The organism is Dendronalium phyllosphericum CENA369, from assembly GCF_016056275.1.
GTDB classification, from domain to species: Bacteria; Cyanobacteriota; Cyanobacteriia; order Cyanobacteriales; family Nostocaceae; genus Dendronalium; species Dendronalium phyllosphericum.
On the sequence record NZ_JAECZA010000032.1, the window covers coordinates 1 to 41,494 of the forward strand.

Here is a 41,494-nt window from a genome sequence, read left to right on the forward strand (position 1 = left end):
GGTGTAGGGTATGGGGTGTGGGGGAAGAAATAGCCCCAACAACCTCCTGGGTACAAGCCCCGTATGAGTCAAGACGATGGCATTAGTGGGGGTTCCAAGCCCCCTCCAATGCCGTCTTTCCTACACCCTACACCCTAACCCCAATACCCTATTCTTGACTGAGTTTACGCCAGTTAGGTGAGGTACTAAAAAATCATAGACTGTATGCGATAAGTTATAACGAGTATAATCGCATCAAAGCTTAATGAATATGTAGCATTGTCAGAAACCTAAGTATAAACTCGCATAATCAACTGCCCATATCCTGACAGATATAGAAGCAGCTACCAAATTACCCAAAAGCATATGAACATCAATAGCCCCTTTGAAGCAATACAGACTAGTTTTCATACAGCTCTAGGTGCTGCTAGTGCATTTACTACCGTACTGCAAAACCCGCAAAAAAATTTAACAAACTACCTTACCCAAATTCAGGAAAAACCAGATCGACTGCTCCAAGATTTTGCGGTGACAGGTAAAAACATGGAGCAAGATATTGCTAGCTTTGTAAAGACTTACTTTTGCGGGGGCAGTACTCCCCAATCATCGTACCCTCAATATGTTGAACGGGCAGATGGACAAGCTTTTAATCAACCCTATTTAATCAAAGGGACAAAAATGTATGGCTTTGTCATCGAAGGTTCAATGACTAAGCTACAGGATATTTGCGATAAATATCTTAACAATCCTACCAATGGAGAGATTGAATATCGCCCAGCTACAAACTATGTCGTCTTAACTTTCAACACTATAGACTCGCTAAGTTCTATCGAACCGCCCGATCGCGACAAAGGGAAAGTGGATGAGGAAGAAGCTGTTTTTTGGATGTTGACAGTAGTCGGGAGAAAAATCGGCCCTTTCTTTGTGGCAGAACGTCTCGCTTGGTTCTTGCCCTACCTGTATGTGAATAATTCTCCTGTGTTAGTTTCAGGACGCGAAGTGTTTGGTTTCATGAAAGAACTTGGCACGCTGCGGATTCCCAAAATAAATGAAGAACCAGATTTATTTACCGCAGACACGTTGGTATTTAAAGAATTCAATCCTGAAGTCAAAGCTAAAGACGATCGCCTGCTAGAAGTCCGTCGCATCGAACAAGGGAAGCAACATCCAGCACTTAAAACTTGGGACAGTTTTGATGAAGCGCTCGAAGCGATCGCTGGTTTACTTTTTGATAACCCTGGTGAAATTCTGATTCCTGGTTTGGAATTACCCTTAAATTTGCTGGATTACCTGATTCACAAAGACTTGCCTTTCGTTAGCCTCAAGCAATTACGCGATGTGAAAGATAGCAAACGAGCATGTTACCAAGCACTAATCGAATCGACAATGCGGCTACAAACCTTTTACAGCGGAAAGCTTTTAGGCTTCAATGATTTTGGCGATCGCTACGAGTTAACAATCAATAATTACGCTAGCCAACCCCTTGTTCAAGATATGGGCTTGCATAAAGGATATTTACCAGGAAGCGAATCAACACGCATTCCTGTAAAGCTAGCTTTCTTGCTGCATTTCGACTTCGTTCTCAACAATGGCACTACCGTTTGGCAAGCACCGTACAAATGAAAGATGAGGGAGCAGGGGAAGCAGGGGGAGATGAGGGAGAAATAATAACTGACTACTGACTCTTGTACAGACGCGATTAATCGCGTCTCTACGACAACTGTATAATCGCGTCTCAACTGACAACTGACAAAGGATAAATAACCGTGTCTGAACCATTTAAGCCACAAAAGATTGCGATTTTGGGTGGAGGAATAGCATCCTTGACCACAGCCTATGAATTAACCAGCCAGCCAGGGTGGGAAAATCTCTACGAGATTACTATCTATCAAACAGGTTGGCGTTTGGGGGGCAAGTGTGCAACTGGACGTAACGTCAAGCCTTACGATCGCGATCGCGAACCTGATTACCGCATTGAAGAACATGGGCTGCACATTTTTTTTGGATTCTACGAGAATGCCTTTCGTCTGCTCAAGCAATGCTATGAGGAATCGGGAGGTAATGGCCCTTTCAGCACCATAGAAGATGCATTTAAACCCCACAGTCTGATTGTCCTAGAAGAATACATCAATCAGCAGTGGGTCAATTTGGCTTTCGACTTTCCAATAAATTCTCTAGTTCCTTGGCAAGGCGGTGGAATTTCTTCTCTGTGGGATCATATTTACACAACTATTAAATTCGTTCTTCGCATTTATACACAAGTCTGTTACGACCAGTACAGTAAAACTTCTAGTTGGCAAGAAACAGCCTCTCAACAGATAGCACTCGGCAAAGAGATGCTCGAATTTCTCTTAGATGGATGCATCGTGCAGTTTCCCGAACAATTGTTTCAGTTGTTACTTAAAGAGCCTAGCCGTTGGGCAACATGGTTAAAAAACACCAACCAGCAGATTGCCAAAGCTTTAGAAGGTCTTGACATTACCGATGAAGGAGTATTGTTGAATTTTGCTTGTAACTTAATTAAGTTACTTCCTGAGAATACTAAGCTTCATCGGCGCGAACATCATCAAATCATTCTCAAACTGATAGATAGATTTTCAGAACGCTTGAACTACCAGCGAGAAACGAACATTGAGCAAAACAATTACACTCTTTGGCGCTTAACACTGATTGACCTAGCACTAGCAAACATTCGGGGTCTATTTGTAGATGGGGTAATTGACTATAACTCCCTGGATATTTTAGATGAGCATGACTATAAAGACTGGCTACGAAAACATGGTGCGAGAGAATCAAGCGTCAATTCAGCGTTTATTCGAGTTTTGTACGATCTCGTTTATGGGTTTGCGGAAGGCAATACTAATAAACCGCAATTAGCAGCTGGAACCGCCATCCGGATTCTCACAACCATCCTTTTCCACTACAACGGTGCGATTATGTGGAAAATGCAAGCAGGAATGGGCGAAACCGTTATCACTCCCATCTATGAAGTCTTGAAGCGTCGAGGTGTGAAATTTAAATTCTTCCATGTTGTCAAGCAATTGCATTTAGATGAACAGCAGAAGTCTATAGACAGTATCACAGTAGCTCGCCAAGTTACTTTAAAAAATCCCCAGCAGGAATACGAACCGCTCATCAACGTCAAAAACCTGCTTTGCTGGCCTAATCAGCCTCTCTACGATCAAATTGTGGACGAAGAAGCTCAAAAGCTCCAAGATAAGGAAATTGATTTAGAGTCACATTGGACACCTTGGCAGAATGTTGAAGAAATCACTCTTAGTGCCAAAAATGGCGATTTTGATATCGTAGTTCTCGGCATTTCTATAGCTGCTTTACCTTCTATTTGCGATGAACTGATTCATGCTCAGAAAAATCCGGTTCATCAAAAATGGCAGAACATGGTGACTAAAGTTAAAACAGTCACTACTCAAGGCGGACAGATATGGCTAAAACCAACTTTGCCACAATTAGGATGGAAACTGTCCGCTCCGGTGCTAGGCGCTTATGTTGAGCCGCTTGATGTCTATGCAGACATGAGTGAGTTACTTCAACGAGAAAATTGGCCTTCTGAGCAATATCCCTATAATGTTGCCTATTTTACGGGAGTAATTGCAGATCCAGGGATTCCTCCTAGCAATGAGTATAATTTTCCAGCACAACAACAGAAAAAAATCCAAGAACAAGCAATTACTTTCTTCAAAAATCACATAGGACATCTTTGGCCTGATGCTACTCTCCCAAACAATCGTCAAGGCTTGAACTGGGATTTACTTGTAGATTTCCAAAATCGTCAAGGGGTTGAAAGATTTGATGCCCAATACTGGCGAGTGAACATCGATCCTTCAGAACGCTATGTGCTTTCTGTGCCTGGAAGTACTAAGTATCGTCTCAAAACAGATGAATCTGGGTTTGATAATCTTTATCTAATAGGTGATTGGATTAACAATGGTTACAATTCTGGATGCGTCGAAGCAACGGTGATGTCAGCAATGCAAGCAACACGAGCAATTTTACAGCAAAGGTTTGACATTAAATATACAAAGGAAATTATTGGTGAATGGGATTGTTGGCTTTAATTATACTTAAAACATAAGGGTATAATTTTGACATTCCGAACAGAATTAAGCAGTAATCGGGTTGCCAAAATCTAGACTAGTTGTAAACAATAGCTATAAAATCAGTACATTTTCAAAGTTAGTCTTACAACTGACTTTAAAAATATATTTATGATGCTAAAACTTACGCTGTAAGTCTTTTAATAACTGCAAAACCTGTTCGGAATCTTATATAAACCATGCTTGACTTACCTAACTATCAAATACTAGAGTTAATTTATGATGATACTAAAACCGCTGTTTATCGAGCAAGCAGAAATCATGACGGTAAGTTAGTAGTCATTAAGTTTTTAACAATAGAATATCCCGAACTCAAAGATATTGCAGCACTGAAGCACGAATATGAATTAATTAAGAATTTAGATATTTCCGGAGTTATTAAGACTTACTCTATAGAAAAATATAACAATAGATTTGCCTTAATTTTAGAAAATTTTAACGGGATACCTCTTTGCAATATTATCAAAAATCAAAAATTTGAATTAAATGATTTTCTCAAAATAAGTATTCAAATTACTCAAGCCTTAAGCGAACTGCATCAACATCATATTATTCATAAAGATATTAAACCACAAAATATTCTAGTTAACTGGGTCACACATCAAGTTAAAATTATTGATTTTTCTATTTCATCTCTGCTTTCTAAAGAAAAACCCAAACTTATTAATCCCGATCTACTTGAGGGAACTTTAGCTTACATGTCCCCAGAGCAAACAGGCAGAATGAATCGGTCAATTGATTATCGTACAGATTTCTATTCTTTGGGTATTACCTTTTATGAAATGCTCACAGGTAGGCTACCCTTTAATGTTACAGACCCAATGGAATTAGTGCATTGTCATATTGCCAAGCAGCCAGTGGCAGTAGAGCAATTAATGCCAGAAATTCCTCAAATTATTTCTACAATTGTTATGAGGTTACTCAGCAAGACTGCGGAAGCAAGATATCAAAGTGCTTTTGGACTCAAAGCCGATTTAGAAAATTGTCTTCATCAGCTAGAAACAACCGCTCAAATATCTAACTTTGAAATTGGTCAGCACGATGAATCAAGTCAACTGCAAATTCCAGAGAAACTCTATGGACGAGAAATAGAAATAAACATATTAATTACTGCCTTTGAACAAGTCAATCAAGGTAAAAAAGAGTTAATCCTAGTTGCTGGATATTCAGGTATTGGGAAGTCAGCACTGGTTAATGAAATTCATAAGCCTATCATCCAAAATAGGGGCTATTTTATTACAGGTAAATTTGAGCAGTTCAAACGCAATATTCCTTATGCTTCTTTAATTCAAGCTTTTCAAGAATTGATACAACAGTTGCTTACAGAAAGTGAGGTACAGTTAGCTACTTGGAGAGAAAAGATATTATCAGCTTTGGTTCCTAACGCTCAAATTATTATTGATGTAATTCCGGAAGTAGAACTAATTATTGGTAAACAAGCAGAAGTACCACAATTAGGAGCGACAGAATCTCAAAATCGTTTCAATTTAGTTTTTCAAAAATTTATAGGTGTGTTTGCCCAACAAGAACATCCCTTAGTCATTTTCTTAGATGATTTACAATGGGCAGACTTGGCTTCTCTCAAATTGATTCAGCTCTTAACTACAGATACCGATAGCCAATATCTATTAATAATAGGAGCATATCGAGACAATGAGGTAGATACTACTCATCCATTAATGTTGATTTTACATGAAATTGAAAAGACTGATGTAATTGTCACAAAAATTATTTGCCAACCTTTAAAAATAACTAATGTATATCAATTAATTACTGACACTCTTAAATGCGATTTAGAAACAGCTAGACCGTTAGCGGAATTAATATTTAATAAAACTGGTGGTAATCCCTTCTTTTTAACTCAGTTACTCAAGTTTATTTATCAAGAAAATCTACTTGCCTTTGACTTTAATATTGGTCGCTGGCAGTGGGATATTGAGCAAATTCAAGAGGTAGGAATCACCGATAACGTTGTCGAGCTAATGATTGGGAAGATTCAAAAATTAGAGGATAACACTCAGAATAGTTTAAAATTAGCTGCCTGTATTGGTAATCGCTTTAATTTAGATATACTTTCTGTTATTAACGAAAAATCTCGAAAAAATACAGCAGATGAACTCTGGGAAGCACTACTAGCTGGTTTAATTCTACCTCTAGATAATACTTACAAACTGCCACAGCTTTTAGAAAAAATTGATGATTTTATTATTGATTATAAATTTTTACACGATCGCGTGCAACAAGCAGCCTATGCTTTGATTCCTGACGAGCAAAAAAAAGAGATTCACCTAAAAATTGGTCGATTGCTTTTAAAAAATATCGCACAAAATTCTCTGGAAGAAAATATATTTGATATTGTTAACCAACTCAATATCGGTGCGGAATTAATTGTTTCTCAAGAAGAAAGATATAACCTAGCTCAATTAAACTTAATGGCAGGATGCAAAGCTAAGGATTCAGCTGCTTATGAATCTGCTGTCAAGTTTTTTAAGCTGGGTTTAGAAATGCTGACAGATGTTAGCTGGGAAGAAGATTATCAATTGACTCTTGCTCTCCATGTAGAAATGGTAGAAGCTGAATATTTAAACACAAATTTTGAGCAAGCAGAAGCACTTTTTGAGAGTGTTATCCAAAATAGTCAAACGATTCTTGACACAGTAAAAGTATATGAGAAGAAGATTCAATTCTATGTTTCTCAGAATCGAATGCGAGAAGCATTGGATATGGATTTGCAGGTTCTAGAGATGCTAGGAGTATCTTTATCTCAAACTCCACCAACAGAGTTAAGGATTGAAGAATTAGCAAATCTGCCAGAAATGACTGATGCTAATAAACTTGCTGCTATGAGAATACTGATGACAGCAATGCCTCCTGCTTACATAACGGAGCCTGCTATCTTACCATTGATTGCTTTTACTATGGTCAATCTTTGTGTCCAGTATGGTAATTCATCTTTTGCAGCTTATGCTTATAGTTTTTATGGGTTAATTTTATGCGGGCCTCTTCAGGATATTGAATCGGGATATCGATTTGGCAAATTATCTTTAAAGCTTTTAGAGAAATTCGATGCTAGAGAGCTAAAGGCTAAGGTTTATGGGCTATTTAATATTTTTGTGAGACATTGGAAAGAACATATTCAAGAAACTATAGAACCGCTGCAAGAGGGAGTTCAAAGCGGTTTGGAAACAGGGGATATTGAGTATGTTGGTTATAATGGTACTGTAGTTTGTACGCATCTTTTTTTTGCTGGAGAGAATTTGGCAAATATTGAGCAAAAACAGGCTCAATATTTAAGCTTGGCACATAAAATAAAACAAGATTATTTTACTTTTTCGCTGCAAATATGGAGAGAATTAACATTGCAGCTGATTGCAGGAGTAAATAATCTATCTTACCTTCAAGGTGAAAGTTTTGATGAATTAGTAATGATGCCAAAATTGGCGGGTAACATTACAGTTATTTTTTATGTCTATTGGGCTAAAACTATTCTTTATTACTTTCTGAAAAATTACGACCGCTCTGTTGAGAATGCTAGGTTAGCTAAACCTTACGAACCAGCAGTCACTGGATCTGCACATATAGCCCAATACAATTTTTATTATTCGCTGGCGCTTCTTGCTCTTTATTTATCTCGAACTTCTGAACCACAATTAGAGCGAGAGCAGGAATTAAGAGAAGCTTTAGAACAAGTAGAAATAAATCAGCAGCAATTGCATAAATGGATATTCTATGCTCCAGTCAATAATCAGCATAAGTATGACCTTGTAGAAGCAGAAAAAGCGCGATCGCTTGGACAATACTTAGTAGCAATGGATTATTACGATCGAGCTATTCGGGGCGCAGGTAGTGCTGGATATATTCAAGAAGAGGCGCTAGCTTACGAACGAGCAGCAGAATTTTATCTGACTTTGGGACGTAACGAGTTCGCCTCATTATACATGACAAAGGCGCACTATGGCTATACTTGCTGGGGTGCGATCGCTAAAGTAAAAGATTTAGAATCTACATATCCAGAGTTAATTGCGAAAGTATCAACAAAAGAGCAAATCACAAATCCTAATATAACTTCTTCTACTGCTAGCACCAAAGCTAGCGGACTAGATTTAATTACAGGTATTAAAGCATCACAAGCTTTATCTGAAGAAATTTTACTCAGCAATTTGCTCGAAAAACTCATGATAATTGTGATTGAGAATGCTGGTGCTGAAACTGGTTTTCTTATTTTGAAAAAAGCAGGCAAGTTGCTCATAGAAGCTCAAGCCTTTGTAGACAAAGATGAGTTAATAGTAGGTCAATCAATACCAGTTGACACTAGTCAACAATTGCCTATATCTGTAATCAATTATGTCGAAAGAACTAAAAAAGATGTCGTTTTAGCAGATGCGACTTCTGAGGATATGTTTGCAACCGATCCTTATATTGTCAACAATAAAATTAAGTCTATATTGTGTACGCCAATCGTTCGCCAAGGCAAGCTAATAGGTCTACTCTACCTAGAAAATAATTTAACAGTAGGAGTGTTTACTTCTGATAGATTACAAATACTAAAACTCCTCTCTTCGCAAGCAGCTATTTCCTTAGAAAATGCCCGATTGTATACGAATTTAGAAGAAAAAATCTTAGAAAGAACTAAAGAATTGAATGAAAAAAATCTGCGCTTAGAACAAACACTACAAGAACTCAAACTTACACAAACACAACTCATTCAAACAGAAAAAATGTCCAGTCTAGGACAAATGGTTGCTGGTGTTGCTCACGAAATCAACAATCCTGTGAGTTTCATTCATGGCAACCTAGGTCATCTTGATGATTATACTCATGACTTACTTACTTTAATCAACCTTTACCAGGATACTTATCCTAACCCTGTATTAGAAATAGAAGACTTCCTAGCAGATATGAATCTCGATTTTATTATAGAAGATATCCCAAAAGTTTTATCTTCTATGAAAATTGGTACGCAGCGGATTCGGGAAATTGTTCTGACTTTACGTAACTTTTCTCGGCTCGACGAAGCTGATATGAAACCAGTGAATATTCACGAAGGCATAGATAGCAGTCTGTTAATTTTGCAGAATCGCCTAAAGTCAAAGCCAGAAAATGTTGCTATTCAAATTATCAAAGAGTATGGAAATTTGCCCAACGTAGAATGTTACGCTGGACAGTTAAACCAAGTATTTATGAACATTCTAAATAATGCGATTGATGCTTTGGATAAATACAACGAAGAAAGAACAGTAGCAGAAATCAAAAATAATCCCAGTCAGATTAGGATTTGCACTAAAGTCATTAATCCCGATTGGATCGCTATTTCTATTCAAGATAATGGTTCGGGAATGTCTACAAGCGTTAAACAAAAGATATTTGACCCCTTCTTTACCACAAAACCTGTGGGACAAGGCACAGGTTTAGGATTATCAATTAGCTATCAGATAATCGTGAATAAACACGGCGGCAAGATAGAGTGTATTTCTGAACCTGGAAAAGGTGCTGAATTTGTGATTGAGATTCCCATTAGGCAGGAGATAAGAGGTAGAAGTTAGGAGTCAGTTGTCAGTTGTCAGTGGTAATGGGTAATAGTTCGCAAGGATTTGTTCTCCTTATCCCCGCGTCCCCGCGTCTCCCTCTCATCCCTCTGATCCCCCTCCCCACTATCAGCGGACACCAGCAGTTTCTAAAGTCAAATCTTGAAACATAGGCGTGCTGAGGTAACGTTCCCCAAAGGAAGGCTGAATCATTACAATTAAACGTCCGGCATTTTCTGGGCGTTTACCTACTTGAATGGCGGCACACAAAGCCGCACCGGATGAGATTCCAGACAATAATCCTTCTTCTTTTGCCAAACGCCGTCCATAGGACATCGCTTGTTCGTCGCTGACTCTAATCACTTCATCAACCAATTCTAGGCGCAGCACATCGGGGACAAACCCAGCGCCAATACCTTGAATCTTGTGCGGCCCGGCTTCACCGCCGGAGAGTACGGGACTATTGCTGGGTTCAACTGCGATCGCCTGCAAACTACGCTTGCGACTTTTCAAGACTTCTGCAATACCAGTAATTGTACCACCAGTACCTACTCCAGCAATTACAATATCTACTTCTCCATCCGTGTCTGCCCAAATTTCTTCAGCAGTAGTTTCCCGGTGAATTTTGGGATTAGCTGGGTTACGGAACTGTTGCAGCATATATGCATTGGGCGTATTCGCCAAAATTTCCTCGGCTTTGCGAATTGCCCCCCGCATACCTTCAGTGCCCGGTGTCAATTCTAAAGTAGCACCATAGGCTTTGAGCATAGCTCGTCTTTCTTGGCTCATTGTCTCCGGCATTGTCAAAATCAAACGGTAGCCACGCGCTGCTGCTACCATCGCTAGAGCAATACCTGTATTGCCTGAAGTTGGCTCGACTAAAATCGTTTTTCCGGGCTGAATCAAACCCTCTGCCTCTGCCGAGAGTACCATACTAATTCCAATACGGTCTTTCACTGAAGCGGCTGGGTTCATACCTTCTAACTTGACAACTATCCTCGCTCCGACTCCTTCAGCTTGGGGAATCTTATTTAGCTGAACTAAAGGAGTTCGTCCAATAAGTTCTGTTACATCTTGAGCAATCCGCATTCAGTAACTCCTAAAATCCTAAATCTAGAACAGCTTATTTACCTATAACAATCAACTTGTAAGTATTCAATTTCCTGTTGAGTGTAAGTAACTGCGTAGACTGTATACTCTCACTAAAACACAAAACTACCCTACATAAAAGGCAACTGAGTCAAATATTCTCATTAATTTTCCTTCCAGGCTGTATTTGATTTACCATAATAGAGTTTGAGAATTTAGCATTACTTAACTTGGCTTTTTTTGCTGTAACACAGTTTCTGAAGTTCTCAGCTACTTACTAAGAATGTTATAAAGAAAACTCCTGTTTTTGCAAAGTTTTTAACCTTATTTTTAAGATTATTTAGTAAGTCTAGAATACTAGAACTCTTGAAAAATTCTTAATGTTTTTTTTTGAATTCTCGATGTATACTCTTCGCCATATAGTATGCTTGCTTGAGTACAAGTTTTAACTGTAAACAATCTCAAGCAAAAACAGTCCTTGACTAGCAGCCCAAATAGCTTTGATGCTGAGTGCAGGAATACTAGAACCCCTCTTCATAAATACTAGTACCCTAGCTCAAAAACACTAGTTCCCATACCCCAAATTATTTTTACAATTATTGTCAGACAAGGCTTTTAGCTATTGAGTACAACTTTAATAAATTTAATAATTTCGATCCAGCTCAACTAAACTCAGACCAAGAGGGGCAGCTGATATAAAACTTATAGGATTTACGCAGAGATTCCCCTCTACCCCCCGAAATTCCTAGGCTTTTGCCCAGCGAACAAGGGGGGACTTCTTAACCCTCCTCGCTTCTTTCTATTGCTAACAGAATGAAAAAAGTTTTTAGGGTTTGAGCGCGTGAGTTCTGAGTTGATAATTATAGCATTTGTAGAAAATTTGGTCAGTGGCCGGTAGTCAGTGGTGAGCCAGTGTGGTCTTGAGTTTCCCCCATTGAACAACTGGCGATCTCAAGAGCTATCTTCGACGCAGGAGCGTCAGACGAAAGGTTAGTAGTCAGCGGTCATCAGAATAAAGAAAAAATAACAATTGACGACTAACAACTTACAACTGACAACTAACAACTCTTTTCTAGGCGCATACTACCTAGCAAGGGAGAGCAAAAATGAAAGTCAAACTTCTACATGTTCTCACAGTTTGTCTAGTTACTTTAACGGTGCTTTCTCCAGGGCTGGTAGTATTTAGTGTGGTTTGGGGACGACATATAGAGCTAGTTAAAACACAGAATTTAGGCTGTGAATCTAACAAGAGTAGTGCAAAAGCTGCTACCTTATCTCCCCAGACAATCAGTACAAATTCATCTCAACATCAGACTAGTATCCCAGATTTTGACCGCAATTGCCTGCATCCAGTGCTGACGACTGCCGAACAATATAAACTTGCTGTCATCCTGCAATGGTTTATTTTATTAACTCCAATTTTCGTTGGGTTAGGAATCATTGTTTACGATAGGTATCTTGTTTATCGTGCTGCTGTTTTACAAGAACAAATTGAAATGTTGGAAAGATTGTGGCAGCAAAGCATCGAACAATAAGCAACTAAAACTTCGCTCATTCAAAATCAAAAAATTAACCATGACAGAAGAACGCCAAGTCTTGTATTTCGATTTAATTGACCAATTACTTAAATGTCCCAACGGTCAAGAACCAGAAGTTTTAGAAGCTCAACCAGAATTGATTGATGCTGGTTTTGTAGAAACAATGCTACAAGTAGCAACAGCATTTGCACATCAAGGTAATCAAGACGGTGCACAGTTTTTATTTTTTGTTGCTCGTGAATTAGCCAAACAGTTGGGATTATATCCTGAAGTTCCAAATTCTGAAGATGTAAATCCTGAAGTTGCAAATAAGGAGTAAACATGCTACTGACTGCAACCGACGCTGGACAAATAGCGTTAGAATTTCTCATGGCAGACTGGAATATCTCCGACAATTATAGAGAGTGGTTCGCAATCTTTAACTCTCGTCTTATAGGCGAGAGTTGGTACATTGTAGAACTAGGTGTAGAAGGTTTTCCAGATAGGTGGTTTATTCAAGTCTACGACACAGCGATGTGCGATCCAAACTATACATTTTTCTCCCCTGTTAGAAGTTCGGAAGGATATGTAGACTTTGTAGACTTGCCAGAGATGATAGCTGAAGTCTTGGTTGCAGAGCGCAAGTCCCGATAATAATTAAAATTCAAAATTCCAAATCTCAGATTTAAATGTGCAAATTAATTGCATATTAGTTACGATTTAAAATTTTGAATTTACTCAGAAGAATATATGAGTCAGAGTAACTGGAGGTTGAAAGCTTTGGTTTTTGTCAACAAAAAGTATAACATTCCTCATTATTAAAATGAGATTTACACCAAATTAGCTTCATTTCCTAAAGGTCATACTTGAAATTCTGACTCTTTATACTCTTTAATATCTTCAGCTTAGATGAGGTGATGCTTAACAAAAGCGCACCTCATTTTTTTTGTAATTTTTAATATTTTATTTATTAACAATTCCGTTATTTGTCATCTTTAAATAACAAATATATGCTATATTACATATAGTGATGAACGCTACAGAAATATCATTTGAAATGATTGCTGAAGATATCCTAGCTAAAGAATTCACAAGAGTCGTCAGTCACTACTACCCAAAACTTGGGGAATTACTGGACGGGTGTTATGTGAAAGTCATCACCTGTTTTTGGGGACGGCCTGCCAGGCGCTTGCAATATATAGGCATTTATTGCTCTGAGGAAATGCTTCCCTGCGTGCAAGCCCAGAAAGAAATACTCCGAGAGCTAGCAGACAATATGGGGCTAGTTCAAGTAGTCTGCATGAATGCCAAGCGATTGCTACGCGATCCTATGTCAAAGCTTAAACAAAATGACCCGCGTTTATGGTTGGAGTTGCAGTGGGTAGCCACTTAGTAGAAGACGCGGGGACGCGGAGATGAGGGGGATGAGGGAGACAAGGAAGACAAGGGAGATAATTCTTTACTTCTGCCTTCTGCCTCCTGACAACTGACAACTGACAACTGACTCAGTTCTTTCAATGAAAACCGGACTTTTCTGCAATTACGACAATCACAACCAAGATGCCCGTCGCGCTATTTTTGAACAAGTCGCGCTGGTACAACAAGCTGAAAGCCTGGGTTTTGAAGAAGCTTGGCTTAGTGAGCATCATTTTAGTGAATTCAATCTCAGCCCGTCGATGTTGGTGTTGATGGCGCACCTAGCGGGTCTTACCTCAACTATCCAATTAGGCACAGCGGCGGTATTACTGCCGTTCCATAACCCGATTAGAGTAGCGGAGGACATTGCTACGCTAGATAACTTGTGCAATGGAAGATTGTTATTTGGGGTTGCTAAAGGCGGGCCTTTTCCTCAACAGAATAAGCATTTTGCCACACCAATGGGTCAATCTCGCGCTCGGATGTTGGAAGCAATGGCATTGATTCAAAAGCTTTTATATGAAACTGATGTGTCATTTAACGGGCAATATTATCAATGCGATCGCCTCACAGTTTACCCGAAACCGTTACAAAGACAGATACCAGTATATGTAGCTACTGGTGGAGATGACGGTATAGAGTTTGCTGCCCAACATTCCTTTGCTTTAATGGGAGGGCCGCCGTTTTCCTTGGAGAGATTGAAGAATACAGTGGCAAAATATCGAGCCTTAAATTCCAGTGGTTCAGAAAAATTGGTGCTTGCACGCTTTTTTTATGTTGGCAAAACAGACCATGAAGCAGTAAGTGAAGCGTTGCCTTTCATCCGTCAATTTAGCCAAAAAATGAAAGCTAACTCGGCGCAAGTCATGCAGAATAGTACGAATCCCGATCAAAAACCATTCGATCGCACCAACATTTGTTTCGATGAAGACTATTTGATTGAAAACTCAATCATTGGTGATGTAGCCACTTGTCGGGACAAAATCAAGAAATTTCAAGATGAATTAAATCTAGGTACATTGGCGCTCAAACCTTCATCTTTCAACCTGCAAAAAAACCTAGAGAGTTTGCAGCGCTATAACCAAGAGGTACGAAGTTATGTCCAAATTCTCCCTGCTTCCACCCGATGATTTACCTCCTGTTGAGGTGACAAAACAGGATAGTATGTTGCATCTGGAACTCGAACAATCTACTGGCAGATGCTTTTATCAGGCTTGCGATCGCATTACGCAAGTACTATTGTCTAATTGTCAGTGGTATCTCACTACAAATGGTACTACCCTCATATTAGTAATTGACTGCCCCGATATAGTTTCTTATTGGCATATAGTCAGCAACATTCCTCAACTAGGAAATAGACTAGAGCGGTTTACTAGTAATGCCAAAATCCGCGTTTATCCTCCATTTGGCAAAGGGGGGCCGTTTGAAATCAGTGTGAATGAAATCTCAGCATATCGAGATTGGCTTTAATTTTAGTTGCGCTTTACCCTCTAATTAAAGTACAAAAGATTTTGCAGGACTTTTTGACCTATACCTGCAAAATCTTGATATTTTTTCAGTTAAAATCATTGGCCAGAATTTTATTAAATCATTCGTAGTTGAATTCTCAATTTTACAAAATAGGATTTAATCCTAAATGCGCGCGAATTTCACTCAGTTGTACATCCCAAAATCGATCCCATTTTTGCGCGATTAACTTGCCTGGAGTATGAGAACCCAAACTGTAGCCACGAGATATTTCTGTCATTAAAGCTTTGAAATTAGCAGGTTGATAGAGACTATACCTGACTAGAGCAAAACTCAAAAGCATGACGCTAATCGGAATTGGGGTTTGGGCTAAAAAGAAAGCTTGTAGACCAATTTCACCAATCACATCAGTATTAAAACCAGCAACTACATGGTAAATGTCATGAGTGGATCTCCAAAGCATCTTCAAGTAAGAAATGTCATCAACAACAGGAACTTTTTTATAAAAATAGGGATCGAAACCTTTAGCTTTCATTTCGCTGGCATATACATTACCTAAAGTTCCCTCTGGAAGCTTGCTTAACTCATCTAAATTAATAGGAGCTGGAAGCCAGCGTTCAGTAAACAAAGTATTAACTTCAGGAATTTTTTTCAACTCGTCAACAGCTAATTGTGCCGCTTCCGTTTGGTCAAGCGCGTCCTCGAAATCAAATACTCGGTCAGTATTACCTTCACCTAGTTTCAGGGCGCTAGATGCTAAAAAGTCAATGTATGCGAGAAGTCCTTTGTCATTGTTGTAAGTAATTACATTGGTCATAGTAATTCTCTATGTTGAGATATAGCTTTGCCAATTCCAATTGCAAATGTATCAGTTAAGACTGATGCCTTGAAAGAAAAACAAAAATATGAATCTTTAATTTTGGAGATACTAATAAAATTTTTCATGAATCCTTAGATGGATTTAATTTGGCTAAATATTGACTCGCATAAAAAACTGCCTCATCGAGTAATATGGTTACTCGACGACTATATTTTTCGGAAAAACAAGCAAAATTGAGAATTTATTAGAACCTTGCTTTATAATTGCAAAAATTCAGATTAAGATATTTAGCTGAATACCCTATTTCTTATCTTAAGTTGGTATTTTATTCAGACAAGCTATAGTGATTTTTCAGTACTTTTGCTTAAAAATGGGAGATACAATAACTGTAAGATTAATGTTTATATGAGTCAGTGCAAAATCCAAATTGCTTAAAAGTATACCTTTAGCGTCAAAATAATCAAGGTATCTATCCCACTTTTGAAATCGGCTGAAAACTTCTATGACTTCTCAGGAAACTGATGTAAAACAAGCGACTGCACCATCAAAAACATGGCGTAGTTGGCGGGAAAATCTGATTCTCGTGGCGATCGCCTTATTTTTAGCGCTGTTTATTCGGACTTTTATTGCCGAACCTCGCTATATTCCTTCTGACTCAATGCTACCAACTCTACACACAGGCGATCGCTTGGTAGTGGAAAAAGTTTCTTACCATTTTCACCCTCCCATCACAGGAGACATTATTGTTTTTCAGCCTCCCGCAGAACTGCAACGTCGGGGATATCCCAAAGATCAAGCTTTTATCAAACGGGTTATTGGTATACCTGGAGAAATAATTAGTGTTGTTCGAGGCAAAGTTTATATCAACGGTCAAGCTTTATCAGAAAATTACATTGCCGAACCAGCTAATCAACCATTCTCACCAGTGCAAGTCCCAGCAGACAAATTTTTTGTGATGGGCGACAACCGTAACGATAGCAATGACTCGCGTTACTGGGGTTTTTTACCCCAACAAAATATTATCGGTCGAGCAACATTTCGCTTTTGGCCTCTCGATCGCATTGGGTTTATTTAATTAGTCAGTGGTCAGTTGTCAGTTGTCAGTTGTTTGTTTTGACAACTGAACACTCATAAAGATTTAGTTATGTGGTACGGAGTCTACAACTTTGTCATATCGTATCGCTTTTTCGAGAAATAGCCTGTCTCATTTGCAAGTTTTTACAGTCAGGGAACAAAGGATAATCATAACTACCATCACTGAGCAGTTGAGCTATGAACCTACTGTACCGACTAGAAATCGTAAAGAGATGCGCCCAAATTTAGTTGCAGTTTGGGAATTACGAATAGACAGCTTTCGAGTGTATTACGATGTAGATGAGGAAGAATCTATTGTAGATATTCGTGCTGTTGGCATTAAAGAAGGAAATCAGATTCGTATAGGTGGAGAGATAGTCGAGCTATGAAAACAGTTGAAATCAGCGATATCGCCTCACTGTTGGAAAAATACGACAAAAACGAGCAGCCTCTGATTTTGACTCGCAATGGTCAGCCGATCGCTGCTTTGTTCTCTGTTGAAGATATTGATTTAGAAACCCTTAGCTTAAGCATGAATCCAAAGTTCATCAGCATCATTGAGAAATCACGCAAAAGCCAAAAACAAGAAGGTAGAATCTTCTTGGAAGATATTCACCTTCCCTCTGGAGCTTAAAAGCGAAGATAATACATCAGCTGGGCGATCGCTTCACCAGATAACTCCAAGCGGCGTTGGAAATCAGCTAAGTTTCGGTAATGTCCGGCTGACAGCCGATTTTGCACTACAGCTTGCGCTAAAGACAAGTCCATAAAGGGAATTTTTGCTAGTTGCTCAATTGTTGCTGTATTTGGGTTGAGTAATTGCGTAGGTTTATCTAAAGACTCGTTGTCATAATAACTAAAAATTAGCAGCGGATTTAATGGCTCAAGTCGCTGTACGGGCATACTCAAAGCCGCAGCAATATCTTCAATACAGTAAAATTTAACACCCGAACGTGAAAGTTCTACAAGCGATCGCGCTTGGTGAATTGACAAACCAGGTAAACGCAACCAGTCATCTACAGTTGCTTGATTAGCATCGATACGAATACCTAATTTTGCAGCTATCTGAATTTCTTCCCCAGACTGTAGTCGATAGTAGGGGTCATTGAGAAGCTTGGCCCGGAGTTTTTGCAACTTGAGATTCAAAGGTAGCCAGTTGTTCATCATTTTTGCTTGTTTCAAGAAATTTGGTCGAGCAACTGGCGGCGCTTTTGCTCAAATTCGTACTCAGAAATCAGTCCATCCTGACGTAGAGCATCCAATTCTCGCAAAGCATCAGCGATCGCTCCGACTCGATCGCTTGCTTGCTGTGAGATTTTGATCGCTGACTTGCCAAAATTGAAATTGCGATCGAAAGCTTCTTCATCTTGAGCTAAATACCACACTCCCTCAATCGCACTAGCCACCTTGGGAATCGGTGTCCAAGAAAGCAGAACATACAACACGCCCCACAACGGCTGTCCTAAATAAAATTTATGTAATCCGGAAATTGTCAGCGTGCCAGAAAAAGCTAAAATCGCTGCAATACTTCGGCTTTTGCGCTTTGTCAACATATTCAAGGGTAAATTTATTACAATCAAAGTTTCTACAATAAGATAGCCATAGTAACAGCGCTTCTCATCGATTCAGCATTATAGAATTCCTGTTTGCAAGCAACATCTGAATCTATTTTATTAATATAGTTAAAGTTCTTATCTGCAAATATTAATCAGATGTCACAGACTGTCCTGCCAGCAAAATGGTTAAAATTACTGTCCGATCCCTATGCTGTGTTGGGAATCTCTGTGGCTGCTGATGAGCGTCGCATTCTCAAACGCTATCATGCTTTAGCAAAATTGCTGCATCCCGATCGCTATGCTAGAAGCAGCAATATAGAACAAGGCTTGGCAAAGGCAATTTTTACTTGTTTAATCAATCCAGCTTACGAGCAGTTGAAGCAGACACAAAAACGCACTGAGATAACGGCAATGCTGCGGTTAGAAGCACGCGGCTTGCGGCCAACAGCACTAACACTTCAAAGTACTGTAGCTGAGGAACTCATAGCAATGTCTGCACTAGAAGGTGAAGTATTTTATGAAAAAGCGATCGCCTCCTACGCAGAAGTTCAATATCAATTACTCAACGAAGCGTATCAGATAACTCAGCAGTTGAATAAATTGAACTTAACGTATTTATACTTGCGATCGCCCGAACCATTAATTGCAAAAGTACCAACTGCCATCATTTCTGAGGTGAAATTCCAGCCAGTAGAATTAACATTAGAACAAATAACAAATATTCAACCACTACCGATAAATTACGCTCAACGTCACTATCAACGAGCTATTCAGTACGCTAAACAAGCTAAATGGACACTAGCCGTAGGAGAACTGCGCGATGCTATCAAGCTAGAGTCAAATAACAGCGATTACTATGCCTTAATCGGATTCGTTCATCTGCGACAAAATTTTCCAGGGATGGCAAAAGTGTATATACGTCAAGCATTAAAACTGAATCCCCAACAGCCACTCGCTTTGAAATATGCCACCCAGTTAAAAATTAATCCGCATGAAACTATCAATCCGAAATCGATGGCAAAAGCTGTAGGCATTGCTGCCTTATTAAGTAAATTTATTTTTAAAACAGGAATAAACTCAAGTCAAGTGGTGAAATCTCGGTAAAAAACCGTACTGAAACCGTAGCTTGTTCTCTAGATGAGTCCCCTAGACTAAAATAAAAATAGGGCAAAAATATAAGCTGCTGAGTGTCATTACTCAGTTGAATATAAATAATATGGGATTCTTTGATTCTGATATAGTCCAACAAGAAGCAAAACAACTGTTTGAAGATTATCAAGCATTAATCAAGCTTGGTAGTGGTTACGGCAAATTTGACCGCGAGGGCAAAAAGCTATTTATTGAGCAGATGGAAGCCATGATGGATCGCTATCGCGTCTTTATGAAGCGCTTTGAGCTATCAGAAGATTTCATGGCCCAAATGACTATGGAACAACTAAAAACTCAGCTCGGTCAGTTTGGTGTGACTCCGCAACAGATGTTTGAACAAATGCATCTCACCCTACAAAGGATGAAAACCGAGCTAGAAAACCAGCCCTAAATGTGACTGGGGACTGGTAATTGGTGACTGGGTAATAGGACAAATCCCAATTCCTAACCCCTAATCCCCAATACCTCTAATTTGATTTAGGGCGGGTAAATTGGGAAGGTGATTTAAATTTTTCTGCGGGGACACCCTTAAGCGCTTTTTGCATAAAATCGCGCCACACGGGAGCTACCATTACACCACCCGTAGCACCGCTAGCTAATTGCCTGTTGTCGTCCCTACCCACCCAGACGGCTGTTGTTAACTGCGGCACAGTACCGACAAACCAAATATCTTTTTCAGATGAGGTTGTACCCGTCTTACCTGCGGCTGGGCGATCGCTAAGAGCAGCACCTTTACCAGTACCACTATTAACTACTGTTTGCATCACATCAAGAATTGCTGCCGATGCCCAAGGATCGAGAACTAGCTGGGGTTTGGGCGTGTTATCTAGCAACACATTGCCACTACTATCAGTGATCCGAGCGATAATCGTCGGTGGTGACTGCCAGCCATAATTAGCAAAGGTAGCATAAGCACTAGCCATTTCTAGAGGTGTAACACCAATTGCACCCAAAGGCAAAGAAGTCACAGGTTCCATCGGACTCATAATTCCCAAGGTACGGCAAGTTTCTATAACTCTATTCATTCCCACAGCTTTACCAACCTTGATCACGGGAATGTTGCGTGATTGTGCTAGGGCAGTACGAATGGGCATTGGGCCGCTAAAGCCACCATCATAATTTTTCGGATAATACCAACCATTACCATCTCGATAGCTGACTGGAGCATCTACCACGGTTGTGTCTGGGGTAAACTTGCCACTGGCAAAGGCAGTGTAGTAGACAAATGGCTTAAAAGAAGATCCAGGCTGTCGTTGGGCTTGGGTTGCGCGGTTGAATTCGCTAGTTTTAGGATCTACGCCACCCACCAGTGCTTTGACAAAATGTGTGCGGGGATCGACTGATACTAGAGCCATTTGATTTTTAGATAAACCTTCACCAAGCAGTGTTTTATGCCACTTAACGACAGTTTCCTCCGCCATTTTTTGGAAATTGGCATCAACTGTAGTTTGTACCCGCATCCCGCCTTTGAGAAGGGTATCACGTCCAAACTTCTTAGCTAATTCCTGCGCTACAGTATTGGTGACATAAGGTAAAGCACTACCTTGAAATGACCTGATTCTACCAAGTTTGATTTCTTGCTTGAGGGCATTATCGTAGTCTTGCTGGTCGATCCAGTTCAATTCCAGCATTCGCCCTAGTACTTCCTTTTGTTTCTGTTTTGCCAGCTTCATACTCACAAAAGGACTGAATTCCTCTGGCGCTTGGATCAAACCTGCCATCATTGCTGATTCGCCCAGAGTTAAAGTTTCTGCTGACTTATCAAAATAGCTGCGTGCTGCCGTTTGTACGCCATAGTTGTTATGACCCCAATAAACTTGATTGAGGTACATTTCTAAAATTTGGTCTTTGCTAAGAATTTGTTCTAAACGAATTGCCAGTACTCCCTCAGCTAACTTCCGGGTAAAGGCGCGTTTTTGAGACAAAAACAAATTTTTCACCAACTGCATGGTGATGGTAGAACCGCCCTCTCGCACACCACCTGCTACCGCGTTAACTACCACAGCCCGTCCCACGCCACTGGGGTTAATACCATGGTGATCGTAGAAATGACTATCTTCGCTAGCTAATACTGCCCGTTTGAGATTTGGAGAAATTCTATCTAGAGGTACTACTTCTCGGTTGGCTTCTCCGTGGACACTTGTTAATAATTTGCCTTTGATGTCATAAATATAAGTCGTTTCCGACGGCAAAAAGTTACGTAACTGTCTGACATCCGGCAAATTGCGGAAACTAATAGCCAAGCCAACTAGCGCTCCAGCTACAATAGAGCTTGTCAACATCGTGATTGATAATAGAGTACCGCCAGTTACCTGACCTACTCCTTTCAAAAAATCAAAGCCCGATGAAGCCTGACGTTGTGGCTGCTTATTTTCAAAAGTCCTAGAAGACGACACGGCGATCTCACTTCCTCACTAGTAAATATAAATGTAATTCATTGAATGAAGTATGTTGGTTAATTTTTTGCAATTATATTAGTTTGGCAGATGAGAGAACGGACAAGTTGCCAGTGAATATAACCAACCTAACTTCTAACCTCAAAAACGTAGTTAATAACGAATCTACTAGTATGACGCAATTTTCTTGGCTGCATCGAGGGATAGTAGAAATTTTCCCGCAACCAACTGATGCTGACAGTGAAAGTCTAGAGAAACGCTTACAAACTACAAACCGACCTTTAAGGATCAAATTGGGAATTGACCCTACCGGTTCTGATATTCATCTTGGTCATAGCATACCAGTACGAAAACTGCGAGGATTTCAAGATGCTGGTCATACAGCAGTACTCATTATTGGGGATTTTACGGCTCGCATTGGCGATCCAACGGGTAAATCTGAGGTGCGTCGCCAGCTTACAGAAGCAGAGGTAGCGCAGAATGCTCAAACTTACCTCGATCAAGTGCGTCCTATCTTGGATTTTGACACACCAGGAAGGTTAGAAGTGCGTTATAACTCTGAATGGCTTTCCGGGCTGGATTTAGGGAAAGTTGTGGAGTTACTCTCTACCATGACGGTGGGACAGATGCTAGCCAAAGAGGGATTTGCTGAACGTTATAAAAAAGAGAATCCAATTTTTCTCCATGAGTTCCTATATCCATTGATGCAAGGTTATGATTCTGTTGCAGTTGAGGCAGATGTAGAATTAGGGGGAACCGACCAAAAATTTAACCTTGCTGTCGGACGAGATTTACAACGTCATTTTGGGCAAAAGCCGCAATTTGGATTGCTACTGCCAATTTTGATTGGTACAGATGGCGTACAAAAAATGTCCAAGTCTTTAGGTAATTATATCGGGCTGTCAGAACACCCCGCCCAAAAATATCAGAAGTTACAAGGAGTTCCAGATAATCAACTAGAACAGTATTTTGAACTCTTGACTGATTTACCTTTGGACAAACTGCCAGAAAATCCCCGCGATCGCCAAACTCTTTTAGCATGGGAAGTAGTCAGGCAATACCACGGCGAACAAGCAGCTAATGAAGCCAAAGAAGCTGCGAAAACTGGCGGTAAAGAAGGGGCATTACCAGAATTTTCCTTAGCTGGCGTGTCACAATTTCCCGCCAAGTTAGCTTATATTCTCGGTGCTAGTGGTTTGTGTAAAAGTACTGGGGAAGGCAGACGAAAAATTCAAGAGGGTGGGGTGCGCTTAGATGGCGATCGCATCACCGATGTCGATACCACTTTTCAGCAGCCTAGTGAATTACAAGGGCGAGTTCTGCAAGTTGGTAAAAATAAGTTTGTCCGACTTGTACCTTGAGTAGAAGGAGATGAGGGGGATGAGGGAGATGAGGGAGTGAGGGAGAATAACTTGCGACTTGCGACTTCTGCCTCTTGTACAGACGCGATTAATGAGCCAGCGCGTTGCGGGGGTTCCCCCCGTTGTAGCGACTGGCGTCGCGTCTCTATGACAACTAACAACTGACAACTGACTAATGACAACTGACAAAATTATTGTGGCCTTAGATGTGCCAGATGTGGAAAGTGCGATCGCTCTTGTAGATAAACTGCCGCAAGTCAATTTCTGGAAAGTCGGTTTAGAATTGTTTACCAGTTCTGGCCCCACAATTATAGAATTACTCAAGTCGCGGCAAAAACGCATTTTTCTAGATTTAAAGTTTCATGACATCCCTAACACTGTTGCTGGTGCTTGTCGGGCTGCGGCTAGGTATGGGGTGGATTTACTGACAATTCATGCTACTGCTGGTAGAGATGCGTTAAAAGCTGCCACGGAGGCGGTGCAGGTAGGCGCAGCACAAACAGGTGTAGAACCGCCCAAGTTAATTGCAGTTACCTTGCTGACAAGTATTTCTTCTAGACAACTCGCTTTTGATTTAAAAATCCCCTTAGAGTTGCCAGAATATATCCTAGAAATGGCACTGATGGCTCAAGAAATCGGCTTGGATGGGGCAGTTTGTTCGCCCCAAGAGGTAGTACAGTTGCGGCAAACTTGTGGAGATGATTTTCTGCTAGTTTGTCCGGGAGTGCGACCAACTTGGGCCGATAAAGTAGATCAAAAGCGATCGCTCACTCCAGCGCAAGCTATCCAAGCTGGTGCAGATTACTTAGTGATTGGTCGTCCGATTACTGCTGCTGCCGAACCTGACTTAGCCTGGAAGAGGATTTCTGAAGAATTAACCACAGTGGTATGAAAAAGGTTTGTTCTCCACTCTCTACTCTTTACTCCCTACTCTCCATTTTCAAGCTAGTCAGAAATAAAAATTACCGTTTATGGATTCTAGCTTGCAGTTTCTGGTTTGTCATAGCCAGCGTTGATAACTCCGCATTCTCGCAAAACTTCATCCCCTCTTTACAGGCAAAGAGGATGAATTCTTGTTCCGAGCAAACTTTAGAAGCATTAACTACTCAAATGTTGCGCGATTTACCTAGTTACGCTAACCGTGCTAGTCAACGTGCCCGTCGTCTCAGCAGAAGCAGTGATGTTTATAGCTATGTGCTGCTGGCAGGAAGACCTGAGTTTCAGCCTTTGCCCCTTAACCCAGAAGGATACACCACAGACAGGCAAAAAAGTGCAACCACAGGAGTAGAACAAGTTTTTTTTACTACTTTAGAACGGCAGTATATCAATCAAAAAGCTGTAGAATTACAAGAATTTCACTGGCTGTTGCTGACAAAAACTAAGAATGGTTGGCGTTTGGTGATGATGTTTACGCAAACTGATTCTTATCCAGTACAACAACCAGCATCGCCCCCACGAGATAGCAGCAACGGCAATATTGCCCAAGGAATTAAAACTTGGTTGCGAGATTGTCAGGCAGGAAGTGTGCGTACTGGCGCGATCGGACTCAAATAATACATTAATAAACCAAAGAAAATTGCTGTTATTTTTTATGCACTAAATTTTAGTCCGGTCGCGCCACTACAAAAGTTGTAGATGATTAAATTCAGGTTTTTAAGCTTTAGTTTGTCGCTTAAAAATAACTATCTCAGTGCCGACAACTGGGTTACGAGCAATTAGTCTATCTTGAGAGTCGATAATTTCTAAATGGGTAAAATCGAGTTCTTGAGAACGTCGTAATATTTCGCTTGCTAGTTTGTCCTGTTGAGATTGTTCGAGATTATACCAATCATTGTTAATTTTGACAGTCAGATTGCTGGTGCGGAAGTTGGCTTGAATTGACTGTATCAAACCAGAGGCAAAGCGATCGCTAATTTCTGCCACTTGATTTTCGATCGCCGCAATCAAGGTTTGTTCTGGTGTCAATTCTATAGTTGGTGTTGGTGTTGGCGTTGGTGTTATTTCTGGTGTTGGTTCTGGTGTTGGTTCTGGTAGGGGTGGCGGAGTTACTTCTGCTATTGGCGGCGTAATTTCCTCTGGTGGCTGTGGTTCTGGTGTTGCTGATGGTGTAATAGTTACCGTTGGTGTTGGTGTGGGAACCTCCTCAACTGGGGGAACTGTTGCTATTTCAGCAGGCTTACTACTAAACACAGTCGTAGTTGTCCAAACTAGAATTACAGCAATTCCAGCGATAATTCCTGTCAAAGCTGTATCCGAAAACTTGGCGGACAAATTTGCTGGTAATAAAGAGCGAATTTTGGCTAACAGTCCACTCCACCCCGACTGAAGCTGCTGCAACAAACCAGCGCTTTCCTCAGTACCGGGTGCGGGTTCTGTTTCCAGTTTCTCTACGGTTGTTTCTAAAACCCCGATTGTTCCTCTGAGAAGTTGGATAATTTGAGACTTCCAAAAAGGTTGGACTTTCACAGGAGGTTTTCGGCGAGGTTGATTCGCTTCGGGTTCAGGGGACGAAGGCGGTTGTGAATTCTGATTGTCTTGTGACATGGAACTTTCACCAAAAGCAGCGAATCAAAGACGAATAACACTAAATGATGATGGTTACTGTCTTTACAGCCTTAATGTATCATCTCATTGCTATTTGCTTCGGCTAAACTGACTAGATTGGTACTGGCAAAAGCAATGAACAGGGTGTAGGGGATAGGGTGTGGGGTGTAGGGAGTATGGAAATTAAGCCACCCACAAGGGGGAACCACTGCGATGGACGGGTTTACTGGCATATAGCAAGTGGCATCGAGGCTTTAAACCTTACTTCGGGGCTAATTCTTCCCCTACACCCTTCACCCTACCCCCGCCCCGAAGGGGCTTGGTGAAAAGGGGAAAGTACTTTGTTTAATGCCTTTTCACCCGACTCAATTCTCAGTTACCAGTGCCTAGTCTGCAAAACTTGAATTTAGTGAGTTATGAACTTAAAACGCCGTCAATTTTTGTTTTTGGGTAGCCTCAGCGCCATTGGTGCAGGATTTTTCGGTTGGGCATTGACTCGCCAACACAGTCAAATTGCTAGTATGACTGATTCCGCGATCGCCGCCAACCCAGCTAAAAAAGACTTGCTGTTACGTTTTGTGTCTGTTGCTGATACAGGAACTGGAGCTAAGGGACAGTATGCTGTAGCTGAGGCGATGAATTTTTATCACAAGCAAAATCCCTATGATTTAGTGGTTTTAGCTGGAGATAATATTTACAATAACGGCGAAATTGAGAAAATTAATGCAGTGTTTGAGCGTCCTTATCAAGCTTTGCTCAAGCAAGGTGTGAAATTTCAAGCTTGTTTGGGCAATCACGATATTCGGACTGACAACGGCAATCCCCAAGTCCGCTATACTGGCTTTAATATGAAGGGACGTTACTATACATTTAAACGCGATCGCGTGCAATTTTTCGCTTTAGATACTAATGGTAATGCTGATTGGAAAAACCAGCTAGTTTGGTTAGAGCAAGAATTAAGTCGCAGTCAAGCTCGTTGGAAAGTAGTGTTTGGCCATCATCCAGTTTATGCTTCTGGTATCTATGGAAGTAATCCAGAGTTTATTAAAACTTTTACTCCTTTGTTTCAAAAATATGGCGTTCAACTATATATCAACGGTCACGAACACCATTACGAACGCACTCGCTCGATTAACGGTACGACTTATTTAATTACTGGTAGTGGTGCGGGTACTCGTCCTGTAAAACATTCAGATTGGACGGAGTACTCTGCTGAGAAGTTAGGTTTTGCAGTGTATGAAGTGTATCCAGATAGAATAGAAGTTAACGCGATCGGTACTGATAAACGCGTGTTTGATAAAGGTGTTATTCAATTGAAATCAGCTTAATTTCTGGCTGTATTTTTATTAACATAGGAGTGAAAATCAACTCTGTATTGCCCGAAACCCTTAGTAGGGGCGAACGGTCGTTCGCCCTTACTTACATCATTTCACCAGATGTCTATTGATAAAGTTGTCGGGTTAACGCCGCAAAAATAACTGCGTAATGTAATATTTGTTGCCAACTCGCCACACGCCTATACCTGTTTCTTTAAACACAGGACGCAGAATATTTTCCCGGTGTCCAGGACTTTGCATCCAACCTTCAATCGCAACTGGCACGGGTTGAGAAATGTTCTGACTTTTGAACAAGTTTTCTCCTACCATCCAATAGGAGATACCACCAGCACTGACTCGATCTCGCAAGGTGCTACCATCAGCACCAGTGTGGCTAAAGAAGTTTTTTTGCGCCATCAGTCGGCTGTATTTACGGGCTACCTGCGCTAGTTTTTGATTATTTTGTAAGGGCTGTAGTTTGTTTTTTTGGCGCACTTGGTTGATGCCTTGGCGCACTGCTGTCTCCATTTGAGTAATTTGAGCCGATTGAGGAAGAACAGGGGGCTGTGAGGGGTTATTTGATGGTAGTTGAATGTCTGGTAAGGGAGGTAAATACTCAATTACTCGTTCGCACCCAGTTAAATTAAATGCGATCGCTACCCATCCTACCCAAATCATCCGAGATAATTGCTGCTTGTGTTTTCCAGTCACCCAATGGCATACTACTTGCCATTCCATGAAGTCACCTCTGTATCAATTTTCTTTCAAACAGTTATTTGCTGCTCAAACAGCAAAATGGTAAAGATAAATTGAGTCTAACGAATGGAGGATAATGAAATAAATCTAATGAAATCAAGAAAATCTGAGAAAAGTATTGCAATTTTTAAGATAAATTAGATTCCGAAATTGCAATCGGCATCACAAGAATCAGTTTTTTATTGATTATTTTCCCCAAACAAAGTCGAGAGTTAGATGACCGGAGTTAAGGCAGCAATTTCTCACAACTTCTTTACTAGAGGTGGTGAAATGGGAAAGCTCATCCAGAGCATCAATTGGGCTGCCACACCGCTCGGCTCTGTCAAAACTTGGTCGCCTAGTTTACGAAACTCTCTCAGTATTTGCCTCACATCTCCCTTACCGATCGCCCTTTTCTGGGGTACAGATTTAGTTCAGTTATATAACGATGCCTATCGTTTGATATTGGGAAGAAAGCATCCCCAAGCAATGGGACAGCCAGCCCAGGAATGTTGGTCGGAAATCTGGGACGCGATGCAACTAATATTAGAAGGTGTCTTGCATACAGGTCAAGCAACACAGTTAGATAATCAGCTACTTTTGCTCGATCGCTATGGCGATGTTGAGGAATGCTACTTCAGTTTTTCTTATAGCCCCATTTATGATGAGATGGGAGCGATCGCTGGAGTATTTACAACAGTCACGCAAACCACAGAGCAAGTTTTAGGAGAGCGCCGCCTGCTAACTTTGGGAGAATTAGCTAGCAATACTGCCGAGGTAAAGACCATTGAAGAAGCCTGCCGCGTCAGCATCGATACGCTATCCAGAAATCCCCACGATCTCCCGTTTGCCTTGCTGTACTTGATAGAAGCTGATGGCAAAGCACGACTAATCAAAACCGCAGGAATAGATAGAGAAACTGCTGCTAGTCCTACATCAGTGGACTTGACTCAGGATATGGAAACATGGTGTATGGCACGAGTTAGCCAGACCAAGCAAGTAGAAATTGTAAATGATTTAGCAACTCGTTTCGGGACATTGCCGGGTGGTGTATGGAATATATCGCCAGCTGCGGCTTTAGTGATGCCGCTTTTTCAAGCTGGTAAATCTGGGTTAAGAGGATTTCTGATTGTGGGGATTAGCCCTTGTCGTCAGTTTGATTCCAAGTACCAAGACTTTTTAATTTTGGTTGCCAATCATCTCGCAAATGCGATCGCTAACGTCCGCGCCAACGCAGAAATAGAACTGAGTTCGATTGCCAACGCATTGCCAGTTTTAATCTCTTTTGTGGATTCAGAACAACGTTATCGCTTTTGCAACCGAGCGTATGAAGTATGGTTTGGACGTTCGGCAACAGAAATTTATGGCAAGTATCTGTGGGAGGCTTTGGGTGAATCTGTTTATGAAGCGATTCGTCCCTACGTACAACAGGTATTAACAGGAAAGCAAGTTACTTTTGAAACTCAGGCAGCTTATAAAGATGGTGGAACGCGCTACATTAGGGCTACATACGTTCCTCAACTCGATAGCCTGGGAACTGTTGAAGGATTTGTAGTCTTAGTCAACGATATTAGCGAACCCAAACTCGTTGAGGAAGCTTTGCAGCAAAGTGAAGAGCGGTTTCGCGTCTTAGCTGAAACCGTTCCCGATATTTTGTTTATTGCCACCTCTGAGGGAGGCTATGAGTATTTAAATCCAAAGTGGTATGCTTACACAGGACTTATACCAGAGACATCTCTAGATTGGGAATGGGTAGAGGCAGTTCACCCAGGCGATCGCCAGCAGGTTGCTGCTAGTTGGTTAGAAACAGTACAGCAAGGACACTTCTGGGAGAGCCGATATCGTCTGCGGTCAAAAGATGGGACTTACCGTTATTTTTGGGCGCGTGCCTTACCTGTCAAAAAAGATAGCAGAACGATTCAATGGATTGGCGCGATCGCAGATATCGACAACCTCGTGCGAGCAGAGTCAGCGCTCCGCAGTAGCGAGGAACGTTTAAAACTCGCTTCTCAAGCTGCCAAACTAGGTACATTTGAATGGAATATTCAAACAAATCAAGTCTTTTGGTCTGAAGAAGAGACTTTGTATGGCTTACCAGCTGCAAGCTTCGCTGACGAGTACCGCAATTGGCTACAGATAGTGCATCCTGACGATATCGAACAAGCCCAGCAAGATTTATTACAAGCAGTCGCTAGTTGCACCAATTTGGATACTGAATTTCGGATTATTTTGCCTGATGGTAGTGGGCGCTGGCTGGCTGCCAAAGCCCAAGTTTTTTGCGACAGTAACAATCAACCTTTTCGGATGATTGGGATGAATGAAGACATCACTGAGCGCAAGCAAGCAGAAGCCGAAATTCGCCAACTCAATGAAAGCTTGGAGCAACGAATTAAAGAACGCACTGCCCAACTAGAAGCCGCTAACAAGGAACTAGAATCCTTTTCTTATTCGGTGTCTCATGACTTGCGCGCCCCATTTCGCCATATAGCCGGATTTGTAGAATTACTGCAAAAGCGGTTGAATTCAACGAGTTTAGATGAAACGAGTCAGCGTTATTTAAAAACGATCGCAACAACTGCAAAACAAGCAGGCATACTAATCGATGAGTTACTGACATTTTCTCGTATGGGGCGCACTGAGATGCGTTATATCAATTTAGATATGCAGCAATTGGTGCAAGAAGTGCAACGCGATTTAATAACACAAACCAAAGGACGCACAATTTATTTGCACATTGAGCCACTGCCCCAAGTGCAAGGCGACCCTTCCATGCTCAGGCTAGTCCTTCGCAACTTGATAGATAATGCTGTTAAATATACCCAGACTCGCACCTTTGCAGAAGTCACCATTGGTAGTACTAATAATGAAGACGAAGTTGTATTTTTTGTGCGAGATAACGGTGTTGGCTTTAGTATGCAGTATGTGCATAAATTGTTTGGTGTATTTCAACGCTTACATAACGAATCACAATTTGAAGGTACGGGTGTAGGGTTAGCCAACGTACAACGCATTATTTCTCGACATAACGGCCGAGTTTGGGCAGAGGGTATAGTTGGCAATGGAGCCACCTTCTACTTCTCACTCCCTAAGCTGTCCAAAAAGGAAAGTGAATGAAAGAACTCAAGCGAATTCTACTGATTGAAGACAGTACCAACGATGCAGAGTTAATACTGGCTGCTTTATCGGAAAACCATCTTGCGAATGAAGTAGTAGTAGTACGTGATGGCGAGGAAGCGCTGGATTATCTTTATCGTCGAGGGCTGTTTCGATTGCGGATGGAGGGGAATCCTGTTGTAGTGTTGCTTGATTTAAAATTACCTAAAATCGATGGATTAGAAGTCCTGGCGCAAATCAAATCTGACCAAAAAATGCGATTAATTCCGATTGTGGTACTCACATCTTCTCGTGAGGAGCCAGACTTAGTTCGATGTTATGAATTAGGCGTTAATGCTTATGTTGTCAAGCCTGTAGATTACCATCAGTTTGTTGATGCCATCAAAGGTGTGGGATTGTTTTGGGCAGTAATCAATCAGCCACCTCCTGGCGCTTTACCTCCGGCATCTTATCGTCAATGAAGGGAACAGGGGGGATTTTATAGGTATTGATTTTGTGTAGCCGCGATTTCTAATCGCTTGAATTACTATCTTTGCTGTCCTAACCTGCATAACTACGGCTATAACTACAAAACTTGCTTTCAGGAATAACTCATGATACCGTAAAGCTAACAAAATACGGTAAATCGCTCGGTATATAGTAGTAAATAGAAAATAGTTAAAAATTGTTTGGTTCGCACCATGCAATCAAATTTCTGTATGCAATTTTTTCTGCAAATTTTAGTTGTTGTTACTAACAGCAAAGTTTGATAAATAATCAGTTTTTAACACTATAAAGGTGTAAGTTCATAGATATTAAGTTTGCGTATTGGGTTCCTAATGTGAGTGGGGGATTGGTAGTTAGTAAAATTCCCCAACGTACAGATTGGACTTTTGATTACAACGCAAAGCTAGCTCAAACAGCCGAGCAAGTGGGTTTTGACTATGCTTTAGCTCAAGCTCGGTTTATTGCCAGCTACGGTGCAGAATATCAGTTAGAAGCGCTCTCGACAGTAGCAGCTTTAGCACCACTAACCGAGCGGCTGAAATTGATTGCTGCCGTTCATCCAGGCCTATGGCATCCTGGTGTAGTTGCCAAAATGGGTTCGACAATTGATTTTATTTCTCAAGGTCGCTTCTGCTTAAATGTTGTCAGCGGCTGGTTCAAAGGCGAATTCACGATTTATGGCGAACCCTGGTTAGATCATGATGAACGCTATCGTCGTTCAGAAGAATTTATCCGCGTGTTGAAAGGCATGTGGACAAAAGATGATTTCCACTTCAGAGGCGACTTTTACCGCATTAATGGTGGTTGGGTAAAACCGAAACCAGTTAACCAAAATCCACATCCAGAAATCTTCCAAGGTGGTAATTCCAAAGCGGCGCGGCGCATGGCATCTCGTGTATCCGACTGGTATTTCATGAATGGCAATACTATCGAAGGCGTACAAGAGCAAATTCAGGAAGTATCCGCTCTAGCACGTCAAGAAGGACGTAAGGTGAAGTTTGGTCTCAATGCTTTCATTCTGGTACGAGATACCGAAGCAGAAGCCCATGCTGTGTTGCGAGAGATTATTGCTCAGGCCGATAAAGAAGCTGTAGAAGGATTTGGAGAGGCCGTGAAACATGCAGGAGCTTCTACTCACGAGCGGCAAGGAATGTGGGCAAATTCCAATTTTGAAGACTTAGTACAGTACAACGACGGTTTTAGAACAGGCTTGATTGGTACAGCAGAGCAAGTCGCCGATCGCATTCGTCAATACTACGAAGTAGGTGTAGATTTAATTCTTGGCGGCTTTTTGCACTATAGCGACGACTTAGCAGCATTCGGACATTCAGTCATTCCTTTAGTACGAGAAATTGAAGCACGTCGTCGGACAACCGATGAGTTAGTAACTGTGTGAATCTACAAAGATTCTCAATCAGTAAATACACAAGTAGTAAAGGTAAAATTTATGACGACTACAATTAGTACCGAACAAAAAGCTCATGTAATCGCTAATGATGCCGAAGCGATCGCGATCGCTCGTGAATTGGCTGCTGATTTTGCCAAAGAAGATTCACAGCGCGATCGACAACGACGTTTACCCTATGAAGAGGTGAAAAAGTTTTCTGCTAGTGGGTTGTGGGGGATTACAGTTCCCAAAGAATATGGTGGTGCGTTTGTATCTCATGCCACTCTGGCAGAAGTCATCAAAATTATCTCCGAAGCAGATTCCAGCCTCGGACAAATTCCTCAAAATCACCTCTACATGGTGGAGGCAATTCGTCTAGATGGCACAGACGAACAAAAGCACTTTTTCTTTGATTTGGTATTGCAAGGTAAAAGGTTTGGCAATGCCTTTTCAGAAATTGGTACTAAGTCTGTAACCGATATCCGGACGCGTTTAGAAAAGTCTCGCGATGAATATGTTCTCAATGGGCGTAAATATTATTCTGCTGGCGCTTTGTTAGCGCATTGGATTCCAGTAATTGCTGCTAACGATGAAGGTAAAACGGTAATTGCATTTATAGAGCGAGACGCACAAGGAATAACTTTACTTGATGACTGGACAAGCTTTGGACAGCGAACCACCGCTAGCGGCACAACCATTCTTGAGAATGTCAAAGTCAAACCAGAGCATGTGATTCCCCATTACCTAGCCTTTGAACGTGCCACACCTATGGGCGCTGTCGCTCAGATTATTCAAGCTGCTGTAGATGTGGGAATTGCCAAAGCAGCTGTACGAGACACAATAGACTTTGTTCGCAACCATACTCGTCCTTGGGTTGATAGTAATTTAGAACATGGTTATGACGATCCTTTGACTATCCATAACCTCGGACAAGTTCAAATCCAGGTTCATGCTGCCGAAGCATTGCTCAAGCGTGCTGGTGAGTTTATTGATGTGGCAAACGCTTCCGGCTTGGAAGAAGCCAAGGTAGTTGAGGCTTCTATTGCAGTTGCTGAAGCAAAAGCATTGGCAACGGAAGCATCATTGCTAGCAACTAATAAATTGTTTGAACTAGCAGGTACTAAATCGACCTTAGAGCAATTTAACTACGATCGCCATTGGCGCAATGCCAGAGCGCATACCTTACACGATCCCGTGCGTTGGAAATACTACGCTGTGGGTAACTACTTTCTCAACAACGTCAATCCACCACGCCATCCCTGGTTGTGATAAATAGAAGGCAGAAGGCAAAAGGCAGGAGGCAGGAGCTTAACCAGGTGGAACTGCCTGCTCTACGGGACGGATAATTGCCGGGGCTGGTGTTACTTCTGATTTGAAGATTGCCTGTAATGACTGTTCTAGGGTTTGAGTCATCACAATCCGATTCTCGTAAGCTACAACTACTCGCACTAAGGTTGGCAAACTATTTTGACTGGCTTCTAGATAAATTGGCTCGACATATAATAGCGATTGCTCAATCGGAATTACTAGCAGGTTGCCTTGAATTACTCTCGATCCTTGGCGATTCCACAAGGAAATTTGTTGAGAAATTACAGGGTCTTGGTTAATTAGCGCTTCGATTTGCTCTGGGCCGTAAATCAAGCGTTCCTTGGGAAAAATATATAGCAACAGCTTACCGTAGTTGACGCTATCCGATCGCGCTGCTAACCAAGCAATTAAATTAGTCCGCTGTTTGGGAGTGTAAGGTAAAAGTAAGATAAATTCTTCAAAAGGTACGCTAGGCAGGTTAGTAATTAAATAGTATGGCTCTACCGGACGGGCTTGGCTACCATAAATTTCGTTGGGAATCTGCCACTCGTCTTCTCGGTTATAAAAAACCTGGGGGTCGGTCATGTGGTATGTCATCAATCGCTCAGACTGAATATTAAAGAAGTCCACAGGGTAGCGGATATGGCTGCGGAGACTAATGGGCATAGCACTGAGCGGTTTGAACAATTTGGGAAAGATGCTTGACCAAGTGGCAATTATGGGGTCGCTGGAATCGGCAATATAAAAATTAACCGTGCCGTGGTAAGCGTCAACCACTACCTTAACGGAATTGCGAATATAATTTATACCTTCGTTACCCGTGTCTGAGTAGGGATAGCGATCGCTTGTTGTGTAAGCATCAATCATCCAGTAAAGATAGTTGCGATCGTTAGGAAAATCTGGATTAGTCTTGTCAGGGTTGGCATTAGCTGTCACCAGATAGGGGTCGCTGTCGAATTGCAAAAAAGGTGCGATCGCCTGAATTCGTTGTTTGACATTCCGCCGCAATAAAATCTTGGTATCAGGCAGAAAATCCCTTGTTAATGGCATTTGCCAGTCTTTCAAATAGATAGCAAATAGCCACCGTCGCCACAAGGAACCGATGGTAATACCACCTTGACCGTCGTAAGTATTGTAAACATTGTCACTGCCACTGGGATAGTCTAGTTCCTTAATTAAAGTGCCAGTCATTACATAATTATTAGTAATTTCACCGTAATAAATTCGGGGTTGCCCAATAGGAATACTTTGACGAATGGCTTCACTAGAAGTAGTTAGGGCGCTACTACTGTCGCTAATATCTTTAACAAAATATTTCGGTAGTCCCCCAGGGCCGACTGTATTAACTGGACTCATAGTGAAACCGTAACCATGAGTATAAATTAGATGGCGGTTAATCCAAGTTTGAGCCTGTTGTGGCACGGTGCTGTAGTCTAATTCTCGTGCAGCAATCAATACCTGCCGCCGTTCTTTGGCGTTAGTTGGTTCGCGGTCGGGTACTGCAAGCTTTGGGGGAGCAGCCGGTCTGCGTCCAGTGATTTCTGATGCTAGAGTGTAGCGATCGATATCGGCATCGGGAAACCGATAATATGGTCGAATTTGTTGCAGCTGTCGGTTAGTTTCTAACAGCGGTCGCTCATCCCAAAGGCGAATATTACGAATTGTCAAGTCATTTTTTTGAATATCAGCTTCAGTCAGCGTTCCTTGGGGATTGAAAATTCTGGCATCAATCGCCTCTAAATCGAATGCCTGTCGGGTCAAAGCGATAGTACGCTGAATATATGGTTGTTCTCGTTGCAATTCATTCGGCTCGACAATTAAATATTGCACTGCATTCGGCAAGATAGAGCCAGTCACTACAACTAATATGAGATAGATCCCCAACCCGTAAAGAACTTGTTGGCGATACTGAAACTTAGGTCGCCAAAACAGCGTTTGCCAAAGTAGGTAAAAAGCGATCGCTACTGCCAAGATGCACAATAAATTGTAAGCTGGCAACTGAGCCGTGACATCGGTATAGCTAGCACCATAACTTACCCCACGGGTAGAATAGACCAATTCATAACGACTCAGCCAATAACTTAAGGCTACTAGCAGCATCAAGCATCCTCCTAAGCCGGATAAATGACGCTGTTGCTGGGGTGAAAAACCGGGAAATATTCCTTGACTAAGACTATCTCCCGACAGAAGATAAGTCAGGCTAACGGCAACAAAGCCATACAAAAATAATCCCATCAGCCAGAGTTCTAGCAGCTCCCAAACAGGCAGGGAAAAGACGTAAAAGCTGATATCTTCACCAAATAGCGGCTCAGAGTTGTTGAAGGTAACGTGTTGGAAATATTGCAACACCTTGGCCCAGTGTTGAGACAACGTAAATCCCAAGCCTATACCGAACAAAACTGCGATCGCTAAGAGCAATTGGGGATAAATTAATAGAGCGATCGCTATTCCCACAAGCAAGCCGAGATACCAAATGTGAGAGCCTATTTCCTTGAAGAATTGCCAGATAATTTCTGGTCGAAATCGCTCAGGAATGGGTAAATTAGCTTTGCTAACAGAAGAATGCCAATAAGATATGGCAATTTCACCGTAGTGAAATAGCATTAAAGCCAATAACAAGCTTAAGACCAAAACTAGTGGGAACAGCCAGCGCAACTTTAATGTTAAAAAGTGTTGGCTGTAGCGAGGTGCGCGAACATCATCGCGTCTAGAATACTGAGGACTAAGAAAGTTTTTTAACTCATGGCTAAATCCTACTTCCTCACCTTTAATTTGCTGAATCTGCAAAGACCGAGGATACTTCAGCCGTTGTGCCAAAGTGAGGTTTGCTAGCAGGTAGACAGCAGTTATGCCAGTTACAACTACCCATAAACTACCCCAAGTCACTACCCTAAGTAGAAATACCTGGAGATAGCCGACTTCCTGAAACCAAAAAATCTCTGCTCCTATGCGAGAAAGCAGATCCAAGAGCAGCCAAAGCCCCAAGAATAATATTAGTAGTCGAAAGCACCATTTCCAGAACATGAGGAGCGGGGGGAGCAGGGGAGCAGGGGGAGCAGGATAACAACTGACTTTTGTACAGACGCGATTAATCGCGTCTCTACGTTTTGTACAAACGCGATTAATCGCGTCTACGACAACTGACAACTAACTCAGCACTCAGCACTGAACATAGGTTAACATGACTAATCGCGCTCTCACTTCGGTTTTAAGATTGTCGGTGATATTCAATTTTTCAATATTTTAATTATGCTCAGTAGTGTTGACCGTTTGTTATTTGTCCGACGAGTTCCGATTTTTAAAGAATTGCGGGATGATTTTATTGTGCGGCTGACTTCAGTGATGCATGAGTTATCATTTCCAGCTAATTACACCATCTTTAGACAGGGAGAAGAAGGGCGATCGCTCTATATTGTCGTCTCAGGTCGAGTTAAAGTTCATATTGGAGATAAAATGCTAGCAGAGGTAGAACAAGGAAAATACTTTGGCGAAATGGCAGTATTTGATACTCAACCTCGTTCTGCATCTGCAACAACTGTGGAACCTTGCGAATTTCTGGAACTGACACAAGAGCAACTTTATGACGCAATTGAAGAAACTCCCGAAATTGCAGTGAATATTATTCGTGAGCTATCTCGTTTGATTCGTAGACTAAATGATAATAATTCGTAATTATTAATTCGTAATTAATATACATAAAATTGTTTGATACAGACGGTTTCTAATCTGTTAATATCTTGTTCAAATATTAACAAGACTTTGCAACCAAGCTTCATCTTTTCTAGATAGCTTTTGCACGCTAAAAGACTGTGAAATTCTGACCAGATTTCTGAGTTTTCTAAATAAGGATTAATGCCAGGTAAAGGAGAGGGCATGGTAACTTCAAATAGGAAATAGTTTTATATCTATCCTACAAAGGTTATTTATTGAATGACTAATGCTAAATAAGCTTATGAGAATTTTATCTAATTTTTGATTTGAAATTATCAACTCAGATACTAGTAATTGTATTGAAAGTTTTAGCTATCGCAATCATTTTTCAAATTGGTATTATCTGTTTTATGGCTTTAGTTATTGCTGGAGAACGTAGCGGGGTGGGTAAAACAACAGTAACACTCACCCTTTTAGCATCTTTACGCCGTCGCGGTGGCGAGGTGCAATCTTTTAAAGTCGGCCCGGACTATATCGACCCCATGTTTCATCAACACGTTACTGGTCGTGCTTGTCGAAATTTAGATCCGGTGTTGACTTCAGAAGCTTACGTTCAAAAATGTTTTGCTCGTCATAGTCAATTGAGCGAATACGCTTTAGTTGAAGGAGTGATGGGGCTATTTGATGGAGTCAAGGAAATTAAAAATGAAGAATTAAAAATTAAAAATAAACAGAATTTACTTAGCACTGACTTTGCTAGTACAGCTCATATTGCGCGGCTGCTAAATGTGCCTGTGGTTTTGGTGATTGATTGCAGTCGTTTGTCTGGTTCTGTAGCAGCGATCGCTCACGGCTACTGCTCTTTAGATCCTACAATTGAGATAGCCGGAGTGATATTAAACCGTGTGGGTAGCGATCGCCACTTATCTCTCCTCAAAGATTCTCTAGAAGCTTTACAATTACCCATTCTTGGAGTGCTGCGCCGTCAAGATGATATTACAATTCCCGACCGCCATCTCGGTTTAGTGCCAACAGCAGAATTACCACAATTGAATGCTTTAATTACTCGTCTAGCCGATTTAGGAGATACTTGCTTCGACTGGCAACGCTTGTTACCTTTATTGAAATCTGAAGATAAAAAAGAAGTTATTAGAGAAAAATCTTCCTCATTTTCCCCATCCTCTATCAGGATTGCAATTGCCCGCGATCGCGCTTTTAATTTTTACTATCAAGACAATCTCGACTTACTGCAACAGTTGGGTGCAGAACTAGTTTTTTGGAGTCCGATGACAGATGCAGAATTACCACAGAATATACAAGGAATGTATTTTGGCGGTGGTTTTCCAGAAGTTTTTGCCCAGCAACTAGCAGAAAACACCAGTATCCGTGATGCAGTCAAAACAGCGATTCTGGCGGGAATGCCTACAATTGCCGAGTGTGGAGGATTGATGTATTTGTGCGAGCAAATTGTCGATTTTGAAAGTAAATCTTGGTCGATGGTAGGAGTATTACCTACATCTGCTGTCATGGGTGGGGGTCTTACTTTAGGTTATCGTCGTGCAGTCGCTATGCATAATAGTCTGCTAGTGAATGCAGGTCAAAAAGTTTACGGGCATGAATTTCATCGTTCTCGTTTAAGCTCGATTCCAACTCAACCCCTATTTGAAACTTATCGCTACGATAGTGAAGAAAATATGGGGTATGAGGGATGGGATTTGCTGATGAATCTTCATGCCTCTTACGTTCATCTCCACTGGGGAGAAAGTGTAGAGATTCCGCAGCGTTTTTTTCAGCAATGTTTTGATTTTCAATTCCATTAGTGACGGAAATATAGCCGTAGCCACAACCTTTAGGACAGTTGTGATTGCTCAAAGCCTTAAAGCAAGTGGTTTTTACTCAGCGAGAAGTTGCGTGCGGAGAGAAGTGCGGTCTTGGGCTTTGCCCAAGTGGAGCAACTTCGGAGGGTTCCCTCCGTTGAGCAAACTTCGGTGACTCAGCACTTTGCTATAACTTTAAGCGATCGCTAGCCGAGCTGTAAATTTATCCTGTACTAAGGCAAATTATCTGGATCGATCCCTTGAGATTGTAAATAAGCAATTAGCCGTTCTTTTTGCTGACGTTCCTGTTCGGCGCGTTGACGTTCTTGTTCAATTTGTTCCACTGCCCAAGGTAACAAATTACCTCCCTTATCCCACCAACGCAACCAGTAACCAGTACGGGCTTCTTTTGTTCCTTGCCAAGTTCCTAAAAATAAACCCATTGAGTCAATCCAATGCCGACCATTTTCATCAGGTTGCTGCAACTCGTAGCGTCTATTTTCGAGTTGGTAATACTCTAACAATCCGCCATTTGGGTCAAAAATTACATAAATTGGAACTTGCAGAATTTGTTCGTAAAAAAACCATTTTCCAGGTGGATAAGTTCGTTTAAAAGAATATTCTTCTCCCTCTGTATCTGAAAGAAATTCCATGACTATTGCTGGAATATTTCCATCTAAATTGGGTGTATAACTTTTGCGTTCTTCTAAAACCTGAGTCACCAATGGAATATAAACCCAGTCCGGTGCTTTAACAACAAATTGCTCGTTCAAATTTGCACAAAGAGCAAAATTCGAGGCTATCAACATTTGGGGTTGGATGAAGCCACTGATTTCTAGGCTTTCGCGCAAAGCACCAGCCAATATTGGCTGACCTGTATTTTCCACTGGTTCATCCTCTAGTCGAAAATCATCGGGTAACGCTTCCCAAGATATTTTTAGTTGTTTTGAGGATTTGGCTTCACCGAGTTGGGTTGCCATAAAAATCGCCTTTTATTGCTTTGTTTTTATGTTATCGCTCTGGGCGCAATGCAGAAAATCGGTGAACTCCAAAAGTAAGCCGCATCCTACAATCGCTTAGGCAGGTACTACGAATTTCTCGCTACCAGCAAGCCCAAAGGCAGCATGAATGGCTTGTAAAGCTTTCACACCTAGCTCTTGTGCTACGACACAGCTAATTTTGATTTCTGAGGTGGCAATCATTTGGATATTAATTTGGTGTTGAGCTAGAGCTTCAAACATTTTGGCAGCAACTCCAGGTTGTCCCACCATTCCCGCACCAACAATACTAACCTTGGCGATCGCAACATCTAAAACAACCTCACCCCATCCTAATTTTGCTGCTACTTGGGTAAGCAATTCTTTGGCATTTTCCCCATCCATCCGCGAGACTGTAAAGGCAATATCGCGCCTGGGAACACCATCAATCACCCGACAACGCTGAGATTGGATAATCATATCAACGCTGATATTGTGCTGTGCCAATAATCCAAATAACTGCGCCGACATCCCGGGCCGATCTGGCACTTGGCGAATGGCAAGACGCGCTTGGTTTAAGTCTAGGGCAACACCGCGAACGAGAGGAGAGTGCTGAGTGCTGAGTGCTGAGTGCTGAGTGCTGAGTAGAAAATTAGTTGTTATTTCTCCCCCTGCTCCCCCTGCTCCCCCTGCTC

Annotated in this window: 35 protein-coding genes; 24 read left to right on the plus strand and 11 right to left on the minus strand. The window is 41.4% G+C overall.

Going from position 1 to position 41,494, the window contains the following annotated elements; genetic code table 11:
- Positions 1-345: 345 nt before the first annotated feature.
- The 3 genes from I8752_RS10340 to I8752_RS10350 all read left to right on the plus strand — a co-directional run bounded on the left by I8752_RS10340 (position 346) and on the right by I8752_RS10350 (position 9,637).
- On the plus strand, positions 346-1,602 hold the full coding sequence (locus tag I8752_RS10340) for an acetoacetate decarboxylase family protein (protein ID WP_214432227.1): 1,257 nt from the start codon (positions 346-348) through the stop codon (positions 1,600-1,602).
- A 143-nt stretch (positions 1,603-1,745) separates the two neighbouring features.
- Entirely contained in the window at positions 1,746-4,055 is a 2,310-nt protein-coding gene (locus I8752_RS10345) for an NAD(P)-binding protein (RefSeq protein WP_214432228.1), read from the plus strand.
- A 218-nt stretch (positions 4,056-4,273) separates the two neighbouring features.
- Entirely contained in the window at positions 4,274-9,637 is a 5,364-nt protein-coding gene (locus I8752_RS10350; protein ID WP_214432229.1) for an ATP-binding sensor histidine kinase, read from the plus strand.
- 111 nt (positions 9,638-9,748) lie between these two features.
- On the opposite strand, the gene cysK is transcribed toward I8752_RS10350, so the two are convergent.
- On the minus strand, positions 9,749-10,708 hold the full coding sequence (gene cysK, locus I8752_RS10355) for a cysteine synthase A (RefSeq protein ID WP_214432230.1): 960 nt from the start codon (positions 10,706-10,708) through the stop codon (positions 9,749-9,751).
- Positions 10,709-11,814: 1,106 nt separating this feature from the next.
- On the opposite strand from cysK, the gene I8752_RS10360 reads away from it, so the two are divergent.
- The 6 genes from I8752_RS10360 to I8752_RS10385 all read left to right on the plus strand — a co-directional run bounded on the left by I8752_RS10360 (position 11,815) and on the right by I8752_RS10385 (position 15,111).
- Positions 11,815-12,243, plus strand: a complete 429-nt coding sequence (locus I8752_RS10360) for a hypothetical protein (RefSeq protein WP_214432231.1) — start codon at positions 11,815-11,817, stop codon at positions 12,241-12,243.
- A gap of 40 nt (positions 12,244-12,283) precedes the next feature.
- A complete protein-coding gene (locus tag I8752_RS10365) occupies positions 12,284-12,565 on the plus strand; it encodes a hypothetical protein (protein ID WP_214432232.1) in 282 nt (93 codons plus the stop codon).
- A 2-nt stretch (positions 12,566-12,567) separates the two neighbouring features.
- Entirely contained in the window at positions 12,568-12,879 is a 312-nt protein-coding gene (locus I8752_RS10370; protein ID WP_214432233.1) for a hypothetical protein, read from the plus strand.
- Between the two features lie 376 nt (positions 12,880-13,255).
- Positions 13,256-13,618 carry a hypothetical protein gene (locus I8752_RS10375; protein ID WP_214432234.1) on the plus strand — a complete coding sequence of 121 codons (363 nt, stop codon included), beginning with the start codon at positions 13,256-13,258 and terminating at the stop codon, positions 13,616-13,618.
- Between the two features lie 124 nt (positions 13,619-13,742).
- Entirely contained in the window at positions 13,743-14,771 is a 1,029-nt protein-coding gene (locus tag I8752_RS10380; protein WP_214432235.1) for an LLM class flavin-dependent oxidoreductase, read from the plus strand.
- Positions 14,740-15,111, plus strand: coding sequence for a hypothetical protein (locus tag I8752_RS10385; protein WP_214432236.1), 372 nt, complete (start codon positions 14,740-14,742; stop codon positions 15,109-15,111). The genes I8752_RS10380 and I8752_RS10385 overlap by 32 nt, the downstream gene beginning before the upstream one ends.
- Positions 15,112-15,253: 142 nt before the next feature.
- Here I8752_RS10385 and I8752_RS10390 read toward each other — a convergent pair whose 3' ends face one another.
- Entirely contained in the window at positions 15,254-15,925 is a 672-nt protein-coding gene (locus I8752_RS10390) for a Coq4 family protein (RefSeq protein WP_214432237.1), read from the minus strand.
- A 505-nt stretch (positions 15,926-16,430) separates the two neighbouring features.
- Here I8752_RS10390 and lepB point away from each other — a divergent pair.
- The 3 genes from lepB (at position 16,431) to I8752_RS10405 (ending at position 17,636) form a co-directional block, all read left to right on the plus strand.
- On the plus strand, positions 16,431-17,003 hold the full coding sequence (gene lepB, locus I8752_RS10395; RefSeq protein ID WP_214432238.1) for a signal peptidase I: 573 nt from the start codon (positions 16,431-16,433) through the stop codon (positions 17,001-17,003).
- 91 nt (positions 17,004-17,094) lie between these two features.
- Positions 17,095-17,391: a type II toxin-antitoxin system RelE family toxin gene (locus I8752_RS10400; protein WP_225895577.1), complete on the plus strand. Its 297-nt coding sequence runs from the start codon at positions 17,095-17,097 to the stop codon at positions 17,389-17,391.
- Positions 17,388-17,636: a type II toxin-antitoxin system Phd/YefM family antitoxin gene (locus tag I8752_RS10405; protein WP_214432239.1), complete on the plus strand. Its 249-nt coding sequence runs from the start codon at positions 17,388-17,390 to the stop codon at positions 17,634-17,636. The genes I8752_RS10400 and I8752_RS10405 overlap by 4 nt, the downstream gene beginning before the upstream one ends.
- On the opposite strand, the gene I8752_RS10410 is transcribed toward I8752_RS10405, so the two are convergent.
- Both I8752_RS10410 and I8752_RS10415 read right to left on the minus strand, forming a co-directional pair.
- Positions 17,633-18,166, minus strand: a complete 534-nt coding sequence (locus tag I8752_RS10410) for a helix-hairpin-helix domain-containing protein (RefSeq protein WP_214432258.1) — start codon at positions 18,164-18,166, stop codon at positions 17,633-17,635. The two genes, I8752_RS10405 and I8752_RS10410, sit on opposite strands and share 4 nt — an antisense overlap.
- Before the next feature lie 14 nt (positions 18,167-18,180).
- Positions 18,181-18,555: an NINE protein gene (locus I8752_RS10415; RefSeq protein WP_214432240.1), complete on the minus strand. Its 375-nt coding sequence runs from the start codon at positions 18,553-18,555 to the stop codon at positions 18,181-18,183.
- 159 nt (positions 18,556-18,714) lie between these two features.
- On the opposite strand from I8752_RS10415, the gene I8752_RS10420 reads away from it, so the two are divergent.
- Together I8752_RS10420 and I8752_RS10425 are read left to right on the plus strand one after the other, a co-directional pair.
- Positions 18,715-19,662, plus strand: coding sequence for a J domain-containing protein (locus tag I8752_RS10420; protein WP_214432241.1), 948 nt, complete (start codon positions 18,715-18,717; stop codon positions 19,660-19,662).
- A 112-nt stretch (positions 19,663-19,774) separates the two neighbouring features.
- Positions 19,775-20,098: a DUF1825 family protein gene (locus tag I8752_RS10425; protein WP_214432242.1), complete on the plus strand. Its 324-nt coding sequence runs from the start codon at positions 19,775-19,777 to the stop codon at positions 20,096-20,098.
- A 76-nt stretch (positions 20,099-20,174) separates the two neighbouring features.
- Here I8752_RS10425 and I8752_RS10430 read toward each other — a convergent pair whose 3' ends face one another.
- The gene (locus tag I8752_RS10430; protein ID WP_214432243.1) at positions 20,175-22,103 is read right to left on the minus strand and encodes a transglycosylase domain-containing protein; all 1,929 of its coding nucleotides are present in this window, start codon (positions 22,101-22,103) and stop codon (positions 20,175-20,177) included.
- A 113-nt stretch (positions 22,104-22,216) separates the two neighbouring features.
- Here I8752_RS10430 and tyrS point away from each other — a divergent pair, with 113 nt between their 5' ends.
- The 3 genes from tyrS (at position 22,217) to I8752_RS10445 (ending at position 25,018) form a co-directional block, all read left to right on the plus strand.
- Positions 22,217-23,464 (plus strand): tyrosine--tRNA ligase, encoded by a 1,248-nt coding sequence (gene tyrS, locus I8752_RS10435; protein ID WP_214432244.1) that lies wholly within the window; start codon positions 22,217-22,219, stop codon positions 23,462-23,464.
- Between the two features lie 175 nt (positions 23,465-23,639).
- A complete protein-coding gene (gene pyrF / locus I8752_RS10440; RefSeq protein WP_214432245.1) occupies positions 23,640-24,356 on the plus strand; it encodes an orotidine-5'-phosphate decarboxylase in 717 nt (238 codons plus the stop codon).
- A 173-nt stretch (positions 24,357-24,529) separates the two neighbouring features.
- Positions 24,530-25,018 carry a hypothetical protein gene (locus I8752_RS10445; RefSeq protein ID WP_318780832.1) on the plus strand — a complete coding sequence of 163 codons (489 nt, stop codon included), beginning with the start codon at positions 24,530-24,532 and terminating at the stop codon, positions 25,016-25,018.
- Between the two features lie 99 nt (positions 25,019-25,117).
- Here the strand turns inward: I8752_RS10445 and I8752_RS10450 are convergent, their stop codons facing one another.
- Positions 25,118-26,008: a hypothetical protein gene (locus I8752_RS10450; RefSeq protein WP_214432247.1), complete on the minus strand. Its 891-nt coding sequence runs from the start codon at positions 26,006-26,008 to the stop codon at positions 25,118-25,120.
- Positions 26,009-26,424: 416 nt separating this feature from the next.
- On the opposite strand from I8752_RS10450, the gene I8752_RS10455 reads away from it, so the two are divergent.
- Positions 26,425-27,336 (plus strand): metallophosphoesterase family protein, encoded by a 912-nt coding sequence (locus I8752_RS10455; RefSeq protein ID WP_214432248.1) that lies wholly within the window; start codon positions 26,425-26,427, stop codon positions 27,334-27,336.
- Between the two features lie 132 nt (positions 27,337-27,468).
- On the opposite strand, the gene I8752_RS10460 is transcribed toward I8752_RS10455, so the two are convergent.
- The gene (locus I8752_RS10460; protein ID WP_214432249.1) at positions 27,469-28,062 is read right to left on the minus strand and encodes a CAP domain-containing protein; all 594 of its coding nucleotides are present in this window, start codon (positions 28,060-28,062) and stop codon (positions 27,469-27,471) included.
- Positions 28,063-28,296: 234 nt separating this feature from the next.
- Between I8752_RS10460 and I8752_RS10465 the strand changes: the two genes are divergently transcribed.
- From I8752_RS10465 to I8752_RS10480, 4 genes are all read left to right on the plus strand, one after another.
- Positions 28,297-31,173, plus strand: coding sequence for a PAS domain-containing protein (locus I8752_RS10465; protein WP_214432250.1), 2,877 nt, complete (start codon positions 28,297-28,299; stop codon positions 31,171-31,173).
- The gene (locus I8752_RS10470; protein ID WP_214432251.1) at positions 31,170-31,634 is read left to right on the plus strand and encodes a response regulator; all 465 of its coding nucleotides are present in this window, start codon (positions 31,170-31,172) and stop codon (positions 31,632-31,634) included. Before I8752_RS10465 ends, I8752_RS10470 begins: the two co-directional genes overlap by 4 nt.
- 332 nt (positions 31,635-31,966) lie before the next feature.
- Entirely contained in the window at positions 31,967-33,055 is a 1,089-nt protein-coding gene (sfnG, locus tag I8752_RS10475; RefSeq protein ID WP_318780833.1) for a dimethylsulfone monooxygenase SfnG, read from the plus strand.
- Positions 33,056-33,106: 51 nt separating this feature from the next.
- Positions 33,107-34,315: an SfnB family sulfur acquisition oxidoreductase gene (locus I8752_RS10480; RefSeq protein WP_214432252.1), complete on the plus strand. Its 1,209-nt coding sequence runs from the start codon at positions 33,107-33,109 to the stop codon at positions 34,313-34,315.
- Between the two features lie 39 nt (positions 34,316-34,354).
- Here the strand turns inward: I8752_RS10480 and I8752_RS10485 are convergent, their stop codons facing one another.
- Positions 34,355-37,378, minus strand: coding sequence for a UPF0182 family protein (locus I8752_RS10485; RefSeq protein ID WP_214432253.1), 3,024 nt, complete (start codon positions 37,376-37,378; stop codon positions 34,355-34,357).
- A gap of 225 nt (positions 37,379-37,603) precedes the next feature.
- Between I8752_RS10485 and I8752_RS10490 the strand changes: the two genes are divergently transcribed.
- On the plus strand, positions 37,604-38,026 hold the full coding sequence (locus tag I8752_RS10490) for a cyclic nucleotide-binding domain-containing protein (RefSeq protein ID WP_214432254.1): 423 nt from the start codon (positions 37,604-37,606) through the stop codon (positions 38,024-38,026).
- A gap of 14 nt (positions 38,027-38,040) precedes the next feature.
- Here I8752_RS10490 and I8752_RS37275 read toward each other — a convergent pair whose 3' ends face one another.
- A complete protein-coding gene (locus I8752_RS37275; RefSeq protein ID WP_225895579.1) occupies positions 38,041-38,229 on the minus strand; it encodes a DUF4058 family protein in 189 nt (62 codons plus the stop codon).
- A 186-nt stretch (positions 38,230-38,415) separates the two neighbouring features.
- On the opposite strand from I8752_RS37275, the gene I8752_RS10500 reads away from it, so the two are divergent.
- Complete coding sequence (locus I8752_RS10500) at positions 38,416-39,825, plus strand: cobyrinate a,c-diamide synthase (RefSeq protein WP_214432255.1); 1,410 nt, start codon at positions 38,416-38,418, stop codon at positions 39,823-39,825.
- Between the two features lie 230 nt (positions 39,826-40,055).
- Here I8752_RS10500 and I8752_RS10505 read toward each other — a convergent pair whose 3' ends face one another.
- Both I8752_RS10505 and I8752_RS10510 read right to left on the minus strand, forming a co-directional pair.
- Complete coding sequence (locus I8752_RS10505; protein WP_214432256.1) at positions 40,056-40,802, minus strand: Uma2 family endonuclease; 747 nt, start codon at positions 40,800-40,802, stop codon at positions 40,056-40,058.
- 96 nt (positions 40,803-40,898) lie between these two features.
- Positions 40,899-41,494: ACT domain-containing protein (locus I8752_RS10510; protein ID WP_225895580.1), on the minus strand; the 596-nt coding region annotated here is incomplete at its 5' end.

What these genes read in the sequence shown, in the direction of transcription:
- I8752_RS10505 (WP_214432256.1), bottom strand. Translation starts at nt 40,802, where the DNA reads ATGGCAACCCAACTCGGTGAAGCCAAATCCTCAAAACAACTAAAAATA.
- I8752_RS10490 (WP_214432254.1), top strand. Translation starts at nt 37,604, where the DNA reads ATGCTCAGTAGTGTTGACCGTTTGTTATTTGTCCGACGAGTTCCGATT.
- I8752_RS10380 (WP_214432235.1), top strand. Translation starts at nt 13,743, where the DNA reads ATGAAAACCGGACTTTTCTGCAATTACGACAATCACAACCAAGATGCC.
- I8752_RS10425 (WP_214432242.1), top strand. Translation starts at nt 19,775, where the DNA reads ATGGGATTCTTTGATTCTGATATAGTCCAACAAGAAGCAAAACAACTG.
- I8752_RS10465 (WP_214432250.1), top strand. Translation starts at nt 28,297, where the DNA reads ATGACCGGAGTTAAGGCAGCAATTTCTCACAACTTCTTTACTAGAGGT.
- I8752_RS10350 (WP_214432229.1), top strand. Translation starts at nt 4,274, where the DNA reads ATGCTTGACTTACCTAACTATCAAATACTAGAGTTAATTTATGATGAT.
- I8752_RS10385 (WP_214432236.1), top strand. Translation starts at nt 14,740, where the DNA reads ATGTCCAAATTCTCCCTGCTTCCACCCGATGATTTACCTCCTGTTGAG.
- I8752_RS10405 (WP_214432239.1), top strand. Translation starts at nt 17,388, where the DNA reads ATGAAAACAGTTGAAATCAGCGATATCGCCTCACTGTTGGAAAAATAC.
- I8752_RS10390 (WP_214432237.1), bottom strand. Translation starts at nt 15,925, where the DNA reads ATGACCAATGTAATTACTTACAACAATGACAAAGGACTTCTCGCATAC.
- I8752_RS10455 (WP_214432248.1), top strand. Translation starts at nt 26,425, where the DNA reads ATGAACTTAAAACGCCGTCAATTTTTGTTTTTGGGTAGCCTCAGCGCC.
- pyrF (WP_214432245.1), top strand. Translation starts at nt 23,640, where the DNA reads ATGACAACTGACAAAATTATTGTGGCCTTAGATGTGCCAGATGTGGAA.
- I8752_RS10420 (WP_214432241.1), top strand. Translation starts at nt 18,715, where the DNA reads ATGTCACAGACTGTCCTGCCAGCAAAATGGTTAAAATTACTGTCCGAT.
- I8752_RS10445 (WP_318780832.1), top strand. Translation starts at nt 24,530, where the DNA reads ATGAATTCTTGTTCCGAGCAAACTTTAGAAGCATTAACTACTCAAATG.
- I8752_RS10415 (WP_214432240.1), bottom strand. Translation starts at nt 18,555, where the DNA reads ATGTTGACAAAGCGCAAAAGCCGAAGTATTGCAGCGATTTTAGCTTTT.
- I8752_RS10500 (WP_214432255.1), top strand. Translation starts at nt 38,416, where the DNA reads ATGGCTTTAGTTATTGCTGGAGAACGTAGCGGGGTGGGTAAAACAACA.
- cysK (WP_214432230.1), bottom strand. Translation starts at nt 10,708, where the DNA reads ATGCGGATTGCTCAAGATGTAACAGAACTTATTGGACGAACTCCTTTA.
- I8752_RS37275 (WP_225895579.1), bottom strand. Translation starts at nt 38,229, where the DNA reads ATGCCCTCTCCTTTACCTGGCATTAATCCTTATTTAGAAAACTCAGAA.
- I8752_RS10485 (WP_214432253.1), bottom strand. Translation starts at nt 37,378, where the DNA reads ATGTTCTGGAAATGGTGCTTTCGACTACTAATATTATTCTTGGGGCTT.
- I8752_RS10450 (WP_214432247.1), bottom strand. Translation starts at nt 26,008, where the DNA reads ATGTCACAAGACAATCAGAATTCACAACCGCCTTCGTCCCCTGAACCC.
- I8752_RS10410 (WP_214432258.1), bottom strand. Translation starts at nt 18,166, where the DNA reads ATGAACAACTGGCTACCTTTGAATCTCAAGTTGCAAAAACTCCGGGCC.
- I8752_RS10375 (WP_214432234.1), top strand. Translation starts at nt 13,256, where the DNA reads ATGAACGCTACAGAAATATCATTTGAAATGATTGCTGAAGATATCCTA.
- I8752_RS10360 (WP_214432231.1), top strand. Translation starts at nt 11,815, where the DNA reads ATGAAAGTCAAACTTCTACATGTTCTCACAGTTTGTCTAGTTACTTTA.
- I8752_RS10370 (WP_214432233.1), top strand. Translation starts at nt 12,568, where the DNA reads ATGCTACTGACTGCAACCGACGCTGGACAAATAGCGTTAGAATTTCTC.
- I8752_RS10480 (WP_214432252.1), top strand. Translation starts at nt 33,107, where the DNA reads ATGACGACTACAATTAGTACCGAACAAAAAGCTCATGTAATCGCTAAT.
- I8752_RS10340 (WP_214432227.1), top strand. Translation starts at nt 346, where the DNA reads ATGAACATCAATAGCCCCTTTGAAGCAATACAGACTAGTTTTCATACA.
- I8752_RS10460 (WP_214432249.1), bottom strand. Translation starts at nt 28,062, where the DNA reads ATGGAATGGCAAGTAGTATGCCATTGGGTGACTGGAAAACACAAGCAG.
- lepB (WP_214432238.1), top strand. Translation starts at nt 16,431, where the DNA reads ATGACTTCTCAGGAAACTGATGTAAAACAAGCGACTGCACCATCAAAA.
- I8752_RS10470 (WP_214432251.1), top strand. Translation starts at nt 31,170, where the DNA reads ATGAAAGAACTCAAGCGAATTCTACTGATTGAAGACAGTACCAACGAT.
- I8752_RS10365 (WP_214432232.1), top strand. Translation starts at nt 12,284, where the DNA reads ATGACAGAAGAACGCCAAGTCTTGTATTTCGATTTAATTGACCAATTA.